This window comes from Rhodococcus sp. NPDC056960 (genome assembly GCF_042674125.1).
Lineage (GTDB): Bacteria > Actinomycetota > Actinomycetes > Mycobacteriales > Mycobacteriaceae > Rhodococcus_F.
Genome location: NZ_JBHURF010000019.1, coordinates 1 through 57,671 on the forward strand (window position 1 = coordinate 1; position 57,671 = coordinate 57,671).

Annotated in this window: 45 protein-coding genes and 1 pseudogene (1 of these 46 running past the window's edge); 19 read left to right on the forward strand and 27 right to left on the reverse strand. The window is 69.6% G+C overall.

What is annotated here, in order from left to right:
* From ACFTWF_RS27720 to ACFTWF_RS27750, 7 genes are all read left to right on the forward strand, one after another.
* Nucleotides 1-846 (forward strand): glycine cleavage T C-terminal barrel domain-containing protein (locus ACFTWF_RS27720; protein ID WP_378464351.1); only part of this gene is annotated, 846 nt, incomplete at its 5' end.
* On the forward strand, nucleotides 839-1,432 hold the full coding sequence (locus ACFTWF_RS27725) for a sarcosine oxidase subunit gamma (RefSeq protein WP_378464352.1): 594 nt from the start codon (nucleotides 839-841) through the stop codon (nucleotides 1,430-1,432). The genes ACFTWF_RS27720 and ACFTWF_RS27725, both read left to right, overlap by 8 nt.
* A 76-nt stretch (nucleotides 1,433-1,508) precedes the next feature.
* Nucleotides 1,509-2,408, forward strand: a complete 900-nt coding sequence (gene folP, locus ACFTWF_RS27730; protein WP_378464353.1) for a dihydropteroate synthase — start codon at nucleotides 1,509-1,511, stop codon at nucleotides 2,406-2,408.
* Nucleotides 2,405-3,082 (forward strand): aminotransferase class IV, encoded by a 678-nt coding sequence (locus tag ACFTWF_RS27735; RefSeq protein ID WP_378464354.1) that lies wholly within the window; start codon nucleotides 2,405-2,407, stop codon nucleotides 3,080-3,082. The genes folP and ACFTWF_RS27735 overlap by 4 nt, the downstream gene beginning before the upstream one ends.
* 151 nt (nucleotides 3,083-3,233) lie before the next feature.
* Nucleotides 3,234-3,647, forward strand: a complete 414-nt coding sequence (locus ACFTWF_RS27740) for a glycine cleavage system protein H (RefSeq protein WP_378464355.1) — start codon at nucleotides 3,234-3,236, stop codon at nucleotides 3,645-3,647.
* 4 nt (nucleotides 3,648-3,651) lie between these two features.
* Entirely contained in the window at nucleotides 3,652-5,034 is a 1,383-nt protein-coding gene (locus tag ACFTWF_RS27745; protein WP_378464356.1) for an L-serine ammonia-lyase, read from the forward strand.
* Nucleotides 5,021-5,722 carry a hypothetical protein gene (locus tag ACFTWF_RS27750; RefSeq protein ID WP_378464357.1) on the forward strand — a complete coding sequence of 234 codons (702 nt, stop codon included), beginning with the start codon at nucleotides 5,021-5,023 and terminating at the stop codon, nucleotides 5,720-5,722. The genes ACFTWF_RS27745 and ACFTWF_RS27750 overlap by 14 nt, the downstream gene beginning before the upstream one ends.
* Here ACFTWF_RS27750 and ACFTWF_RS27755 read toward each other — a convergent pair.
* The 5 genes from ACFTWF_RS27755 to ACFTWF_RS27775 all read right to left on the reverse strand — a co-directional run bounded on the left by ACFTWF_RS27755 (nucleotide 5,691) and on the right by ACFTWF_RS27775 (nucleotide 14,401).
* Entirely contained in the window at nucleotides 5,691-9,119 is a 3,429-nt protein-coding gene (locus ACFTWF_RS27755; protein ID WP_378464358.1) for a protein kinase, read from the reverse strand. The two genes, ACFTWF_RS27750 and ACFTWF_RS27755, sit on opposite strands and share 32 nt — an antisense overlap.
* Before the next feature lie 74 nt (nucleotides 9,120-9,193).
* On the reverse strand, nucleotides 9,194-9,994 hold the full coding sequence (locus ACFTWF_RS27760; protein ID WP_378464359.1) for an IclR family transcriptional regulator: 801 nt from the start codon (nucleotides 9,992-9,994) through the stop codon (nucleotides 9,194-9,196).
* 74 nt (nucleotides 9,995-10,068) lie between these two features.
* On the reverse strand, nucleotides 10,069-11,289 hold the full coding sequence (locus ACFTWF_RS27765) for a M24 family metallopeptidase (protein ID WP_378464360.1): 1,221 nt from the start codon (nucleotides 11,287-11,289) through the stop codon (nucleotides 10,069-10,071).
* 63 nt (nucleotides 11,290-11,352) lie between these two features.
* On the reverse strand, nucleotides 11,353-12,687 hold the full coding sequence (locus ACFTWF_RS27770; RefSeq protein ID WP_378464361.1) for an MFS transporter: 1,335 nt from the start codon (nucleotides 12,685-12,687) through the stop codon (nucleotides 11,353-11,355).
* Nucleotides 12,688-12,901: 214 nt separating this feature from the next.
* Entirely contained in the window at nucleotides 12,902-14,401 is a 1,500-nt protein-coding gene (locus tag ACFTWF_RS27775) for a PucR family transcriptional regulator (RefSeq protein ID WP_378464362.1), read from the reverse strand.
* Nucleotides 14,402-14,509: 108 nt separating this feature from the next.
* On the opposite strand from ACFTWF_RS27775, the gene ACFTWF_RS27780 reads away from it, so the two are divergent.
* Nucleotides 14,510-15,994 carry a purine-cytosine permease family protein gene (locus ACFTWF_RS27780; RefSeq protein WP_378464363.1) on the forward strand — a complete coding sequence of 495 codons (1,485 nt, stop codon included), beginning with the start codon at nucleotides 14,510-14,512 and terminating at the stop codon, nucleotides 15,992-15,994.
* A 23-nt stretch (nucleotides 15,995-16,017) separates the two neighbouring features.
* On the forward strand, nucleotides 16,018-16,944 hold the full coding sequence (locus tag ACFTWF_RS27785) for a polysaccharide deacetylase (RefSeq protein ID WP_378464364.1): 927 nt from the start codon (nucleotides 16,018-16,020) through the stop codon (nucleotides 16,942-16,944).
* Between the two features lie 7 nt (nucleotides 16,945-16,951).
* Here the strand turns inward: ACFTWF_RS27785 and ACFTWF_RS27790 are convergent, their stop codons facing one another.
* Nucleotides 16,952-18,745 (reverse strand): TerD family protein, encoded by a 1,794-nt coding sequence (locus tag ACFTWF_RS27790; protein ID WP_378464508.1) that lies wholly within the window; start codon nucleotides 18,743-18,745, stop codon nucleotides 16,952-16,954.
* A 300-nt stretch (nucleotides 18,746-19,045) separates the two neighbouring features.
* On the opposite strand from ACFTWF_RS27790, the gene ACFTWF_RS27795 reads away from it, so the two are divergent.
* From ACFTWF_RS27795 to ACFTWF_RS27810, 4 genes are all read left to right on the forward strand, one after another.
* Nucleotides 19,046-19,435: an excalibur calcium-binding domain-containing protein gene (locus ACFTWF_RS27795; protein WP_378464365.1), complete on the forward strand. Its 390-nt coding sequence runs from the start codon at nucleotides 19,046-19,048 to the stop codon at nucleotides 19,433-19,435.
* A 204-nt stretch (nucleotides 19,436-19,639) separates the two neighbouring features.
* On the forward strand, nucleotides 19,640-20,134 hold the full coding sequence (locus ACFTWF_RS27800; RefSeq protein ID WP_378464366.1) for a pentapeptide repeat-containing protein: 495 nt from the start codon (nucleotides 19,640-19,642) through the stop codon (nucleotides 20,132-20,134).
* Nucleotides 20,135-20,264: 130 nt separating this feature from the next.
* On the forward strand, nucleotides 20,265-20,756 hold the full coding sequence (locus ACFTWF_RS27805; RefSeq protein WP_378464367.1) for a DUF4188 domain-containing protein: 492 nt from the start codon (nucleotides 20,265-20,267) through the stop codon (nucleotides 20,754-20,756).
* A 135-nt stretch (nucleotides 20,757-20,891) separates the two neighbouring features.
* Complete coding sequence (locus ACFTWF_RS27810; RefSeq protein ID WP_378464368.1) at nucleotides 20,892-21,191, forward strand: hypothetical protein; 300 nt, start codon at nucleotides 20,892-20,894, stop codon at nucleotides 21,189-21,191.
* Here ACFTWF_RS27810 and recD read toward each other — a convergent pair.
* Genes recD through recC form a run of 3 tightly spaced genes read right to left on the reverse strand, consistent with a single transcriptional unit; the run spans nucleotide 21,109 to nucleotide 29,542 of the window.
* Complete coding sequence (gene recD, locus ACFTWF_RS27815; protein WP_378464369.1) at nucleotides 21,109-22,977, reverse strand: exodeoxyribonuclease V subunit alpha; 1,869 nt, start codon at nucleotides 22,975-22,977, stop codon at nucleotides 21,109-21,111. The genes ACFTWF_RS27810 and recD overlap by 83 nt on opposite strands.
* A complete protein-coding gene (locus ACFTWF_RS27820) occupies nucleotides 22,974-26,285 on the reverse strand; it encodes a UvrD-helicase domain-containing protein (protein WP_378464370.1) in 3,312 nt (1,103 codons plus the stop codon). The genes recD and ACFTWF_RS27820 overlap by 4 nt, the downstream gene beginning before the upstream one ends.
* Nucleotides 26,282-29,542, reverse strand: coding sequence for an exodeoxyribonuclease V subunit gamma (gene recC / locus ACFTWF_RS27825; protein ID WP_378464371.1), 3,261 nt, complete (start codon nucleotides 29,540-29,542; stop codon nucleotides 26,282-26,284). Before recC ends, ACFTWF_RS27820 begins: the two co-directional genes overlap by 4 nt.
* Before the next feature lie 163 nt (nucleotides 29,543-29,705).
* Between recC and ACFTWF_RS27830 the strand changes: the two genes are divergently transcribed.
* Nucleotides 29,706-30,608, forward strand: a complete 903-nt coding sequence (locus ACFTWF_RS27830; protein ID WP_378464372.1) for an MSMEG_6728 family protein — start codon at nucleotides 29,706-29,708, stop codon at nucleotides 30,606-30,608.
* Between the two features lie 89 nt (nucleotides 30,609-30,697).
* Here ACFTWF_RS27830 and ACFTWF_RS27835 read toward each other — a convergent pair whose 3' ends face one another.
* Nucleotides 30,698-31,795, reverse strand: coding sequence for a GIY-YIG nuclease family protein (locus tag ACFTWF_RS27835; RefSeq protein ID WP_378464373.1), 1,098 nt, complete (start codon nucleotides 31,793-31,795; stop codon nucleotides 30,698-30,700).
* A 135-nt stretch (nucleotides 31,796-31,930) separates the two neighbouring features.
* On the opposite strand from ACFTWF_RS27835, the gene ACFTWF_RS27840 reads away from it, so the two are divergent.
* Nucleotides 31,931-32,200 carry an ANTAR domain-containing protein gene (locus tag ACFTWF_RS27840; RefSeq protein ID WP_378464374.1) on the forward strand — a complete coding sequence of 90 codons (270 nt, stop codon included), beginning with the start codon at nucleotides 31,931-31,933 and terminating at the stop codon, nucleotides 32,198-32,200.
* A gap of 118 nt (nucleotides 32,201-32,318) precedes the next feature.
* A complete protein-coding gene (locus ACFTWF_RS27845; protein ID WP_378464375.1) occupies nucleotides 32,319-32,825 on the forward strand; it encodes a hypothetical protein in 507 nt (168 codons plus the stop codon).
* Between the two features lie 14 nt (nucleotides 32,826-32,839).
* Here ACFTWF_RS27845 and ACFTWF_RS27850 read toward each other — a convergent pair whose 3' ends face one another.
* A complete protein-coding gene (locus ACFTWF_RS27850) occupies nucleotides 32,840-33,112 on the reverse strand; it encodes a hypothetical protein (RefSeq protein ID WP_378464376.1) in 273 nt (90 codons plus the stop codon).
* Nucleotides 33,113-33,253: 141 nt separating this feature from the next.
* Between ACFTWF_RS27850 and ACFTWF_RS27855 the strand changes: the two genes are divergently transcribed.
* On the forward strand, nucleotides 33,254-33,325 hold the full coding sequence (locus ACFTWF_RS27855; protein WP_369691050.1) for an Rv1535 domain-containing protein: 72 nt from the start codon (nucleotides 33,254-33,256) through the stop codon (nucleotides 33,323-33,325).
* A 50-nt stretch (nucleotides 33,326-33,375) separates the two neighbouring features.
* Here the strand turns inward: ACFTWF_RS27855 and ACFTWF_RS27860 are convergent.
* From ACFTWF_RS27860 to ACFTWF_RS27885, 6 genes and pseudogenes are all read right to left on the reverse strand, one after another.
* Nucleotides 33,376-37,767, reverse strand: a pseudogene (locus ACFTWF_RS27860) (HAD-IC family P-type ATPase); the annotation flags it as partial.
* A 125-nt stretch (nucleotides 37,768-37,892) separates the two neighbouring features.
* The gene (locus tag ACFTWF_RS27865) at nucleotides 37,893-38,675 is read right to left on the reverse strand and encodes a hypothetical protein (protein ID WP_378464377.1); all 783 of its coding nucleotides are present in this window, start codon (nucleotides 38,673-38,675) and stop codon (nucleotides 37,893-37,895) included.
* A 124-nt stretch (nucleotides 38,676-38,799) separates the two neighbouring features.
* Nucleotides 38,800-40,533 (reverse strand): dihydroxyacetone kinase family protein, encoded by a 1,734-nt coding sequence (locus ACFTWF_RS27870; protein ID WP_378464378.1) that lies wholly within the window; start codon nucleotides 40,531-40,533, stop codon nucleotides 38,800-38,802.
* A gap of 9 nt (nucleotides 40,534-40,542) precedes the next feature.
* Nucleotides 40,543-42,489: an FAD-dependent monooxygenase gene (locus ACFTWF_RS27875; RefSeq protein ID WP_378464379.1), complete on the reverse strand. Its 1,947-nt coding sequence runs from the start codon at nucleotides 42,487-42,489 to the stop codon at nucleotides 40,543-40,545.
* Between the two features lies 1 nt (nucleotide 42,490).
* Nucleotides 42,491-43,804, reverse strand: coding sequence for an MFS transporter (locus ACFTWF_RS27880; protein ID WP_378464380.1), 1,314 nt, complete (start codon nucleotides 43,802-43,804; stop codon nucleotides 42,491-42,493).
* A gap of 134 nt (nucleotides 43,805-43,938) precedes the next feature.
* On the reverse strand, nucleotides 43,939-44,850 hold the full coding sequence (locus ACFTWF_RS27885) for a LysR substrate-binding domain-containing protein (protein ID WP_378464381.1): 912 nt from the start codon (nucleotides 44,848-44,850) through the stop codon (nucleotides 43,939-43,941).
* Between the two features lie 108 nt (nucleotides 44,851-44,958).
* Here ACFTWF_RS27885 and ACFTWF_RS27890 point away from each other — a divergent pair, with 108 nt between their 5' ends.
* Nucleotides 44,959-46,224 carry a hypothetical protein gene (locus tag ACFTWF_RS27890; protein WP_378464382.1) on the forward strand — a complete coding sequence of 422 codons (1,266 nt, stop codon included), beginning with the start codon at nucleotides 44,959-44,961 and terminating at the stop codon, nucleotides 46,222-46,224.
* 1 nt (nucleotide 46,225) lies between these two features.
* Here ACFTWF_RS27890 and ACFTWF_RS27895 read toward each other — a convergent pair whose 3' ends face one another.
* From ACFTWF_RS27895 to ACFTWF_RS27930, 8 genes are all read right to left on the reverse strand, one after another.
* Nucleotides 46,226-47,047, reverse strand: coding sequence for a sugar phosphate isomerase/epimerase family protein (locus ACFTWF_RS27895; RefSeq protein WP_378464383.1), 822 nt, complete (start codon nucleotides 47,045-47,047; stop codon nucleotides 46,226-46,228).
* Nucleotides 47,044-48,762: an FAD-dependent oxidoreductase gene (locus ACFTWF_RS27900; protein ID WP_378464384.1), complete on the reverse strand. Its 1,719-nt coding sequence runs from the start codon at nucleotides 48,760-48,762 to the stop codon at nucleotides 47,044-47,046. The genes ACFTWF_RS27895 and ACFTWF_RS27900 overlap by 4 nt, the downstream gene beginning before the upstream one ends.
* Complete coding sequence (locus ACFTWF_RS27905; RefSeq protein ID WP_378464385.1) at nucleotides 48,759-49,850, reverse strand: Gfo/Idh/MocA family protein; 1,092 nt, start codon at nucleotides 49,848-49,850, stop codon at nucleotides 48,759-48,761. Before ACFTWF_RS27905 ends, ACFTWF_RS27900 begins: the two co-directional genes overlap by 4 nt.
* The gene (locus tag ACFTWF_RS27910; RefSeq protein WP_378464386.1) at nucleotides 49,850-50,647 is read right to left on the reverse strand and encodes an aldo/keto reductase; all 798 of its coding nucleotides are present in this window, start codon (nucleotides 50,645-50,647) and stop codon (nucleotides 49,850-49,852) included. The genes ACFTWF_RS27905 and ACFTWF_RS27910 overlap by 1 nt, the downstream gene beginning before the upstream one ends.
* Nucleotides 50,644-52,596 (reverse strand): FAD-dependent oxidoreductase, encoded by a 1,953-nt coding sequence (locus tag ACFTWF_RS27915; RefSeq protein ID WP_378464387.1) that lies wholly within the window; start codon nucleotides 52,594-52,596, stop codon nucleotides 50,644-50,646. The genes ACFTWF_RS27910 and ACFTWF_RS27915 overlap by 4 nt, the downstream gene beginning before the upstream one ends.
* The gene (locus ACFTWF_RS27920; RefSeq protein ID WP_378464388.1) at nucleotides 52,593-53,495 is read right to left on the reverse strand and encodes a shikimate dehydrogenase; all 903 of its coding nucleotides are present in this window, start codon (nucleotides 53,493-53,495) and stop codon (nucleotides 52,593-52,595) included. Before ACFTWF_RS27920 ends, ACFTWF_RS27915 begins: the two co-directional genes overlap by 4 nt.
* A gap of 28 nt (nucleotides 53,496-53,523) precedes the next feature.
* Nucleotides 53,524-54,888 (reverse strand): MFS transporter, encoded by a 1,365-nt coding sequence (locus ACFTWF_RS27925; protein ID WP_378464389.1) that lies wholly within the window; start codon nucleotides 54,886-54,888, stop codon nucleotides 53,524-53,526.
* 153 nt (nucleotides 54,889-55,041) lie between these two features.
* Complete coding sequence (locus ACFTWF_RS27930) at nucleotides 55,042-55,935, reverse strand: LysR family transcriptional regulator (RefSeq protein WP_378464390.1); 894 nt, start codon at nucleotides 55,933-55,935, stop codon at nucleotides 55,042-55,044.
* Nucleotides 55,936-56,082: 147 nt separating this feature from the next.
* On the opposite strand from ACFTWF_RS27930, the gene ACFTWF_RS27935 reads away from it, so the two are divergent.
* Nucleotides 56,083-56,775: an SDR family NAD(P)-dependent oxidoreductase gene (locus ACFTWF_RS27935; RefSeq protein ID WP_378464391.1), complete on the forward strand. Its 693-nt coding sequence runs from the start codon at nucleotides 56,083-56,085 to the stop codon at nucleotides 56,773-56,775.
* Between the two features lies 1 nt (nucleotide 56,776).
* On the opposite strand, the gene ACFTWF_RS27940 is transcribed toward ACFTWF_RS27935, so the two are convergent.
* Both ACFTWF_RS27940 and ACFTWF_RS27945 read right to left on the reverse strand, forming a co-directional pair.
* On the reverse strand, nucleotides 56,777-57,493 hold the full coding sequence (locus ACFTWF_RS27940; protein WP_378464392.1) for a maleylpyruvate isomerase family mycothiol-dependent enzyme: 717 nt from the start codon (nucleotides 57,491-57,493) through the stop codon (nucleotides 56,777-56,779).
* 5 nt (nucleotides 57,494-57,498) lie between these two features.
* A protein-coding gene (locus ACFTWF_RS27945) for a fumarylacetoacetate hydrolase family protein (protein ID WP_378464393.1) crosses the window boundary here: on the reverse strand, nucleotides 57,499-57,671 show its 3' end. 655 nt of this gene lie beyond the right edge of the window; the window shows 173 of its 828 coding nt (coding positions 656-828); its start codon lies off the right edge, out of view — the gene reads right to left on this strand; its stop codon occupies nucleotides 57,499-57,501.

Sequence of the window (57,671 nt, forward strand, 5' to 3'; positions counted from 1 at the left end):
CGATACCAGGTCTTCACCACCACCGGCGGCGCCGCGAAAATCCTCGACTGGATGGAGGAATGGCTGCAGACCGAATGGCCCCACCTGAAGGTGCGACTCACCTCCGTCACCGAACAATGGGCCACCTTCCCCGTCGTCGGACCCAAAAGCCGTGACGTGATCGGCGAGGTCTTCCCCGACCTCGACGTCAGCAACGACGCCTTCCCGTTCATGGCCTGGCGCGACACCACCCTCGGCGACCTGCACGTGCGGGTGGCCCGGGTCAGCTTCTCCGGCGAACTCGCCTACGAGGTCAACGTCAACGGCTGGCACGCCCCCGCGATCTGGGCACGCCTGATCGACGCCGGCGAGAAGTTCGACATCACCCCCTACGGCACCGAAACGATGCACGTCCTGCGCGCCGAGAAGGGCTACCCGATCATCGGCCAGGACACCGACGGCACCGTCACACCCCAGGACCTCGGCATGAGCTGGGCGGTATCGAAGAAGAAACCCGACTTCGTCGGCAAACGCTCCTTCACCCGGCAGGAGAACCAGAACCCGCTGCGCAAACAATTCGTCGGGCTGCTGCCCCTCGACCAGCAGACGGTGCTGCCCGAGGGCGCGCAGATCATCGAACACCGCCCCGACGGGACCCTGCCGCCCCCGCCGGTCCCGATGCTCGGCCACGTCACCTCCAGCTACCTCAGCGCCGAACTCGGCCGGCCGTTCGGCCTCGCCCTCGTCAAGGGTGGCCGGGCCCGCGTCGGGGACACCCTGCACGTCCCGGTGGACGGCCGTCTGGTGGCCGTCCAGGTCACCGGTTCCGTTCTCGTCGATCCCGAAGGAGCACGCCGCGATGGCTGACACCCTCGTCCCCCTCAGCCCCCTGCACGGCTGGGACCAGAAGTTCTCCGCGCTCCCCGACTCGGTGCGCCTCGCCGAGGAACCATTCGCCACCATGATCGACCTCTGGGTCGATCCCGCCGGCCCCGGCGGCGCGGCCGCGGCCGCCGTCCTCGGCGTCGACCTGCCCACCGTGCCCTCCACCCGGATCGAGGGTGACACCGCAACCGTCATCTGGCTCGGCCCGCAGGAATTCCTGGTCACCACCCGATCCCAGTCCCCCGAAGAACTCGAGGACGCCCTGCGCACCGCGGTGACCCCGCACGGCGGCGCCGCGATCGACGTCTCCGCGCAGCGCACCACCGTGCGCCTGCGCGGGGCCCACGCCCGCGACGTCCTCGCCAAGGGCTGCTCGCTCGACCTGCACCCCCACGTGTTCGGTCCCGGTGCGGCCGTGCAGACGATGCTCGGTCTCGCCGGCGTCGTCCTGATCGCGCTCGACGACACCGGCACCGACTACCGCATCCTGGTGCGGGCATCGTTCGCCCGGTATCTCGCCGAATGGCTGATCGACGCCGCCGAGGAGTTCGGCATCGATCCGGTCTGACGCGACAATCCCCGGCCCGGTGGACGACATGGCGCCGTCCACCGGGCCGAACCCCATTCTGGAAGGAGTGCGTCGGATGGCCCCGTCCCCTGCTCTCATCGCCTCCCGCCCCGACCGCCTGCTCACCGCCCTCGCCCACGACATGCCCCTGGTCTGCGGCATCGTCAACGTGACCCCGGATTCGTTCTCCGACGGCGGCCGGTACCGCGACACCGCCGCGGCCGTCGAGCACGGACTGTCCCTCGCCGCCGACGGCGCCCGGCTTCTCGACGTCGGCGGCGAATCGACCCGGCCGGGATCGCGGCCCCCGTCCGTCGCCGAGGAGATCGACCGGGTGGTGCCGGTCGTCGCCGCCCTCGCCGAATCGACGTCCGTCCCGATCTCCGTCGACACCTCCCGACCCGACGTGATGCGCGAGGCCGTCGCCGCCGGCGCCACGATGATCAACGACGTCCGCGCCCTCCAACTTCCCGGCGCCCTGCGCGCCGCCGCCGACCTGCAGGTCCCGGTCTGCCTCATGCACATGCGCGGCGAACCGGAGACGATGCAGGACGCACCGCAGTATCGGGACGTCGTGGCCGAGGTCCGACAATTCCTCCTCACCCGCATCGACGCCTGCCACACAGCCGGCATCCCGAGCGAGCACATCCTGCTCGACCCCGGGTTCGGATTCGGCAAAACCCTGGCACACAACCTCGAGCTGCTGTCGCGGCTACCCGAGATCACCGACCTCGGACTGCCGGTGATGGCAGGCCTGTCCCGCAAAGGCATGCTCGGAGCAATCACCGGACGCGACATCGACCACCGCCAGGCCGCCTCCGTCGCCGCCGCCCTCGTCGCCGCGCAGAACGGAGCAGCCGTCCTCCGCGTGCACGACGTCGCCGCGACCGTGGACGCGGTGTCCGTACTCCGGGCGCTCGTATATCGTGGTTCCGCCCACCCGAGTAACACATCGAATCGAGCCTTCGCCCAGTGAACACCGCCGTGTCTGCCGCCGGTATTGCGACGATCGATGCGACCGGTGTCCAGCTGGTGGATACCGGTGCTCAGCTGATGGAGACGATGTTCCACGATCCGCGGACCGGCCTGCGGCACGGGGAGCGGCATCTGCGACGCCTGGCCCGTTCCGCGGCCGCGCTCGGATACGAGTTCGGCGAACGAGACGTCCGGAGCCTTCTCGCGAGGCAACTGTCGGAGGTCGGCGCGGCCCGGGTCCGCGTGCGCCTGCACCACGACGGCGATGTGGACGTCGACGTCTTCCCGCCCCCGGTTGCGCCGTCCCGTGTGACGCTCGTCCTCGACGACGAGCGCGTCGACTCCCGCGACGTCCTCCTCGGTCACAAGACCACCGTGCGCGAACGGTATGACCGCAGGCGACGCCGCCATCCCGAGGCCGACGACGTCGTGCTGGTCAACGAGCTCGGGCACGTCACCGAGACCACGATCGCGAATCTCGCGGCCCGGATCGACGGTGTCTGGTGGACGCCGCCGTTGTCGTCGGGGTGTCTGCCGGGTGTCGAGCGGTCCTGGCAACTCGACCGCGGATTCATGCGCGAGCGCATTCTCACACCGGGCGACCTCATGGAGGCCGAGGCGCTGGCCGTGACGAGCTCGCTCAAGGGCGTAGTCCCCGCGACGCTCCGGCCGTAGCCACCGGTTTCCGACGTTCTCCGGATCACCTCTTGACCCGCCTGCCCACCTGACCTACCGTTATGACCCAGACTAATATATCAATATCCGATCTGTTGGATCGCACGCGCGACGTCCGCGACGACTACGCCCGACTGTCAAAGGAAAAGGCATGAGATCTCGAAAGATTCCCTCGGATCGACGGTTCACGGCCACGCACAGCTGGCTGGCCCTCGCACCGGGACAGAACTTCTCCGACTTTCCGCTGCGGGCCGGTGTCACCGACGCGGCGGTCGACGAGGTCGAGGTCGTGAGCCTGGAACTTCCGGCAGTTCGCAGCACGATCGAGGCAGGCGCCCCCTGCGCCCTGGTGTGGCCGTCGAACCGGACCCCGATCACGGTGTACGCACCGATCAGCGGACTCGTCACTCTCACGAACTCCGACGCCCTCGCGAATCCGGCACTCGTCGCCGACGACCCGTTCCACCGTGGCTGGCTCTTCGCCGTCCTTCCCCTGCCGACGTCGTCGGCGTACGGACTCCTCACCCCCGCGCAATACGCCGGCGAACTCAGCGAGGCTGTGTAACCCCATGACCATCAGCGTTTTCGACCTGTTCTCCGTCGGCGTCGGCCCCTCGAGTTCCCACACCGTCGGACCGATGCGCGCGGGCGCGCGGTTCGTCTCCGACCTCCGTGCGCTCGGTGCACTCACCGACGTGGCCGATGTCCGCGTCGACCTGTACGGCTCGCTCGCGGCCACCGGGGCGGGCCACGGCACGATGTCCGCTGTCCTGCTCGGACTCGAAGGGTATTTCCCGGAGAAGATCGAGACCGAGGAGATGGAGCGGCGGCTCGACGAGATGCGCAGCACCAGGCGCATCCGGGTCGGCGGATCGCAGGACGTCGCACTGGCCGAGGACGAGATCGTCCTCCACCCGCTGACAATTCTGCCGCTGCACCCGAACGGAATGACGATCACCGCGTTCGCCGCCCGGGGCGTCGAGATTCACCGCGAGACCTACTTTTCCGTCGGCGGCGGGTTCGTCGTCACCGAAGCGGAGAGCGCGGAGCCACCGGCAACCAGCACCGGCGGCATGTCGTTCGGATCGGCGAAGGAACTCCTCGACGTCGCGGCCCGCCACGGCTACGCCATCAGCGACGTGATGCTCCAGTTCGAGCGCGAAAAGCGGTCGACCGTCGAGATCTACGAACGGCTCCTCCATATTCGCGACGTCATGGTGGAATGCGAGAAGCGGGGGATTTCCCGCGACGGGATTCTGCCGGGCGCTCTGCGCGTGCGGCGTCGCGCGCGGGACTGGTACCTGCGGCTGGATCAGGAAGACCCGCACCGCGATCCCGCGTTCGCCGAGGACTGGGTCAATCTCGTCGCGCTCGCCGTCAACGAGGAGAATGCATCCGGCGGCCGGATCGTCACCGCGCCCACCAACGGTGCCGCCGGGATCATTCCCGCAGTGCTGCACTACGCCGTCCACTACACACCCGCGGGCCGGGCGGATCCCGACGACACCGCGATCCGCTTCCTCCTCGCCGCGGGAGCCGTGGGATCGCTGTACAAGGAACGCGCGTCGATCTCCGGCGCCGAGGTCGGCTGCCAGGGTGAGGTGGGTTCGGCCGCCTCCATGGCCGCTGCCGGGCTCGCCGAAATCCTCGGCGGCACCACGGAACAGGTGGAGAACGCCGCCGAGATCGCGATGGAGCACAGTCTCGGCCTCACGTGCGATCCCATCGAGGGACTGGTGCAGATCCCCTGCATCGAACGCAACGCGATCTCGGCGGGCAAGGCCATCAACGCCGCCCGCATGGCCCTGCGGGGCGACGGCACCCACCGGGTCAGCCTCGACCAGGTCATCGAGACGATGCGCTCGACGGGCGCGGACATGCTTTCGAAGTACAAGGAGACGTCGACCGGTGGTCTGGCAGTCAACGTTCCGGTCAACTATGTCGAGTGCTGACGTGATCACCGACGAACTTCGGCTTCTGCCCGCTCGCGCCGCGCAGTTCATTCGGCGGAACCGTGTCCGCGAGGACTCCGCACCCGAGACGGGTTTCTCCGTTCTCGACGTCCTCGTGCACTGCGCGCCCGTCCGCGGCGACGCGTTCGTGGTCTTCCAATTGCTGAGCCGCCGCGCACTACCGGTGTCCGGCATCCTGGACGGGGATGCCCTGGACGACGCACTCGCCGTGCTCGATTCGTTCGCCGTGACCGAGGACGAATGCGAGGAGACGTTCGGACCGAACTGGCCGGACGTCATCGAGCACGCCGTCGACGCAGCGGCCGTTCTGCACGACCGCTTCCGAGAGCTGCGTGCCGTGAGCGGCACCGTCGACAGCCGCCGCAGGCTCGCCGCGTGGGCGTGTGCCCGTGATGCGGCCTGGGCGGGTGGCCGGATCAAGTCGTGGTATCGGGCTCAGGACGCCGCATGGGAACGGTGCCACATGGACGAGCGGACACTGCGGGAGGACGAGCGGCTGTGCGCGGATCTCGCGACCGCCGTCCGTGATGCCGCGGCCGCGCTCGCAGTGGCCGATCTGGTCGGAACCGACGACTTCACGCGCTCACACTTCGAGACGTTGCTCGAGCCGTGGCGCCTCTGCTCACCCGACGGCGCTAGTACGCGGCCGCGAGCACTGCATCGGTGAACGCCCTCGGTAGACCCGGATGATCGTTCCTACTCAGGGCCGTCAGCGCCGCGAGAACGTTCGGGCCGCCGTCGGGCAGGAACCGGATCAACCCGTGCCGGGCGCAGTCCACCGCCACGGGCAGTAGCGCCGCCTGCGCCTCCTCGCCGCGCCCCGCCGCCCACAGGCAGCCCACCAGCAGCCGCGTCGCCTGCAGACCGGCCCTGCGCCGTCCGGTCCCGTCGAGTGTCCGCACCCACTCGCCCGCCCAGTCACAGGCGCGTTCGGTCTGCGCGGGGTCGCCCTGCGCCACGAGCAATCCGATGGCCGCCTGCTCCTCGAGTTGGGCCGTGGCCACCGCGATTCCGTCGGCCGGGGTCTGCCGCGTCTCCCGCACGACGGGGACGAACCCGGACGCCGGGGACAGCCCGAGGCGCACCCGCTCGGCGTCGATCGCGGCGCGCAACCGCGGCAGGGCGAACGTCTCGGCCGTCCGCGCACCCTCCTCGAGCCGGTCGGCCGCGGCCTCACGATCCCCGCGCACCGCCATGATGCGCGCCCCGAGGCAGTAATGCCGGATCATGAAATCCGCTGCGCCGCCGAGGGCCGCCGCGTCGAAGCTCTCGTTGAGCAACTCCTCCGCTTCGTCGATCCGGCCCTGCTCGTAATGGACCTCGGCGAGAAGCGCGCGTGTGAGCCGTGCATGCTGCGACTGCGTGTTGGCGGCCTCCCGGACCAGTTGGAACGCCTTGCGGTACAACTCCATCGCACCGCCGACGTCGAGTTGCTCGAACTTCGCGAGCCCGGCGAAGCAGTATCCGTATGCCACGGAGTACGGCCCGGTGTTCTGCCGGTGATACGGGGCCGCCCAGCTCTGCCGTCGGTAGGCGTCCTCGAACCGGAATTCGCAACAATCGACGAACGTCTCGATGAGCGCGGCCATCGACACCACGAACGGGTGACATTCCGCGGGCTGCGCGAGGCATTCGCCGACGAGGTCCCGCACGCCCTCGATGCGGTCGGCGGTCACCTCGATGTCGCCTTGCAGGACATCGGCTTCCACGCGGAGTTGCGCGGCGTGCGGCTCGGGCATCTCCCCACCGTCGAGTTCTTCGAGCGCGCGGGTCCGGGCGGCCTGCGCGAGTTCCAGGCGCTGCAGTTCGCAATTCGCCCAGCCGATGGTGAGCTGCAGTCGGGGGCTCGCGGCCACCAGATCGGCCGGCAGCTTCGCGATCAGGCAGAGCAGCGTCGACATCTGCGACCTGTCGAGCAGGTACAGGTCGTCCTCCTCGACCAGCGCCACCGCACGCTGCGGTTCACCCGCGGCGAGGAGGTGATCGACGGCCTCGCCCAGCAGGTGCCGCTCCCGGAACCAGTCGTGCGCCCGGCGGTGCAGATCCGTGATGCGTCCGGGGTGGTCCCGTTCGAGGCGCTGGTGCAGGATCTGGGCGAACAGGTGGTGGTAGCGGAACCACTGCCGGTCGTCCCCCGTCCTGCCGAGAAACAGGTCGCGGCCGGCGACCTGCTCGAGCTTCGCCTGCCCGTCCCGCACCCCGGCCAGCGCTGACGCCAGGTCTCCGCACACCCTGTCGGGGACCGACGTGGCGAGCATGAAATCGAGCATGTCGGGTTCGAGGGCGTCGAGCACGTTCTCGGCCAGATACTCGCCGATGGCGTCGGTGCCGGTCCGGAGTTGTTCGATGAGATTCTCCGGACTCCCGGCTTCCCGCAACGACAGCGAGGCCAACTGCAGCGCCGCGATCCAGCCGTCGGTCGAGTCCCGGAGCTGTTCGATGTCGGTGTCGTCCAGGGGCATCTGCACGCGGTCCGACAGGAAGCTCTGCGATTCGTCGAAGTCGAAAGCCAGTTCCCCGGAGTCAATTTCGTTCAGTTCGTCGAGAACCCGCATCCGGCCCAGCGGCAGCCCCGACCGGCTGCGGCTCGCCACGACGATCTTCAGGTGGTGGCAGCCGTTGTCCAGGAGGAATTTCATCGCGTCGATCGGGCCGGCGTCGGTGATCCGATGCCAGTCGTCGATCACGACGACCAGGGCGTCCTCACTGTCGTGCAGCCGGTTGATCAGGGTGGTGAGGACGAACCGCTCCACCATGTTCCCGTGTTCTTCGAGCGCTTGACCGAGTTCGCCGACCACCTCGGGGCGCACCCGCCGGATCGCCTCCACCAGATGGGACAGGAACCACACCAGATGGTTGTCGTCGCGATCGACGGTGAGCCACGCGACCGCGGTTCCGGTGTCGACCAGATCGTCGCGCCACTGCGCCACCAGGCTGCTCTTGCCGAACCCCGCCGGCGCGTGGACGAGAGTCAGCCTGCGGTCCCGGCCTGCCCGGAGTGCGGCGATGAGCCGTCGTCGCGGCACGAGCTGCCGGGTGGTGGTGGGGGGACGAAATTTCGTCACCGGTGCGGGTGGCGTCGGCGGCGTCCGCACGTTGTAGGGAAGTCCGGGACCACGGGAGCCGGTCGAGTCGCCGCCGCTGTCGTGGGGCCGCTCGGGTGCGCGCCGAATCGGGATGTACATGTCGTCGACGGTCAGGCCGCTGCTCCGCTCCACCGCGCGGAGCTCGTTGCCGAAGTCGGCGGCGCTCGCGGGCCTGTCCTCGACCGCCCGGGACATGGCGTGTTCGACGGCGCTGCACACGTCGGCGGGGATGCCGGCATCCCTCAGGTCCGGGACCGCCTGCGTGGAGATCCGCAGAAACTGGCCGACGACCTGTTCCCCGCTCCTGCGCTCGTATGCGGCATGGCCGGTCAACGCGCAGAACAGTGTGGAGCCGAGGCTGTAGACGTCGGATTCGACCGTGGGAGGCCGGCCTTCGAGCACTTCGGGCGCGGTGAACGCCGGGGAGCCGGTGATCGAGCCGGCCGCCGTCTCGAATCCACCGGAGACGCGGGCGATGCCGAAGTCCGTCAATTGCGGTTCGTCGTATTCGGTGAGCAGGATGTTCGCGGGTTTGACGTCGCGGTGCAGCATCCCGCCGCGGTGCGCGGTTTCGAGCGCGCCGGACATCTTGATTCCGAGCCGCAGCACGTCCTGCCAGCCGAGCGGGCCCGAACGCCGGATCTGCGCGTCGAGCGAACCGAACGAGTGGTACGGCATGACGAGGAACGGGCGCCTGCTCCTGGTGACACCGACCTGGTAGACGGCGACGATGTTCGGATGCCCGGACGTGCGGCCCATCGCCCGCTGCTCGCGCACGAACCTGGTCACGTTGTCGGGGTCGAGGTTCGACGTCAGGACCTTGACGGCCACGGTGCGGTCGAGATCTTCCTGCAGGCAGCGGTAGACGACACCGAACCCGCCGCGGCCGATTTCCACGGCTTCGTCGAACCCGGCGGCGGCCAGTTCCGTCGCGATCTCCGGCTCGCGCCGGGTTGCCCACGGATCGTCGTTCGCCATCGGCCTGCACCACCTCCGACACGCTCCACTCAGAATAGTCCGCGGCGGGTGCCCGACGAGTGGATGTGATGCGGTCAGTCGGGGGCTGCGGCCGGTGCCCCCAGCCGCGCCGACACACGTCTCGCGGATTCCGCGACGGTGCGTCCCAGCGTCTCGAGCATGGACTCGGGCACCCGGAACCGCGGCGCGGACAGCATCACGGCGGCCACCAGCACTCCGCGGTGATCGCGGACCGGCGCCGAGATGCCCACCTCCTCGATCGACGTCCGGCCGTCGTTGACGGCGTAGCCGCGACCCGAGATGCCGGCCAACTCGTCGAGGTACTCACCCCGCGACTCCCGTTCGTCGGGTCCGACGAGCAGCCGCCGGTCGAAGAGACGCTCGGTCTCCGCCCGGGGCATCTCGGCGAGGAACACCTGAATGGACGAACTCGCGTAGGTGTCGTACCGGGTGCCCACCGCGGCCGTGTGCTTCACCTGTTTGGGGCTGGGAATCTGTTCGACGACGACGGACTCGTGGCCGTTCCACACCATCAGCGCACTGGTCTCGCCGGTGCGACGCGTGAGCTCCTCCAATTCGGGGAGCGCGACCCGCCGCACGTCGAGGTTGGCCAGCAACGGGCCGGCCAGGGCGATGAGCCCGAGGCCGAGACGGTACCGGCCGGTGCCCTCGTCACGTTCGACGTACCCGGCCTTCTCCAGGGTGGCGAGCATGCGGGAGACGCTGCTCTTGTGCAGGTCGACCTTGCGTGCGATCTCGGTGACACCGAGGACCGGTTCGGCGATCGAGAAGGATTCGAGTACGCGGAGACCGTTGAGCAGGACCGACGGCGACGGCTTCGTGTCACCGTTCTGATCGACGTCGTCCACACTCATGTCCGCTGCGCTCCTTCGACTCGGCTGGTACGTCTGCCGACCCTGCCACACCTGTAGCAGGGTCGGCCTACCGGTCAGACGCCGAGGATGTTGCGTTCCGGCCCGAACGGGAACTTGGTGATGTTCTCGGCACCGTTCTCCCCGATCACGAGGATGTCGTGCTCGCGGTAGCCGCCGGCACCCGGCATCCCTTCGGGGACCATGATCATCGGTTCCATCGACACCACCATGCCGGGCTCGAGGACCGTGTCGATGTCCTCGCGCAGTTCGAGTCCGGCCTCGCGCCCGTAGTAGTGCGAGAGCACGCCGAACGAGTGCCCATACCCGAACGTGCGGTTCGGCAGCAGGCCCTCGGCCTCGTAGATCTCGTTCAACTCGGCCGCAATGTCCTTGCAGACCGCGCCCGGCTTGATCAGTTCGAGTCCGCGGCGGTGGACCTTGACGTTGACCTCCCACAACCGGAGATGCTCGGCCGACGGCTCCCCGAAGAAGAGGGTGCGCTCGAGGGCGGTGTAGTAGCCGGAGATCATCGGGAAACAGTTGAGCGACAGAATGTCTCCGCGCTCCACCCGGCGGCTCGTGGCCCAGTTGTGGGCGCCGTCGGTGTTGATGCCCGATTGGAACCACACCCAGGTGTCGCGCAGTTCGGCATGCGGGAAGGTGGCAGCGATCTCCCGGATCATCGCGTTCGACCCGGCGATCGCCACCTCGTACTCGGGGATCCCCTCGGTGACCGCCGCGCGGATCGCCTCACCACCGAGGTCACCGATCCGGGCGCCGTGCTTGATCAGTTCGATCTCTTCCGCCGACTTCACCATGCGCTGGCGCATCGTGGCCTTGGCGATGTCGGCGAACGTCATTCCCGGCAGGACCGCGGCGATCCGGGCCCGGACGTCGGGAGTGAGGTGGTCGTCCTCCACTCCGAGCACACCGCGGGAGACGCCCTGCTTCGCCAGCACCTGCTGCACCGCGTACTCGAAGTTGTCGCGCTGCCAATCCGTGTAGACGACGTTCTCCCCGAAGGACCGCCGCCACGGCATCCCGGCATCGATGTTGGCGGACACGGTGGTCGAGCCGTCCTGGGTGACGACCAGCGCGTACGGCCGACCGAACGCCGTGTAGAGGAAGTCGGAGTAGTAGTTGATGTTGTGGTAGCTGGTGAACACCGCGGCATCGAACCCGTTGTCCGCCATGTGCTTACGCAGGGCAACGAGCCTGCGGTCCATTTCCACGGGGGAGAACGTGGGAACGACCTTCTCGCCGTTGGGGATGCTCTTGATGCGCTCCAGGTTCATGATGTTCCTTTCGAGTTGCCGGCGGCATCGCGTGATGCCGCACTTCTGTGGGGGTACGGGTGGTCAGGCGTCGGCGAGGGGGCGACGGGAGGTTTCGCGTGCCATGAGCATCGAGCCCATCGCGACGACCGCGGCCGCGACGAGGTACCAGGCGGGGGCGAGGGGGCTGCCGGTGATCTCGATCAACAGGGTGGCGACGAACGGCGCCGTCCCGCCGAACAGCGCGTTCGCGGTGTTGAAGCTGAACGCGAAGCCGCTGTAGCGCACCTGGGTCGGGAAGATCTCGGACAGGAACGTCGGGAGGGTTCCGTCGTTCATGGTGAGGAACGCGCACAGCACGATCTGGATGAGGACCATCCCGGCGATTCCGGCGACGCCGAGCGCACTGAACAGCGGGACGGTGAACACGGCGAAGCAGATCGACGCCGCGATGAGAACTCGTTTGCGGCCGAAGCGATCCGAGAGCGCACCCATCCCGAAGATGAAGAAGATGTAGCAGGCGAGCGCGATCGACGCGGCGACGAAGGAGGCGGTGTGGCCGACGTGCAGCACCTCCGACAGGTACGTCGGCATGTAGCTGAGGATCAGGTAGAAACCGACGGCGTTGAGGCAGGTGACGCCGAACGCGATGAGGATCGCTCGCCGATGGTGGGTGAACAGGATCGACAGCGGGGCGTGGGACTCCACCGTCTGCTCCATCTCCCGGAACCTCGGGGTGTCCTCGAGCTTCAACCGGATGTACCGGCCGATCAGACCCATCGGGGCCGCGAGCAGGAACGGCAACCGCCAGCCCCACCCCTCGAGTTGTTCCGTCGACAACACCGCGGTCAGCAATGCCGCGATCAACGAACCGAACAGGAGTCCGGCGGCCGTGGACGCGGGCACCACGCTCGTGAACAGTCCCCGTCTGCGGTCCGGAGCGTACTCGGCGAGGAAGGCAGAGGCGCCCGCGTACTCACCGGCCGCGGAGAATCCCTGCACCATCCGGACCAGCAGTAACAGGACTGGCGCGAAGTATCCGATCTGGTGGAAGCCGGGAATGAGGCCGATGCAGAACGTCGACACCGACATGATGAGGATCGACAGAGACAACGCCGTGCGACGCCCGACCTTGTCGCCGAAATGACCCCAGACAAGGCCGCCGATCGGCCGGATGACGAACGAGATGGCGAAGACGGCGAACGTCGCCAGCAGGGCCGTCGTCGGCGCGGTGTCCGGGAAGAAGACCGTCGCGATAACCGTTGCGAGATAGCCGTATACGGCGTAGTCGAACCATTCGACGAAGTTGCCGACGAAGCTCGCCGCGATGACCCGCCGGAGGACACCGGGCGCGGGATCCACCACCGCGCCCCCGTCCGTCTGCGTCGGGGCCGAGGGCGAATTGAGATCTTGGGCCATGCCCACTCCTTCTCGGTGCGTCGGCACTCGTCGACTGCGACTACGAGTATCTGTTGCTGTCAGTGCAACCATGATTCGTTCAGTGACGATATTGTGTGCGCCGTCACATGTCAACAGGTTGTCGAATCAAGATGCGTTCACATGATTGCAACGCTGTTGCACCCAGAGGTGTGCGATTGCTCGGTCTACGGCGCGCAGCCTCTCCGGCGCGCGGTCAGAGCGCGCCGGTGTCGATCACACCGCCGAGGTAGAGGCGGGTCGCCAGGTGCACGGCGGCGAGCCGCGGCGAACCCGTCGGATCCTCGCCGAGCAGCGCGAAGATCTGATCGAGCCGTTGGTACAGCGTCTGGCGCTGCACGTGCAGCCGGCCCGCCGCCTCGGTCTTGTTGCATCCGCATTGCAGGTAGACGTCCAGCGTCTCGATCGAGCGGCGCGCACGCTCCGGTCCGGCCGCGAGCAGCGGACCGAGCAGTTCCCGGACGAACGACGACAGCAATTCCGGATCGCCGATACGCCGGCCGAGTCGTTCGATCGCGAGTTCCGCGGCGTCCACCACCGCGTCGGCGATGCCCAGATCGACGGCGAGGTCGAGCGCGAAGCGCGCCTCCGACATCGTGTGCGGCAGTCCGACCACACCCGTGACCGCCGGTCCCACCGCCACCCGCGCCGGTTCGGTTCGCGGTGTCGCACGCAACGATGCGACCACTGCGTCGCGGGAACCGGCCCGGTCCCCGGACCGCAGCACGACGATCGCCTGTAACTCGTCGCCGACGGTCGCCGACACCGTGGTGACCGACAGCCGATGCAACGCGGCATCGACGGCGGCGAGAGCGCCCGGCCCGTCGACCGAACGTCCCACGACCCCGACGTACGAATCCACTTCGGCCAGTCCCGCCGCCCGTGCCGCCGCGACCAGCCGCTCCGGGGCCGGATTCGGCTGGCAGGCGATCCGCAGCAGCGCCTGCGACGCGCGGGCCGCAGCAGAGGGCGGAAAGGAGCGCAGCAGGGAGATCGCCAGTGCTGCGGGCGCGCGCTCGACGATCGCGTCCGCGGTGACGCGATCGACCGGATTCCGGGGAGACACCACCAGCGTCGCCACGCTGACACCCTGAACGGACACCGGCACGGTCACCGCGTCCGGACCGGCGATCTCGTTCCCGTGGGCGGCGATGACGTCGCCGGCGGCGCCCACGAGCGCCAGGTCACCGGGCGAGAGTCGCGCGAGCACCCCGAGCAACTCCCCCGGCCCACCCCCGCGCGCCAACTCCTCGGACAACGCGTGCGCGACAGCATCACCTCGCCGCAGTCGCTGGACCGATTCGTTGACCAGAAGGCCGTTGATCGCCTCGGCCACCTGCACGAACGGTACGACACCCCGCAGTTCGACTACCGGCAAGCCTGCCTCCGACGCCTCCGCGATCAGCTCCGCCGGGATCTGCGGCAGTTGCGGCCCCGTCTCGATGGCCACCCCGGCGACGCGGCGGGCCGACAGTTCCCGCACGTATCGCCGAAGTCCGTTCGGATCGGCGGACGCGAGCGCGAACCCGCCGGTCAGCAGCAATTCTCCGCCGCGGAGCAGGTGCGCGATGTCGATGACCTCGCTCGAGTGCACCCAGCGCACCGGCCGGGACAGCAGGTCCGCGCCGGCCCGCACGACGGGCAGACCGGCGGCGAGGCTCGGGTGCGCGAGCACGTCGGCTAACGACAGTGACATGACATTCCGTTCATTCGCGGCCCCGTCTTGTTGTCAAAGTGTAAATGGTGTGATGTGGGTCACTCGCCGCATGATGGGTATTCCCACATGGCCTCACAAAGGAGTCCGATGGCCACCGACAAAATCGCGGACAGTCCCAACCTCCACGACATCGAAGACGTACTCCAACCCATCCCCGAAGAAGCACGCACGACCCGCGTGTCCGGCCAGTTCTGGATCTGGGCGGGCGCGAACATCGCACCCATCAACTGGGTTCTCGGCGCCCTCGGCATCGGGCTCGGCCTGGGTCTGCGTGACACACTCATCGTCCTGATCGCCGGAAACATCGTAGGCATGGCACTTTTCGGCGTTTTCGTCCTCATCGGCCAGCGTACGGGTGTCACCGGCATGGTGTTGTCGCGGGCGGCGTTCGGCCGCCGCGGCGCCTATCTGCCGGCTGCCATCCAGGCGTGCCTGGCGGTCGGATGGTGTGCGGTGAACACCTGGATCGTGCTCGACTTGGTCATGGCCCTGCTCGGAAAACTCGACGTGGTCGACCCGCACGAGCGCAACCTGGCGGCGAAGGTGCTCGTCGGCGCAGTGATCATGACGATCCAGGTCACCATCGCGTGGTTCGGCTACCGCGTCATCGCCTCGTTCGAACGCTGGACGGTTCCGCCGACGCTGGCGGTGCTCGTCCTCATGTCCGTCGTCGCATGGTTCCACCTCGACATCGACTGGTCCTACGCCGGACCCACCGGTGAAGTCCTGCACGGCGGCGCCCGGATCGCGGCGATGTCCACGGTGATGACCGTCATCGGAATCGGCTGGGGCATCACATGGTTCACCTATGCCTGCGACTACTCGCGGTTCGTGAGCCGGACGGTGCCCCGGCGCAAGCTGTACCTGACCAGCGCCCTCGGTCAGTTCGTTCCGGTGGTCTGGCTCGGAGTGCTCGGTGCCAGTCTCGCCACCACCAACGGCTCGGTGGACCCGGGTGAACTGATCGTGTCGAACTTCGGCGCGCTGGCGCTGCCCGTTCTGTTCCTGGTGATCCACGGACCCATCGCCACCAACATCCTCAACATCTACACGTTCTCGGTCGCCGCGCAGGCCCTCGACATCAAGGTGCCTCGTCGCAAGCTGAACCTGCTGGTCGGCGTGTTCGCCCTGTTCGCCGTCGTCTTCTTCATCTTCCAGTCGAGCCTGGCCACCGTGCTGGAGACCTGGCTGGCGGCGATCGTGGCCTGGATCGCGAGCTGGGCCGGCATCATGCTCGTCCACTACTTCCGGGTCGAGAAGCGGCAGATCGACGCCCGGCGGCTGTTCGAACCGGTCGGATCGCGCAGGCTGCCCGACGTCAACTGGACCACGATGGGATGCTTCGCCGCGGGCATCGCCGCAACGTGGCTGTTCATGTACGGTGCCACGAGCCTCACCCAGGGTTTCGCGGCGCGAGCACTCGGCGGACTCGACCTGTCCTGGCTCGCCGGCGGCGCAGTGGCCGCCGCCCTCTACGCAGCCCTCGGCCCGCGGGCGCACCGCCCCTACCGGACCGCGGATCGACACCCGACACGGTCGGCCGAATCTCCCGACGTCCTCACCGGCAACTGACCCCCGACACCCAGGAGCACACCATGACCAACGACTTCGTCTGGCCGCAGGGCCACACCGCGGCCGCCGCCTTCACCTTCGACGTCGACGCCGAATCCTGCGTCCTCGCCCACGATCCCACGTCGGCGAACCGGATGTCGCTGATGAGCCACCAGTCGTACGGCCCCCGCGTCGGGGTGCCCCGCATCCTGCGAGTGCTCGAACGTCAGGGCATCCACGCGACGTTCTTCGTGCCCGGATTCACCGCCGAGTGCTACCCCGACACGGTGCGCGCCATCATCGACGGCGGTCACGAGGTGGGGCACCACGGGTACCTGCACGAGCCCATGAAGGGGCTCGACGCCGCGACCGAGGCACGGTACCTCGACCGGGGACTCGACGCGCTCGAAGCGGTCGCGGGGATCCGCCCCGTCGGCTATCGCGCCCCGTGGTGGGAAATGAACTGGCACACACCCGAACTCCTCGCCGAACGCGGGTTCGTCTACGATTCGAGCCTGCTCGACGGAGACAAGCCCTACCTGATGGCGACCAGCCCGGAATCGAAGCGCACACTGATCGAGATCCCCGTCGACTGGGCACTCGACGACTGGGAGCAGTACGCTTTCTACCCGGGTGTCACCGGCAGCGGCGTCATCGAAAGCCCCGCCAAGGTGCTGGAGATGTGGACTCTCGAAGCCGAGGCCCACTACGCCGAAGGCGGCTGCTTCGTCCTCACCAACCACCCCTTCATCTCCGGCAGACCCTCCAAGGCGATGGCGTTGGAACGTCTCATCGAGAACGTGAAGTCGATGGACGGAATGTGGGTGACCACCCTCGGGGACATCGCGGCACACGCCCAGCGCGTCTGCAGCGAACCCTTCGTCCACACCCGATTCGAGATCCCCACCTTCCCCGACGTCCAGATCCGACGGACTCCGCAGGCTCCGGTCACCGTCCGTTCGGAACGGTGAGGTGACCTCAATCGTCGACCGTCACCCCGCACTTGGTGGCGAGCGTGGCGAGATCGTATTCGTACCCCTGACCCACCGCGCGGAGACGCCACCGCCCGGCCCGACGGTAGATCTCGGCGAAGTGCATCGTCCGTTCGCTCGTGCCGGCGTCCAGTACGAATGATGCGATCGTGTGGTCCGGAGCGTCCACGGTCACCGAGATCGGACCGAGTTCGCCGAAGGTGCGGTCGCCACCGATCGCAGCCGATACGGACAAACACTGGTAGTCGGAGTGCAGAGCAGCCAATTCGATCCGCACTCCTTGCTCACTACTGCCGTCGCAGGACAATTCCACAGTGCCGTCCGCACTCGTCGGCGAGTTGTAGAAGAGGAAGTCCTCGTCGCAACCGACCCTGCCGTCTTCGCCGAGAAGAAACGCGACCACATCCACGTCGAACGCATCGTCCGTGGTGTGCGCGCGCCATGACGCGTTGACCGTCAGCGATGTCGTCTGTGGCGGTAGGTCGATCACCTCTCCGCGTGCGAGTAACGGTGCCACCCATTGAAACGGCGGTCGGATCGGCTCGCGGGTCGCCACTGCCTCGACTGGCGGCACCTGCTCGGGCGGTGCCGCCGGGTCGAGTGCGGAATTCACATCGGCGGTCGTGAGCAGTGGCAGCTGACGAGCCGACACTCGGTCCATACGGGGATCGAGTTCACCACCGTCGAGAACGAGGACCTCGGTGACCCCTGCAGACAGGTTTACCGAGGGCTTGGCACCCAATTGCACTATGCGGGATCGCATCAGAACGGAGTCCGAGTGCGAGCCACCGACGATGAGCACTCTTCTTCCGTGCCAGGGCTTCTTGGAGGCGGCGGTTGTCGCAGGTCGAGGCTGAGGAACTTCCGACGGTGCCACAGCCGCCGTCGGCTCACCCGGAGACACGTGAAGCAACATTTCACCGAGCTGTAGCTCGGACAGGATGGGAATCCCCTCTGCCACTGCGCGGCGCACCTTTGCATTCAACGAGTGCCGGTCGTTGCAGACGACGACACTCGTCTGGCGGCTGAACGAATTCATGACGTCCAGGCCGGCGTCGGTCAGACGTGCGGCGAGCGAAAGGCGAGGAATCTCTGTGCTGCCACTGATCACTATTTTCATGCCCTGGACCAGTCCCACCCCAAGATCGAGCCGACCCGGATTCCGCCACAGACACTCCACGCGCGGAATGCGGTCGGGATACACAGGCCGCCGGTCGATGCACCCTACGACGGGAAGAGGAAGCCTGAGGGACTCGGCCAGCGAGGCGCTGTGCGCGAAGACCTCCGTCAACACGAGGGCGTCGTCGTAGGCGTCGTGAGCCCGGTTCTGACGAACCTTCCAGTGCGCGGCGAGAGTCGACAACTTGTGGTTCGGGACGTCGATCTCGAGGCGACGCGAGAGGGCGAGGGTGCAGAGCCTGTGCTGTGTCGGCATCGTCAGCCCGGCCCGACGTGCCTCGGCGTCGAGAAAGCCGTAATCGAACGACGCGTTGTGCGCGACCAATGTCCTGCCGTCGAGGAGGTCGAGCAAGTCTTTGGCGACATCTTCGAATCGAGGCGCCCCCGCGAGGCGTTGAGGCGTCAAATTGTGGATATGGACGGGCCCCGGGTCGCAGCCTGGGTTCAGCAGCGTCACCAACTCACGCTCTACCGAACCGTCTTCACGCAACGCCAACGCCGCGAGGCTGAGCACACGATGCGTGGACGAACGAAGACCGGACGTCTCGACGTCGACGACAACCCAGCGGTGTCCGGTCGGCAGCCGCACCGGCCGGGTCATGGTCGAGGAGGCAGATGACAGCACAGAGCGACTATAGGGCCCGGTCTCCGCCGTTCGGTTCGACGACACGGGAATCTTCGGAACACATCCAGACCAGCGGGGATTTCTGGATAGTTTTTCGTTCAAGTACAGGTTGAGATCCTGTCATTCGAGTGAATGACAGACAGGACTATTGCGCCTCAACGACTTTCGAATATCGGCACCACTGGCTACCATTCTCCTCACACTGAATAGATCGCCCGTCGTGGCGTTTCTCGACCATTCCGTGTAAGTCACACACCACCCCTGAACGAGGTAAATATGAAGGCTCGACGGCTATTCTTCGGCGTCCTCGGCTGTGCCGCCATCTCGATGGCAGCCGCGCCCTCCGCACAGGCGGCGACGATCTTCGATTTCCTGCCACCGGAGATTGCGTCCCTGATCCCGAGCGGTTCGGCCGACGCCGTAAATCCCCTCCTGCCGCCCGAGCCCGCCGCTCCGGCAGCCCCGGCACCCGCACCGCAGGTCGCGCCGGCTCCGCAGGTGGCGCCGGCTCCGCAGTCAGCGCCCGCGCCGCAGGCTCCCGCGCCGCGGGCCGGGTACAAGAACTGCACCGAGGCACGCAACGCCGGTGTCACACCGATCTACCGCGGCCAGGACGGTTACGCGCCGCACCTCGACCGCGACAACGACGGCATCGCCTGCGAGTAGTCGATCTCCGGCGCGCCGTGCCCGCAGACGCACCCCTTCTGTGCCCACGCACCCCCTATTCCGGCCCGAGAACGGGTGCGGCTGCCGAGAAGGGGTGCGTCTGCGTCAGCCCAGCCGGTGTCGCGATTCCCCGTGCGGCACAGTGCGCTCGGCACTATGTTCGGCGGTGACGGTGCAGGTTTCTACGCGAGGGGGCAGTCCGGCATGAGCAGGACACATTTCACGGTTCGGATACTGGGCGCAGTGACGCTGGCGGGAGGTGCCGCACTCGCCACGGGCGCGGGCACCGCCGCGGCGGACCCGCTCACCGAGATCAACGGCTGCACCATCGTGGCGAATCCGACGCCCGACGATCGCACCACGTGCCCGGGCGCCGATCTCAGTTTCGCAAATCTGGCCGGCGTGAACCTGAGCTTCGCCGATCTGTCGGGCGCGAACCTGAAACGGGCGAACCTCACCGGAACCAATTTCGCTGCCGCGAATCTGTCGTACGCCGATCTGAGCGACGCAGACATCACCGGCACGAACTTCACGGATTCGCAGCGCAACGCGGTGATCCTGTACAGCACGGACATCAACATCTTCGGCACGATCGTCGGCGACATGAACATCACCACCGAGCCCGAGTGGTCGACCGAGGCCCACGAGCGGGCACTCGCCTCGGTCGTCCCGGTGACACCGCCGCCGCCCGCCCCGTAACTCACCCCTGACTGACCACCCGGGCTGCGCACTGCGCGGTCCGGGTTTTGGCATGCCTGCACCCCTTGACATTGGATACTATCACTATCCATTATTAGATAGTCCCGATATCCAGTCTTGGAGGCATCCGATGACGACGATCGAACCCGCCCGTTCCACTCACCACCACGACGGCGAACTGGTGGTCTTCCTGATCGGGATGACCATCAACCGGCCGTGGCGACCCGACCTGTGGCTGCCGGCATTTCTGGCGATGCCGACGATGCTGCGGGAACTGGCCGAAGACGCCGAGTCGGGCCTGATGGGCTACCGCCTGACGTTCGGATGGCGCGGCCCGACGGTGATTCAGTACTGGAACTCCGTCGACAAGCTGTACGCATACGCAAGCGACGGCAACGCGAAGCATCGACCGGCATGGGCCGCGTTCAACCGGCGGGCCCGCAAGGCACCCGGCGCGGTCGGCGTCTGGCACGAGACCTATCCGGTGAGCCGCGCCGAGTCGGTCTACGTCGGTACGCCGGCGATGGGCCTGGCACAGGCCACCGCCCGCGTCCCCGTCTCACAGAAGTTGAGCCGCGCCCGAAACCGGCTGTCCCACAGCGATAACACCCACGAACACTGATCGACATTTCAGGAGAGGATCAGGGAACCCCTGATCGCCCTCGTTGCCGTCACCCTGATACTCCGCGCCGCAGGTGCCGCCGGGGTACGCCGGTTCCGGCCGTGGCCCGTTGCCCTACGGGGTGGACTCGCGGCCATGTTCACACTGACCGGCATGGCCCACTTCGTCGGGATGCGAGCCGAGCTCATCGATATGGTCCCGCCTGCCCTGCCGAATCCCGGACTGCTGGTGACCGTCACCGGCGCACTCGAACTCGCGGGCGCCGCAGGGCTCCTGATCCCCCGCACCCTCCTGCAGATCGTCTTCCTGTCGGCCACCCTCGCCGTCGTGATCTCGTCGGCACGCAACCGTGCTACCGAATCACCCTCCGCAGCCCGCTCGCCCGCAGGACCCGGCGTTGCACGCCCGCCCGCACCGCGTCCTCCGCTCCGATGATTCGCACGTGCTTCCGCGCACGGGTGATCGCGGTGTACAGCAATTCCCGGGTCAGCAGGGAGGATGCCGCACCGGGCAGTATCACGGTCACCGTGTCGTACTGGCTGCCCTGACTGCGGTGAATCGTCATCGCGTACACGGTCTGCACGGCGGCGAGGTGCGTCGGATGTAACAGGAACGGTTCGGTGCCCCGCAGGAAGGCGGCCGCGAGTTCGTCGTCGCGCCGCACGATCACCCCGGTGTCGCCGTTGTAGATCTTCGTGTCGTGATCGTTGGCGGTCACCATCAGCGGCTGGCCCGGATACCAGCGATCGGGGTCCAGTCGCTGCCCTGTCGCCGCGCCGATCCACTCCATCGCCTGCCGCGCCCACCACTGCACGCCGTACGGACCCTCCCGGTGCGCACACAGCAACCGGTGTGTCTCCGAATGCTGCAGTGCAGCAGCCGCATCGCCCAATTCAGCGGCGCCGGTGACCGCGGCCGCCGTACCCACCACATCCGACCGCAGCGCGTCGAGGTCGTCCGGATCGTGGAACGACACGTCGGGGGCACCCTCGCCGCGCAGGATCTCGATCACGCGGTCCTCGTGCCCGTCTCGCACCGCGACCGCCAGTTTCGCGATGCCGCCGCCGAACCGGCGTCCACGGCTGAGCCGGACCACCCCGCCGCGCAGCCGGTCGCGCTCGCCCACACTCAGGGACGCTTCGAGGGGGTCGTCCGCGGCGTCCAAGTCGTCTCCGACCACCCGCGCGAGCACCGGATTCTCGGTTCCCGAGACGGGCCGCCCCACCAGATCCGAGAGGACGGCACCCGCATCGACGGACGTCAGCTGATCCGGATCACCGACGAGCACCAGGTGCGTGTCGGGGCGGACGGCCTCGAGAAGCCGGCACATCATCGTCAGCGACACCATCGACGTCTCGTCGACGACGATCACGTCGTACGGCAGGTGATTGTTCGCGTTGTAGCGGAATCGGCTGCCGCGCCCCCGCTGCCACCCCAGCAGCCGGTGCAGCGTCATCGCAGCCAAGTCGGGCGGCAACCCGAGTGCGTCGGCCTGCTCCTGCACCGCCTCCTGCAATCGCGCCGCGGCCTTGCCAGTGGGGGCGGCGAGCGCGATGCGCCGCCTCGGTCCCGGTTGCCTCGCCAGCAGCGCCAGCACCCGGGCGACGGTGTGCGTCTTGCCCGTTCCCGGTCCGCCGACCACCACGGACGTCCACTGCGTGGCGGCCACCGCGGCGGCGATCCGTTGCCGATCCGGTGACGGCGACGGCGCCCCGACGTCGTACTGATCGCGGAACAGCGCGTCCAACCCGTCTCGCAGCGCCTGCTCGTCGACGAGCGGATGCCCGACGGAACGCTGGTCGAGCACCCGCCGGATGGTCGATTCCTGCCGGAAATACCGGTCGAGATACAGCAGCCCACCCTCCGCGGTGTCGACGAGCCGCAGCGGTCGCAGCGGGCCCGCCGCGCCACCCGTGACCAGGGGGCTCCGGCGCAGTGCCTCGACGACGGTCGAGTCGTCCGGCCAGGGCAGCGCGTCGAGATCGACCTCGGACTCCTCGTCGACCGTCACCTCCCGGATCCGCGTCAGGTCCAGGCACACCGAACCGGCCCGCACCGCGCGGACCGCCAGCGCCGTCGCCAGCACGACGTCTTCCGAGGGTTCACCGCCGAGCGCCGACAACCGCAACGCGACGTGCACGTCCGCCGCGGCGAGCACACCGGCCTCGTTGAACAGCCGCAGCCGCCCCTTGCCGCGCTGCGCCACCTGCACCTCAGTCATGGCGTCCCCTCGGGCTCGGTGGCCGACCCGGACAGCAGATCGGACAGTTCGGTGATCAGCGCGGCCGGGGGTGCCCAGTCGAAGACACCGCAGCCGGGCGGGGTACCGGGGCCGACCATTCCACGAACGAACAGGTACTGGACCCCGCCGAGGTGCACCGCCGGATCGTAATCTGGTTGCCGCCAGCGCAGGTAGCGATGCAACGCAACGGAATACAGCAGCGCCTGCAGCGGGTAGTGTGCCCGCAGCATTTCGGCGGCCATGCTGTCGCGGGTGTAGTGGGCGGTGGTCAGCTCCCCCTGCGCGAGGCGGTTGGTCTTGTAGTCGACCACGACGTACCGCGGCCCGGGCAGCCGCAGCACGGCGTCGATGCTGCCGGTGAGGTATCCGCGCAGCGGCGTCGGTTCGAGGGTCTGCACGGCGTCGGAATACGACCGCAGCGGGTCGTCGTCGGGCAGGTGCGTCCGGAGCAGTCTGCCGACACCGTCGAGCATCACGGTCGGTGCCGGCGTGTCGCCGCCGGCGAGGGGCAGCTCGAAGTCGAGTTCCGCCAACAGGTCCGCGGGGGCGAGGTCGGCGAGTGTGTGACCGGCCCCCGCACCGAGAGGAGTCCGCAGCACCGGGACCAGTGCGGTGGCCAGCTGAGCCGGATCGATGTCCGAGAGCGTCGACGCGATCACGTCGCGGCAGCACCGCAGTACTTCGTCGTCCAGATCGGGCGCTGCCGTGTCGACGATCTCGAAGACGGCGTGGACGAGCGTGCCGAACGTCGCTCCGCCCGGCAAGTCGTTCATCGTCGACGGCACACCGGTGGTGACGTCGGCGGGGGCCTGCAGCGGTGGCTCGTCCGGCTCGTCCGTCTTCTCGTCGACCTCCGCCTCACTCCCGACGGCGGGCGCGTCGTGCGCGGACGCGGTCAACGCCGAATACGACGTGCGACGCCAGCGCGTGTCGAGCAGCCGGCGGAACCGCGCGGCCTCCAGGTCTCCCCTGGGTTCTCGCTGCGGGGTCCACCCGACCCGTGCGATCGGTTCCGACCCCACCGCCTCGACCGTCACCGTCTCCGGCGCCGCCGAACCCCACTCCGACAACCGTTCCGCGACAACCGGATCCTCGGGAACAACGGCCTTCTGCGGGACCTCACGCTGCCCGGGCCGACGCCCCAGAATCATCCGGTGCAGCGGCCCGTCCGCCGTCGTGAACCCCGGCGCCCACCACACCACGAGCCCGCACATCGCCCGGGTGACCGCGACGTACAGCAGCCGGAGTTCCTCCCCCGCCTCTTCGGCGTCGTGCCGGTTCCTGCGGTCCGCGTAGCCGGGGCTACCCGGACCACCGACGTCGAGGATGCGCCGACCGTCGTCGTCGTGCAGGAGCAGTTTGCTCGGCTTCGAGATCTTGGCGGCGTCCCAGGCGTAGGGCAGGTAGACGAGCGGGAATTCGAGGCCCTTGCTGGCGTGGACGGTCGCGATCTGCACGGCGGCGGCGTCGCTGTCGAGTCGCCGGCTGCGGTCCACCCCGCCCGAGGTCGGGTCCTTCATCCGTTCGGTCAGCCAGCGGGTGACGGCCGTCAGACCGAGCGACTGCTCGACGGCGGCGCTGTTGAGCAACTGCGCCACGTGCCGCAGATCGGTCAGGGCCCGCTCTCCCGCCGCGACCCGGAGCAGTCTCGCCTCCAGGGCGGCGACCGCGGACAGTCGTTCGAACAGTGCCGCGAAACCGGACTGCGCGAACACCGCGCCGAGTTCGCGCAGCAGGCCCCCGACCTCCGCGACGATGTCGTCGCCGCGGGCGTCGAGTTCTTCGGCCGAATGTCCGAGCAGCGGGGTGAGCGCCGCCAGCCGCACCCGGTCGGCGCGGTGCGGTTGCTCGATGGCCTGCAGGATCCAGAGCCAGTGCAGCGCAGCGGGAGTGGTGAAGACACTGGCCCCGCCGGCCAGCACGGACGGCACCCCCGCCCTGTCGAGGGCGTCGTGGACCAGGGCGATCTGGGCGTTGGTGCGCACCAGCACGGCGATGTCGCCGGGTTCGACGAGCCGTGGGCTGCCCCCGACGTCGAGCGTCGCACCGCCGTCGAGGAGGGCGACGATGTCGGCGGCGAGGTCGGCGGCGATCCGCTTCCGGAGCGGCGCCACCCCTGGATACCCCGATTTGTTGAGTGGACCTGCGCCGGTCCGGGGAAGGTACCGCAGTCGCAGCGGCGCGGCGCCCGTGAGCCGCGACTTCGATCTCGCACCGTCGACACGGTGCACCACGATCTCGGGATGCCCGAGCGCGGCGCCGCCGTGGAGGTATTCGAGGCCGTCGAGCAGTTCCTGATCGCTGCGCCAGTTGGTGGTCAATTCCTGGTGCCGGTCGGCCGACCGCACCGCGTCGAGATAGCTGAGCACCTCAGCCCCGCGGAAGGCGTAGATGGCCTGCTTCGGATCGCCGACGAGCACCAGTGTTCCGTTGCCGTGGAAGGTCCGGCGCAGAATGTCCCACTGCAGCGGGTCGGTGTCCTGGAACTCGTCGACGAGGACGACGCCGTACCGTTCGCGGACGCGCCGGCAGGCCGCCGCACCGTGTGCGGGGTCGCTGAGGACGCGGTGCAGGAGCATCGGCAGATCGTCGAAATCGCGCAGCCCGACCGCGCGTTTGCGCCGCTCGACCTCGGCGCGCACCGCCTCGGCGAACGCCACCCGTTCCCCGGCCGGGGTTCCTCGCGCGTCTTCGGGGGCGAGCACGGCCTGCGGGTCGAAGATGGCGGCCCGAGCGGCGGCGGTGGCCTCGGCCGGAGTGAACGGCGCGACCTCGACGCGACTGTAGGCCCGCAGGTACAGGTCGTCGATCACCTCGGTCGTGAGGTCGTCGGCCGCCTCGACCAGCACCGTGTCGGGGTCGCGCTCGCCGGCGATGCCGAGCCCGTCGAGCATGCGCTGGCAGAAACTGTGTGTGGTGACGATGGTGGCGGCGTCGAAATCCGACAGTGCCTGCAGCAGGCGCCGGCGACGCACCGTCACCTCATCGGCGTCACCGTCGGCGAGGTGCCGGATCAGGTGATCCGCGCTCAGGCGCGCCGCCGCCGGATCAGCCAATGCGGCTGCGGCCGAACCGAATCGCTCACGGGTTCGTTCGCGCAACTCCTGCGTCGCGGCCCGGCTGAACGTGACCAGCAGCAGCTGCGACAGGGCCACCGCACCCTCGGCGACGAAGCGGGCGGCCAGACCGACGATTGCGTACGTCTTGCCGGTGCCGGCGCTCGCCTCGAGCACGGTCGTCCCCTCCGGCAGCGGGCCGAGGAGGTCGAATCCGCCCGCGCCGGTCACGGCTGTGCCATCGTCTCGGCGGTGAGCAGCGGCGCCCACAGTTGCCGCGCGTAGTTCTCGATGGTCACCGAATCACCGAGCACGTCGAGACCGGGAGACGCCCCGTACACGTAGGTGATGTGCCGGTCCCGTGAATCACCGAAATCACTGGTCCACTCCTTCCGGGCCGCCTCGATCGCCTCCTCCACACTGCTGCCGCCGTACCGTCGTTCGGCGTATGCCGCCGACGCCCCCGTGGCGATGGGCAGCGGTGCGTGCAGACCCCGATCGCGCAACTCGACGAGGCGCACCAATTCCTCCACCGGGTTCTCCGGCGCGGTGAGGGTCGAGCGCCACGCCGGACGGCTGTACGCACCCCGGCCGGTTGTGACGGCGGTCCACTCGGTTCCACCGTCGGAGGCCGCCACTGCCAGCAACTGCGCCCACGCGGTGAGCCGATGCTTCGGCCCCAACCTCGAATACGTGGTGCTCGCGATCACCGATCCGTGCACACCGCCGACCGTCCCGGTGAGCCGGCGACCCGAACCGAGGTCGACATCGACGTCGACGGATTCCGCACGGCCCACGTGCACCGACCCGCTGACGGCGACGAGCGACTCCACCGCGTGCTCGATTCCCCCCAGCACCGACTCCCCCAAAGCGAACGGCGGCAACGTCCCCCGGCGCCACTCCGCGGCGCGGAAGTCGCCCAGCTCGACCCCGGCCAGCCTCGCGACGAGCATCCGCTGGCCCAGATCCCAGCGGGCCAGCGGATCGGGCACGATGTCCAGCGCGTCGGCGAGGTCCTCGTCCACGTCGGGAACCCGCAACCCGAGCCGTTGCCGCAGAAACGCCTGCGTCGGGTGCACCAGGAACGCGATGAGTTCGGCGAGATCGACGTCCTCCACCGGCGGCGGCACCAGCGGCGCCGGCAGGAACCCGGGCTCCGGCTCCGGCGGATGCTGCGCGGCGCGGGCGCCCGCCAGCGCGCCCCGATCGAAGCTGAACGGACGCTCCGGCCGAAAGTTCCGGGCATCGAACGGCTGCAACGGATGCCGGGTCACGATACCCGGGAGAGCGTCACGCCCGACCGTCGCGGCCACCGCGTCGAGGAGCTCGGACAGCGGGATCGCCGGCGGCCGGATCATGCCGCTGACGGGGTCGGCGCCCGTGTAGAACAGCAGCAGCTTCTCACTCGCGGACATCACGGCGTCGAGCAGCAACTGCCGATCCTCGCTCCGCGGGTCACGTTCGCCGAGAAGCGGATTGCGGGACAGCACGTCGTCGCCGTCCACGCTCACACCCCGCGGGAACACTTCGTCGTCGAGACCGAGGAGAACGACGACGCGATGCGGCACCGACCGCATCGGGACCATCGTGCACACCGTCAGCTCCCCCGTGCGGAAGTTGGCGCGGGTGGGACGGCCCGCGAGCCGGGTGGCCAGCATGGCGCGCACGTCCGACAGTCGCAGGACCGTGTCGCCGCCGTGCTCCATCGCGGCCCCGAGTTCGCGTCGCGCCTGCGCCAGCTGCCACGTGTCGGCGGCGGAGACGTCGACGAGAAGGTCCAACGCCCGGGTGAGGGCGCTCGACCACGCCGCGACCGACTGCGGACCGCCGAGCCCCCGCAACGCGACGTCGAGCCGGTCGACGAACTCCGCCAGCCGCCCGGTGAGGTCGATGTCGTTGCTGTCGACGTCGTCGAGCGGCAGTGCCAGGGCGAGCCATTCGCTCTCCGACTCGTCGGCGGCTGCGCCGAGCAGGATGCGGTCGAGTGCGGTGGTGAACGTGTTCTGCGGAAAGTCGCCGAGACCGAACGCGGCGCGCTGCCGCGGTCCGATTCCCCACCGCGCGCCCGTCGCCGAGGCCCACTCCCGGATTCGTTCGAGGTCGTCGTCGCCGAACCGGAACCGCCTGCGCACCGGGGCGGCCGCCGACAGGTCCAGCACCTGACTCGCCGTGACCCGCGCGTCGGCCAGCTCCAGCAGCGTCGACACCACGCCGAGGACCGGATTGGTCTGGTGCAGCGCACGATCCGCGAGCCGGACCCGCAGCCGGTGGCCGGGATGGCCGAGCACGTCCTGCCCGAACGCGGCGCGGATCAGCGGCGCGTACGACTCGACGTCGGGGCACATGACGAGCACGTCGCGCGGCTCGAGACTCGGATCGTCCTCGAAGAGATGCAGCAGGCATTCGCGCAGGACCTCCACCTGGCGTGCCGGGCCGTGGCAGGCGTGCACCTGGACGGACGAGTCGGCCGTGCACTCGGCGAGCACGGGTGCACGATCGTCCCTGATGTCCGTCTGCAGGCGTCCCAGGAGGGAATCGGGCAGCGGCGGCGCCTCGTGGTGGACATCGTCGAGGTCGAGACGGGTCAGCCTCGACTCGAGTTCGCGGACGTCGCGGGCCAGGCTGGAAAGCAGCGGGTGCGCGACGGACAGCGCGGCGTGGTCGTCGGCGCGCGCCAGGACGCCGTCCGTCGCGGCCGAGGCCGACCACATGGCCGAGCTCGGATGCGAAAGCCACAGGTGCACATCGCGATTCACGGCAAGCGCGGCGATCACCGCGAGCTGGTCGGTCGCGAGCCGGGTCGGACCGAACAGCGACAGCCGGTCGGGGAGGTCGACGAGCCCCGGTTCCTCGCGCAGCCGGGCGCAGGCCGGGTCGAGCCGCTCCGCAGGCGACGGGCCGCCGATGCGCTCGCGCACCCGTCGCCACAGTTCTGCCTGCCAGAGGAGGTCGTCGTCGAGCGCACCCCCCGCCCCGTCGGTGTCGCGACCACCTGCCCAGTCGACCAGCATCGCCGGTCGCTGAGCGCCGTAACTCCGGAACAGGTCGGTCAGGTGCGACGCGGTGGCGTAGCGCCTGCCGGTCCGATGATCGTCCGGGTTCTCGTCCGGCAGGCCGTGCCCGAGATGCTTGGCGAGAACCGCGCACCAGGGCTCTCCGAGGCACCGGTCGACGACGTCGAGCAGCGCCCACAGCATCCGCGACGGCGCCCACGGGTCGTCGTCGGCGGACACCTCGGTGGCCGCCGCGAGGCACTCGTCCACGAGCCGGGTCGGTGACGGGAAGTCGATGTTCGCGGCCACGCCGTCGCCGAGACCGGGCCGCGTCCCGAGCGCCGTCGACAGTCGCTGCGTGAGCCAGCGCTCCACACCCTTCGCCGGGACCGCGACGATCTCACGGGCGAACGGGTCGGACAGCGGGGTCGCGAGCACGTCGCCGAGCGCCGACGCGAGGGTGGTGGAACGCTCGGCGCGATGCAGAACGAGCACATTGTCTCCCCTCGCTCCCCAACTCCGGTCGGCTCAGACTTACCACACCCCACCGACTCGGGAGGTCCACACTCCGCAGGTGAGTGGCAATGTGTGCGGGGGAACGCATTCGCACTCACGTGCGGGTTAACCTGGTTCCGACCGTTCCGGCGCGGGAGGCAGGATGCAGACATTCGTGCCCGACCCGGGGTTCGCCCGCAGCGGCGCACTGCTCGACGACCGGCGGCTGGGCAAGCAACGGGTGGAAACCTTTCAGATTCTCCGGGCCCTCGTGTGGCCGTCGTACGGGTGGAAGAACCATCCCGCGACCGCGATGTGGCGAGGCTTCACCCCTGCGCTCGTCGCGTACGGCGTCGCGATGTGCCGCGAATGGTCCGCACGCGGTCACACCGACGCCCTCGCACCTCAGCTGCTCGAGTACACGGGTGGGCGACTCGACTCGTTCGAGCACCTCCGCGACCACGGACTGCTGCCACCGTGGGTCGGCGACGACGCCGTCCACGCCAGTCACCGCCGAGTTCTCGCCGAGAAGGCACCGGACGCCTATCCGCGGTCGTGGAGCGGAGACGGCGGATACGTCTGGCCGACGCCCGTGTACCCGCGGTGGCCCGTCCGCGGCGCCGGCCCGCGCGAGGTGCTGACTCCCGCGGAAGCCGAGACACTGACCGGCAGCTCGGACACGGAGGACCTCCTGCGCAGTCTGCATCTCGGCCTGTCCGCCTCGACCGACTCCCCCGATCCGGCGACGGTCGTCGCCGCGAGCCTGGTGCGTCCCGGACTGACGGCGGTGCTGCTCGACGCCGATCCCGTTCCCGACGACGGCGAGACACCCGTGGCGACGGCGGACGACGCCGGCGCCGCGACCCCGTCGATCGCCCGGCAACCGACGCCGGAAGATCGGGAGGCGATGGAGAGTGAGGTGACCGATCCACGCCGTATCCGGTTCTTTCGACGCGGCCAAGCGGTTCCGAGCGCCGAGCGGTACGGACTGGTCGTCTCGTCGTCGAGCAGGCCGCCGCAGGGGCTCGACTCGATTCCCCTGCTGCACCTGCGCACCCCCAGGTGAGTGGCAATGCGTACCGGGGCACACTTTGCCACTCACGTACCGGGGCACGCTGCGCCACTCACGTACCGGGGGACGCTGCGCCACTCACGTCAGCGGCCGGGGCGGGCCTGCGTCAGGTGCGGAACCCAGCCGTGGGTGGGCCACTTCTTCAGACCGACCTTGGCGGGGACGATCCTCTTGTTCACGAATTGCGACTCCAGTTCGGTGTCGGACTCGCCGGTGAACCGCCACAGCGAGGCGTCGCCCGGCCGCGCAACCGACGACCAGGACCTGGCCCGGTAGGCGGCGCGAACGATGTTGTCCGCGAACACGATCACCGGGATGTCGTCGGTGTTGCGCACGGCCGCCCCGGCGGCCCACGCGCCGCGGGAGAGTTCGTACACCTGTTCCGACGTCACGCCGCGCCGGGACGCGGCGGGCACCTCGAGGACGACGCACGGGGTCGGCAGGTTCGGCACCGGCTCTGCTGCGTACTGCAACACGAGGTCGTCGACGGGCACCGCGCGATGCTCTCCGACGCCGCCCGCGAGGTTGGCGAGCACGGCACCCTCGTTCAGCCCCAGCGCTCCCACCACCCCGTCGCGCACGGCGTCGGCGACACCACCGCTGTCGGCGACCCGGTGCGCCACGATGTAATGCTCGACCTCGTGACCGGAGTCGAAGATCTCCCGGATGCGGGCGATCGTCGCGGCCTTCACCTCGGCGCCGTCGGTTTCCGGATCCTCCAGCGTCTTCCGGTGCTCGTTCTCGGCCAACGCCTCCCACACGTAGCCGTACACCCGCGTGCCCCGTCCGGTGCCGACGTAGAACACCGACCTGTTGCGGGGGTCGAGCAGCGCATAGACGTAGGTGCCGAGTTCCTCGCCCACCCGCTTCGGGAACGGTTGCGGTGCGTGCCGGGTCTGATACACCTCTTTCAGGATCAGACGCAGCGCCGCCAGTTTCAACGCGACGGGGACGCCGCCCTCGATGCCGTCGAACAGCGCGGTCGCCGCGCCCTGCACCGAGGAGAAAGTGTGCCCGATGTGCCGTTCCAGCGACTTCGTGACATCCGCGAACTGCGCGAACCGCACCCGGGGATCGGGGGACGCGTTGTCGAGATCGTTGGACGCGAGGAAGGTCTGGACCTCGGCATTGTCGAGCCAGCGAGAAGTGATGTCGATCGGGATCGTCCAGACGGTAGCCATGCCCCTACCGTAGGGGAAAAGTTCCGTGAAGAACTCGGACGACTAATGCACCGGGCGATTCGAACCCTTTCGACGTACGACTCGGTGCGGGAAGATGGAGTGGTACCCGCTCCGACGCAGGTTGGGAGAACTTTCATGACAGCGCCCAGCTACTCCACCCGCACGGCCGTCGACATCGCCGTCGGGATCCTCATCGGCGTCCGCGGCTGCTCCGAGAACGAGGCGTTCACCGAACTCGCGGAGACGTCCCGGCGACACAAAGTCGCCCTCGCCCGCACCGCACGCGCGTTGATCGCGTTCAGTCAGACTCACCATCACGACCTTCCCGCCTCCGACGTCACCGCGGCGGCTCTGCAATGGAGCAACGCCACCCCGTACCGCGGTGCGTTCGGCACGGCAGCATAGGGCGGATGTGCGTGAAGTCTGAGAATTCTCTGGCTTCGACGGCGCGATGCCCCGCAACCCTTCAGACTCGATGTGAGACCGAACGACCTGCGCACCGAGAGACGAAGAGGTAACTGAGTTGACGATCCGCAAGATCACGGTTGCCGCGGTAGCGATCGCCGCAGCCCTCACGATGTCCGCCTGTGGTTCCGACGAGCCGTCCAGCTCGAACGCGACCACCACGTCCACCACCGCATCGGCGGCCGAAACCACGGCCGACCTCGTTCTGCCGACCGCGGCCGACCTCAACGCCCTGCTGGCGAAGGGACTCGATCCGGCGACTCCGCTCGACCAGAAGATCGCCATGGTGGAGGGTTCCGAGCAGGATCCGAACCTGTTCAACCAGGTCGCGGCCGCCGCGCAACAGGCGGGCGCTCAGGTGCAGGTGCTGGACCCTGTCATCGACAACGGCGACGGGAGCGCCAGCGCCCAACTGCAGTTGACGATCAACGGCCAGGTTCAGCAGAACACCCTGCCCGCCATTTTCGTACCCGGCGAGAACGGGACATGGAAGCTGTCGAAGGCAACGGCGTGCTCGATCGTGGCGATCGCGCAGCTGACATCGCCGGCGTGCCCGCCCGCCTGATCCGGGCTTACGCGTCAGACGCCTTCCAGGGCTTCGCCGATCTCCTGGACGGCCCGGTTGTGCTGATCGGTGAGCAGGATGTGTCCTGCCGCGATGGTCACCGCCACGGGCCATTCGATGATCTCGACGGCGGCGAGCAGTCCGATCGCGGCGAAGAATGCCAACTGCTCGGGACGGGGCAGCGGCACGCGGCCGAGGACCGGTAGCTGGACCGCGAAGCTGCGGGCCTCGCGGACCCGCTGCACGGCGTCGCTCTGCGATTCCGCCTCAGACGTTCGTTGGGTCATCGTTCGTCTCCCTTGTCCGTGCCGTTTTCCTGTCCGCCACCTTGATCGCGGACCGTTGCAGGCGTGCTGAGTTCCGTCGCCCAGACCGCCGTCGGTGTCTTCTCCGCTGCCTCGGACCCGTTCACCGGGGCGGTGACCCGGGTGCTCACTCCCCCGCTGCGGGAGGTGTACGCCGTGCTGCTCCGGGCGGGTGTGATCGAGATCGTCGACTGATCGCCCGCGAATTTTTCCAGCAACCCCGGTGCGAGGGCAGCGGCCGCGGTCGCGGCGCCCGCGCACCCCAGCGCCTGGGCCCAGCCGAGCGGCCCGAGCGGGGTGCAGCCCAGGAGCTGACTGACGCCGGGCGTGCTGACCATGACGGTGAGCGCGACGAGTGAACCGCCCGCCGTGAGCACGACGAGCGGGCTCCGCGAATCGATGAGCGTCTGCCCGAGTTGGGTGCCGACCAGCGCCACCAGCCCGACCGTCGACGCCCGGCGCTGCCTGCCCGTCACGCTCGCCAGCGCCCACGCCGTCGTCGCACCCGCCGCCGTGGCCGTGCCGCGGATCGCGACGGTCCGCCACAGCGCGGCACTGTCCGGGCCACGGCCCTCGCCCCTGGCCCGCTCATTGGGCGGACTCACGGCGAGCGCGGCCGCCGGCAGCGCATCCGTGAGCACGTTCACCAGCAGGAGCTGGCGCGCGGTCAGCGGCGACCGTCCGGCGATCGCGCTGCCGACCAGAGCGAACGCCACCTCCCCCGCATTGCCGCCGAGCAGCACCGACACTCCCGCCTGCACCCGCCGCCACAACTGACGGCCTTCGTCCAGGGCGTCGAGCAACGCGTCGACACGGCCGTCGAGCAGCACGACGTCCGCGGCGCTCCGGGCGGGGTCGCTGCCGCGGGAGCTGACCCCGATGCCCACGCTGGCGGCCCGGATCGCCGCCGCGTCGTTCGCGCCGTCGCCGACCATGGCGCAGACGTGCCCCACCCGTTCGAGGGTCTGCACGATCTGCACCTTGTTCTCCGGGGACATGCGGGCGAAGACGACGCACTTCTCGACGGCATTCTCCTGACCCCGGTGCGACAACGCGTCCCAGGCCGTCCCGCTGATCACCTGCTCGGCCGACACCGGCAGCCCCAGCTCTCTCGTGATCGCGGTCGCGGTCACGGGATGGTCGCCGGTGATCAACCGGACCCCGACCTGCCGCCGTTCCAACTCCGGCAGCAGCCCGGCCGCCTCCGGACGCGGGGTGTCGGCGAGCCCGAGCAGTCCGACGAATTCCAGTCCGGCGCCGCAGAGCTCGTCCAGGACCGCGGTGTCGGCGGCCGCGCGGCGCGCTTGGAAGGGCGTGACGGTTCGGCGGGCGACGGCGATGACGCGCAGCCCGTCCGCGGCCATGCCGACGACGGTGCCGTGCACCTCGTCGGCGTCGATTCCGGTGCAGGCCTCCAGCACGACCTCCGGCGCACCCTTCAGCGACAAGTGCGTGCCCGACAGCGCAGCGGAGTACGGCCGCCCGGATCGGAACGGGAGGTGGATGTGCTCGCTGTCCTCCGGGGCGAGGTCCGCCGCCGCCTCGGCGATCGCGGCGTCGGTGGCGTGTGCGGCCGGACGTCCGTCGGGTGTCACGGCGCTGCGGGCCGCGCAGGCGAGCACCTCCTCGCGGTCGTGACCCGGGTGCGGGTCGGCGCGGACCACCCGGAGCCGGTTCTCGCTGAGCGTGCCGGTCTTGTCGAAGCACACCACGTCGACCCGGCCCAGCGCTTCGACCGAACGCGGTGCCCGCACCAACGCGTCCGACCTCGTCAGCCTGCGTGCGGCGGCCTGTTGCGCGAGCGTCGCCACGAGCGGCAGTCCCTCGGGAACGGCCGCCACCGCGACCGCGACACCGCTGGTGACCGCCTGCCGCAGTCCGGTGCCGCGCAGGAACCCGACGGCCGTCACCAGCGCACCGCCCCCGACGCTGACGGGCAGGACCCGATCGGTGAGGGTCCGGAGCTGCGCCTGCAGACCCACGTGCGACGCGCCCGCGGGAGTGAGGGCGCCGGCGCGCCCCGCTTCGGTCGTCTCGCCCACCGCGGTGACGATCGCCGTCGCCGTGCCGGTGAGGACGGTGCTTCCCGCGAACACCATGCAGGCGCGCTCGCTGAGCGGCGCACCCGGAGTGGCCGACGTCTGTTTGACCACCGGCAGGGATTCCCCGGTGAGCGACGACTCGTCGACCTCGACGCCGGCGGACTCGACCACCCGGCCGTCGGCGGGCACCACCTCGCCGGGACCGATCTCGATCACGTCCCCGGGCCGCAACCGCGAGGCCTCCACCCGTTCCGACACCCGGTGTTCCGGAACTCCGGCGATGCGGTGTGCGGGCGGATCCCCCGCCGCCAGCAACCGGTCGAGCAGGCGTTCCGCGTGCAGACGTTGCACCGCGGACAGCGCGGCATTGCCGACGAGGACGGAGCCCACGAGCACCGCGTCCACCGGCGACCCGAGCAGCGCGCTCGCCGCCGACCCGGTGGCGAGGACCGGTGTCAGCGGGTCGGACAGCTCGGTGCGCATGGCCTGCCCGAAGTCCCAGGCCAGTCCGGCCGGCCACGCGGTGAGCCGCCCGATCACCGCGACCGGGCCCAGCACGAGGTTCACCGAACGACGCCGCGAGCCGCCGATCCCCTCGTCCTCACGCACGGGCAGCAGCCGGCGCACGTCCGGAACCGGCATCTCGTGCCACGCGTGGACCGGCGCCGCGGCCGGGGCCGGGGCCCGCAGCACGCCGCGCGCGAGGGAATGCCCCGTCCACACTCCGGCCGCCGCCCCGACCGCCACGGGTCCGGGTCCGCGGCCGCGCACTCCCGGAAGCATGAGGAGCGCACCGAGTATCGACGACGCCGTCGCGATCTCCACGCCGTGCCTGCTCGCGGTCCTCGCGTCCGGCAGCGATCGCAGCACCCGCCAGGCCACGACGAGATCGTCGACCAGGAGATCGGCGGGCCAGGGCGGCGGGCCATCGGGGGCGAGGAGGCCGATGCCGACGTCCGCGGCGGCCAGGGCCAGCGGCGCCCGGACCGCGAGCACCGCGACGGTCGCGCCTTTCGCCCGCAGCGCCGCGACCGCGTCGCGGAGGTCCGCGTCCTGTGACCCGCTCGACGGGAACAGGTCGTCGAAGGCGGAGCGGAGACCACCGAGGGTGTCCACGTCCACCGACACCACCTGCGCTCCCGACGTCCGGGCCTGCGCGAGCACGGCCGCCGCGTGCGAATGGTGGGCGGGGGTCACGAGCACGGCGGCGTCGTCGTCCTCGGCTGCCGCGGCGAGATCATCCGGGAGCTCGCCCAGCGCGTGCCAGCCCGCTCCGAGAGCACCGGCGGCCACGGCGGATCGGGCGGCCTCCCACACCCGGGTCCGGCCGGAATCGCGGACCGCGCGGATCGCGCTCACCCGGAGCTCGGACGTGTGCAGGACGTCGGGGTCGACGACCACCGCGTCGATCCGGTCCAGGCAGCGCAGTGCGCGGGGACGCAGGGTGAGGACGCCGTGGCGATCGGCGAGTCCGCGGCCGAGCGTGGCGGCGAACACCTCGCGGGCGGTGCGCGCCGCCTTCGGCGCGGCAACCAGGGCCGCGTCCGCGGCGCCCGCCACGCTGCGGGTGGCCGCCCCCACCGCCGTGGCCCCGACCAACTGGGCGACGGCCGCGCGGTCGGCGTCCCGCTCCAGCGGTCCCGACGTGCGGTCGCGGGGAACTGCGACGCGGTGGGTGTCGTCGGCAGGGTTCCGCGCCAATACGGGTTCGCGCCGCCGCCACGCCTGCCGTCCCGACCAGGCCTCCGCCGTGATCGCGGACCGCAGAACCATGTCGACGGCGAGCGACGCGGGCGCCTGCCGCACCACGTCGCCGGCTGCCTGCGCGGTGGCGAGCAGCAGTTCGGCGGCGTCCGGTCCGAGCCGGTCCTCGACCATCCCGCGCAGGCGCGGCTGATAGGTGACGAAGGTGACTGCCGCCGCCGGCACCGGCCAGGGCAGGCCGGGGATCGGAATCAGGCGGCCGGCGAGCGCCGCGACGAACCCGGTCGTCACGGCGGCCAGTGCGAGGGAGCGTTCGGCGAGCGTCACGTCGTCGCCGGGAAGTTCCCTCGGCCGGTCGCCGGCGGCGCCCGGGACCGGCGGCCGGGCCCGATCCTCGGCGCCGGCGATCACGGTGCACAGCTCGGCCACCGACGGTCCGTTCGCGCCGACGGTCACGACCAGCCGGGACAACGACCGGTTGAGTTCCGCCCGGTCCACACCGTCGAGACCGCGGACGGCAGCGAGAACCCCCGTGGCCACGTCGTCGCCGCGCACCCCGTCGATTCCGCGGACCTCGATCCAGGCGCGACCGTGGCGGGCACTCGTCCGTCTGACCGGTGTTCCCCCCATCAGCTCGCCGGCCAGCTGCGTCGCCGTCCGGGCGGCGGTGGCCACGAGATCCGCGGCCACGGCACCCCCGTAGGTCGCCACTCCGAGACCGAATCCGGCGCCACGCACCGGCAGCGACGCGGCGGTGCGGAGATATCCGACCGGTCCCACGGCGGCTACTGCCTGGAATCCGTGCCGAAGTTCGGCGGCGCGAGCGCCACCCCGACCGCACCCGTCACGGCGTGCACAACGCCGTCGGCGATTCGCATCATGAACTCCCATCGGCCGTGGCCACCGGCGCCGCCGACATCGGCGCGGTCATGACCGCGGTACCCACCCCAGGGTATTCCCAACCGCCTCGCACCGGAACGTATTCAGGGAACTCTCCGTAAACCTCAGATTCCGTTCTACCCCAAGGGAATTCGTTCACCCTGCTCGGTGCGCCAGAAGTCCCACCCGTCGTAGGTCTCGACGTCGCCGCTGATGTGGCTGGCAACGGCACGCGCCGCCGTCGTCGGGTCGGGGAACCGCCGGCCCTGCATCGGGCCGCGCACGATCTCCAGCGAACGGGTGTCGGGATCGAATCGTCCGACCAGGCGGTACCCCTCGAAGTCGGCGACCACCTCGAGTCGGGTATCGACCAGTTCGTCCGACACGGCGGCAGCTTTCGCCGGCTTCTTCCGGGCGGAGGCCTCGGCGGCCGCGTCCGCGCGCAGCGTCGCCGCCGTGGTCGCACGCTGCGCGTCGCTGTAGCGGCTGGGGTCCTTGTCCCCCGCCAGGCCCAGCAGGTCCCAGCGACCGCGGCCGTGCGCGATCCGGTTCAGCGGGATGGCGTGATGCCCGGTCCGTGTGCGGCCGGGGGTGTCCATCATCCACAGATCCACCTCGGCGCGGATGTCGTCCGCGACCTCGGCGGAGGGCACGACGAAGAACTCTTCCGGGGTGCTCGCGAGGTCCACGAACACCCAGAACTGCGAACCGGTGTCGTCGTCGTCGAGCGATTCGTCCTGTTTACGGGCCTGCCAGTCGCCGCTCAGTTTGGAGCGCACCCGCACGATGCAACTGGTGCCGTCGTCGCCCCAGACCTGGACGGGGTTGCGTCGTGAGTGGGTGAGCCGGACTGCCTTGCCGCCCCGTTCCACGACATCGGCGATGAAGGCCTGGATTCCCCGGCTGGCGGTGTCTTCCACTGTGTACGTGTCCGTCCCTGATTCTGCGTCCCGTACGCAGGTGGAGAGAGGTGTGGCGACGGGTTTGCGCAGCACGACTCGGCGTTCTTCTCCTCACCATACGTGCCGGGTTCGGGAAGTGTGACTACCCGACCGCGCGGGCCGCGGTCGCGGCCTCGGCGAACAGCCACGACAGCACCAGCGCACCGGGGTCCACGACGCCGCGCGCCGCCTCGCCGATGTAGCTGGCCCGGCCGCGCCTCGCGGTGATGCCGGCGGTGCCCTCGGCCCCGCGGGCGGCGGCGTCCGCGGCCTCGGCCAGACCGTCGGCCGGACCGCTCCCGGCGGCGACGGCCGATTCGAGGGCGGTGACGGCGGGAGCGATTGCGTCGATCATGGTCTTGTCCCCGGGTTGCGCGCCGCCGAGTTCCTGGATGGCAACGAGGCCGGCGCGTGCCGCCGCGGTGATCGCGGCCAGATCCAGGCCGTGCGGCGCGTCCGCGGCCGTGCGGTAGAACTGCCGGAACCAGACCCCGAACAGGGCGCCCGACGTGCCTCCGGCGTGCCCGAGATAGGCATCGGACAGCGACTCGAACACCGTCGCCGGGGCGTAGCTGTCGCGGATCTTCGCGACGTCGACGTGGTCGAGTGCCGCCACCATGTTGGTGCCGAAGTCGCCGTCACCGGCGCGGCGGTCGAGGTCGGTGAGGTTGGGCTCCTCGGCGAGCACCTTCTCCACGAACGCGCCGATCCATCTGCCCACCGCCGCCCGGCCCAGCGCGCCGTCGGTGCCGGGAACCTCCGCCTCGTCCTCGCGTGATGCGACCTTCGATCGGAACTGCATCCCGGATGCGTCGGGGACGCCGCGGAATTCACCGGCCGGGGCGTTGGGCCACCCCGGTGCCGCGGTCGGGGCGTCCCACAGCTCGAGGAGCTGGTCGTCGCAGCGCACCAGCGTGACGGACGCGCCGTCCATGTCGAGGGCGGTGACGAAACTGCCGACCAGCGAGCGGCGGATCACCACGTCCCGCTCGGCGAGGTAGCCGGCGAGCTCACCGAACAGCAGTTGCAGTTCGAGCGGATGGGCCGCGCCGAGCCCGTTGACGATCGCGATAACCTGCTCCCCCCGCTGCACGCCGAGCGAGGCGAGGACGGGGTCGGTGAGCAGGCGGACGATTTCGGCGGCGGGCATCGCGTCGACCCGCTCGGTTCCGCGTTCGCCGTGGATGCCGATCCCGAGTTCGATCTGCCCCTCCGGCAGGTCGAACGACGGCGAGTCCGACCCCGGCACGGTGCACGCTCCCAGTGCCACCGCCATGCTGCGCGCGTTCCGGGCGGTGCGTCGCCCGAATTCCGCGACGGTGGCGAGGTCGTCGCCGCGTTCCGCCGAAGCGCCGCAGACCTTCTCGACGGCGATCGTGGCCGCGGTGCCGCGGCGTCCGGGCCCGTCCTCCCGCTCGGAGGCGACGTCGTCGTCGACGAGCACGTGCTCCACCGTGATGCCGTCCTCCGCAGCCAGGTCGCCGGCGATGCGGAAGTTGAGGATGTCGCCGGTGTAGTTCTTCACGATGTGCACGACGCCGCCACCCGCGTCGACGGCCCGGGTGGCGGCCCGAACCTGCAGCGCGTTGGGCGAGCTGAAGATCAGGCCGGGGCAGGCCCCGGTGAGCATGCCCCGGCCGACGAACCCGGCGTGCAGCGGTTCGTGCCCGGACCCACCGCCCGACAGCAACGCGACCTGCCCGGACGGCAACGGTTCCCGCCGCGTCAGGTAGCCCGGTTCCGGATGCCATGCGAGGTCGTCGGTGGTGGCGACGGCCCCGCGGAGCGCATCGACGACGAAGGACTTGGGCGAGTTCAGGAACTGTGGGTGCGCCATGCCCCCAGGCTAAGCGCCCACATGTGAGTGCCGTGGAGTGCCGGAGCACACATTGCCACTCACGTGGGCGGCGGCGGCGAGCGCTTCCTCGAACTCCCGCTGCCCCGACTGCGATCCGAGCAGCAACGCCAGCCTGGTCAGGAACCCTTCGCGGTCCGCTTCGCCCGCCTGGTCGAGTGCCTCCGACAACCCCATCCACACGTTCTCGCGCAGCAGGTCCTCCGGGCTCGCGGCCGAGCCGGTGTGCGCGGGGACGACACCCACCGCGGGGGCGGTCGCCGCCCTCAGGTGCTCGTGCACCTCCCCGAGCAGCGACAGGTCGCGGACCCGGCACAGGACGAGCCCGTCCGGGCGGATGACGAAGCACTCGCCGGGGGACGCGCCGAGAGCGGCCGCGACCGCACCGTCGGGGTCGTCCAGGACGGTCAGGTCCGCCGCCGCGTCCACCACCGCACCGGGTGCGGGGACGACGACCGCCCGCACCGACTCCGGCGACAGCGCCATTGCGAGCCCAGATGCGTGCGCGGCGATCATCCGAGCACCGGCCGCATCGACTCCGACACCGAGCACCGCGAAACCCGTTCCGCGGACCCGGTTCAGCGACGACTCCACCGACCCTTCGGCGGTGGCGACGCGAACGCGCCGGTCCTCCAGCGGATCTCCGGGCAGCACGCCGGTCGTGCCCTCGGCCACCGGCCACGTCAGCGGGGACAGGTGCGCGTGCGTGGCGCTGGACTGCCGGGGGTTGATGAGGTGACCGAATTCCGGACGGGTCGTCGCCAGTGCCAGGACGGCGTCGCGGGTGGTGCGGTAGCCGTGGCTGCCCGGCGACATGATGAGCGTCGACTTGCCCGCGTTGTCGACGTTCTGCTGCCAGGCGCTGCGCCGCTCGACCGAGTACGCCTGCAGCAGAGCCTCGTCCGCGGTGCCGTGGACGACGGCGGCCAGCGTCCAGGCGAGGGTCTCGGCGTCCTCCATTCCCGAGTTCAGTCCGCGGACACCGAAGATCGGCACCAGGTGGGCGGCGTCGCCGGCGAACAGGATGCGCCCGTGCGCGAAATCGTCCAGCGCGAGCGCGTGGGCGCGGTAGAAGCCGTGCCATTCGAGGGTCCACGGCACGTCGTTCTCCAGCCAGTCGAGGTGCCGGGTGATCCGGTCGCGGATCCGGTCTTCCTGCGTCTCGAGTTCGGCGTCGTCGGCGCTGTCCAACTGGTAGTCGATGCGCCAGATGTCGCGCGGCTGCTGATGCATGATGATCGTCGAGCCGGGGTTGCTCGGCGGATCGAACCACACCATCCGTTCGGCGGGAAGCGTCGATTCCCAGTGGATGTCGGCGATGACGTAATTGCCCTGATAGCTGTTTCCCTGCAACCGGATTCCCGCCAGTTCGCGCATGCGACTGCGCCCACCGTCCGCCGCGACCACCCACCGCGCGCGCAACCGGCGCGTGCCGAAAGCGGTGTCGATGTCGAGTGTCACGTCGTCGTCCGATCGCAGGACCCCGGCGACGCTCGACGACCAGTGGAACGTGATCAGCGGGTGCTCGAGCAGCGTGTCGGTCATGATCTGCTCGATCTCGGACTGCGACACGTTGACCATGGGACCGCGGACGTCGTGCTCGCCGTGCGCCATCTCGAAGTGCAGCACCTGTTCGTCGCGGTAGAAGCTGCGGCCGCCCACCCAGGGAAGCACGATCTTCTCGAGTTGCGGCCCGAAGCCGAGACGGGCCGCGACCTCGAGGCTGTGCCGGGAGATGCAAATGGCGCGACTGCCGAACGACACCTGGTCGGCGGCCTCGAGGACGGTCACCGGGATGCCGCGCTGTGCGAGCCCGAGCGCGACGCCCATCCCGACCGGTCCGGCACCCACGACGACGACGGGCAGGGCCTCGTCGGTTGCGGTGGTCGAGTCGAAATCCGTCGCCGGGTATTTCCGGGGCTGAAAGTAGGTGGACATGTCAGGCGGCCTCCGCTTTCCGTGCGGTCGTGTTCGTTTCCGGGAGTCGCAGGATCGCGACGAGACTGATCAGGGCGATCACCACGAAATAGGCGGTGATCGCCGCGGAACTCCCGACGGCGCCGAACAGCCACGTGGCCATGAACGGTGCGAGCCCGCCGCCGAGGATGGCGCCGATCTGATAGCCGAGAGACGCTCCGCTGTACCGGATGTGGGCGGGGAAGAGTTCCGCGAACAGAGCCGACTGCGGTCCGGCGGTGGTGCCGAGCACCGCGGCCATCACGACCATCGCGGCCAGCATGACGGGGATCGACGCCGAGTCGATCAGCGGGAAGAACGCCGCCGCGACGATCACCAGCGCGACCGAACTCCAGGTGTACACGCGGCGCCTGCCGAGCACGTCCGACTTCCAGGCCGAGATCGCCATGCCGGCCATCCACACCGGGCACGCGACGATCAGAAGGGTGAGCATCGTGGCACGGCTGAAGCCGAGTTCTTTCGTGCCGTATGTCAGCACGTAGACCATGAAGACGTAGGCGATGCCGTTGGTCGCGATGAACGTGCCCGCGGCGAGCAGCACGGTCCGCCAGTTCTTCGTGAGCACCTCGACGATCGGCATCTTCACGATCGTGTCGGTCTCCTTGGCCTCGGCGAAGGCCGGGGATTCGAAGACGCCGAGGCGAATCCACATCGCGACGCCGACGAGCACGGCGCTCATGAGGAACGGCACGCGCCAGCCCCACGTTTGGAACGCGTGGTCGGACAGCAACTGCGTGACGCCGAGGAAGACGACGTTCGCCATGATCACGCCGGCGGGGACACCCATCTGCGGTGCGGCGCCGTACAGTCCGCGTTTGCCTTCGGGGGCGTGCTCGGTGGCCATGAGAACCGCGCCACCCCATTCGCCGCCGACGCCGATTCCCTGGACGAACCGCAATGCCACCAGCAGGATGGGTGCGGCCACCCCGATGGCCTCGAAGTTCGGGAGCAGGCCGATGCCGACGGTCGCGGCGCCCATCATCGTGAGCGACAGCACCAGCATCGACTTGCGTCCGATGCGGTCGCCGAAGTGGCCCATGACGACGCCGCCGATGGGGCGGGCCACGAATCCGACCGCGAACGTCGCGAACGCGGCCAGGGTGCCGGCGAACGCGGACGCCCCCGGGAAGAACTGCGGTCCGATCACCAGGGCTGCGGCGGTGCCGTATATGAAGAAGTCGTACCACTCGATCGCGGTGCCGACGAAGCTCGACAGGACTGCCCTGCGCGCTTCCTTGTGAGACACCGTCGGTGTCGCCTCGGTGATTGCCGTCATCGTCTGCCTTCCCGGTTCTGCTGCGCACACTTCTCGCGCTACGAAGAAAACAATGACCCGGCTCACAAGCTTTGAAAAGCGGGACTATCCCCTCATGAAATGCAGAAAATCCGTGGAAGGGCCGAGTGCGCTGTTCAGGCGGACACGAACCGGATGAAGGCCCGCGCGACCCTGCTCAGCGTCGCCTCCCGGTGCCACGCGACGACCACGGCCACCGACGCCGGTTTCGGTTCGGCGATCGGTTTCACCACGACGGGCAGGCCCTCGTAGGTGACGTCCACCCGGGGACGCTGGAGCAGCAGCGTCCACCCCAGACCGCGCCCGACGAAGGCCCGGGCGGTCTCGAAGTTCGCCGTCCGGTACGCCACCCGCGGCGCGAAGCCGGCCTCCCGGCAGACGTCCATCGCGTGGTTGGTGCTCGGCGGCGCATCGAGCAGCACCATCGGATGCTCGGCCAGATCGGCGAGACGCACCGGCCCGTCGACTCCCGCGAGCGGATGCTCCGCCCCGAGCACCACCATCGGCTCGCGGGTCATCAGCGGCACCGTCTGCCAATCCGGGGACAGGTCGAGGTCGTAGACGATGGCGACGTCCAGCTCCCCGCCCTCGAGCTCCGTCCGCAACCGGTTCTGGGTGTCCTCCCGGAACTCCACCGACGCTCGCGGGTACTCGGTGGTGAATGCGTACAGCATCGACGGCAGGATCGTCGGCCCGAGCGCCGGGTAGCAGCCGACGGCGATCGGTCCCGCGACGACGCCGCCCTCCCCCGACGCGTCGGCCTGCAACTCCCCCGCCTGCTGCAGCAGGGCTCGTGCCCGCGACAGCACCGCCTCCCCCGTGGGTGTCAGCTGCACACCGCGGGCACGTCGGCGCACGCACAGCTGCGCCTTCAGTGCCTTCTCCAGATCCGTCACCGCCGCGGACAACGCCGACTGCGACAGATGCATCCGCTCGGCCGCGCCGCTGATCGTGCCCGTCTCGGCGACGGCCACGAACGCCGCCAGTTGGCGGATCGTGTATGCGGGGACGTGGTCGGACCGGGGCATGGAAGAACGGTAGCGCGGGGCGCTCGAGCTCGAGCTCGCGAGAACCGAACTATCGGCACCTGCCCCGATGTTAATCTTGACGAAGTTCGCTGCGAAAGGCGCACGTCGATGAGTACATTCACTCGAAGAATGAGTTCGGCCATCGTGACGCTCACGCTCACTGCCGCCGCACTGGTCGTCTCACCGCCGCTGGTGCACGGCTTCGCCGAGGACATCTGTTACACCGAAGACGGAGCGCCACCGCACAACTGCGCTCCCCTGCCCACCGACTGCCCGCTGAACGATCCCAACGGGCCGATCTGCGGCGTCGAGGCGTTCGCCGCCTACGGGTTCACGTTGCGCCAACCGCTCGGCGGCCGGAGTCTCGTGCACTCGGATTCGACGTACATCATCGCCCGCACCGTCGGATTCTCGGAGCGGGACGCGTATTGGATCGCGGCGTACGACGAAGCGACCGACCTCGGCACGTTCGCTCCACGAGACGTCAACGGCCGCCTGGTTCCCGGCGCCGACGCGTTGACGACCAAGGACATCAGTGGCCTCGTGCGCACGCACTTCGCCACCGGCGGATTCCTCTTCCACTTCCTGCCCACGTTGCGTGGGCCGTCGGACCCCCTGCCCGACGGGCTGCAACCCGACGTCGACGATCCGCAGCACGAGATCATGCTCACGCACCTCCGGCGCTGGGCCATGGCCGGACCGGGCAGCGATGCCCCGCTGTGCACCGGAGGTTTCACGAGCCCCTCGGCCGACGGCGACTATGCCACGGGTACAACATGTTACGGCGGCGCCCAGCCTGTGCAGATCAACGGCACGTACAGCGTGGAAACGCCCGTCGCCATCCCCTTCACCAACGACACCGGTGAGCAGGTCATCTCCGACAACGTGCGCTCGTCACAATTCGATTCCTGGATCGGCAGCGATTCGTGGAATGCGCGGATGGGCATCTACATTCATGCTCTCGGTGATCGCATCTCGCACCACGTCTGCACCGATGCCGGGACGATCACGCCGCCGAGCCCGGGAAGCCCGGCGTTCGGGATCGACCTGAACGTGCCCACCTGCGACCAGGGCCCGCACGCAATGCGCCACGAGTACGAGACCGGCGTGGATTTCGCCGGGCTCGCACCGGAAGACCGGACGACCGAGGCGGCCCTGTCGATGGTGTACGACGAACTCGTCGCATTCGCGCGGGTGCGTGGAACACTCGATGCACGCGCCACGGCGCCCGCCACCAAGACCGCGCTCGTGTCCGACGGACTGCTGCCTGCGCTCGAGATTCGGGAACCGGTCGAGCGGTTGACAGCGGTCACCGCCGTCGGCTGCCGAAACGGTGTGCCGGCGTTCCCCGGCAACCCGGTGTGTCCCGCGTGACCTAGAACCCCTGACGGCTCGGTGAGAGAACGGCACGGGTCGCCGCGACCAGCCGATCCAGCCACGCATCGGTGCCGACGGCCCGGCGGAGTGGCTCGTTGGGCAGTTCGATGCTCACCGGCAGGTCGGCGGGCAGCCGCGACCAGATGCCGGTGAGGTCGATGCCGCCGGTTCCCGGCACCAGCCGTTCCTCCCGGGCGTGGCGGATCAGTTCGGCGTCGTGGGTGGGCGCCGGGGTGGAGCCGTCGCACATCTGCGCGTAGTGCAGCCACTCGCGGGGAATCGCCGCGAGATCGTCGAGGGTGGTCGTCGAACGGGCGGTGTGCAGGGCGTCGACGAGGACGCTGCGAGCCGGGCCGTCGGCCTGCGACACGATCTCGACGGCCGCGGTCGCGTCCGGTACGGCGGTCCACGGCATGAATTCGAGGCTCGCGACGATCCCGTAGGTGGCGCACAGTTCCGCGAGCCGGGCGTAGGAGTCGGTGAGCCTCGCGCGGTCGCGGTCGTCGCCGCCGACGAGAACCGCCTTGGCCCCCAGCCGCGCCCCGGCCTCCAGCAGCGGCACATAGGCTTTCGCGTCGAAATCGGCGCCCAGCCGGATGATCTCGAGGTCGAACACCGTCACCGGCGAATCCGCGAGCCGACGCACGAGGGCGTCGAGCGCGGTGTCGTCCTCGTGCAGCGGGTAGGCGGTGGTGCCCGGTGCCGCGGGCAGCAACCGGATGCCGATGGTGTCGAACCCGTGCTTCTCGGCGAGGTCGACCTGCTCGAGCGGAGCCGTATCCAGGACGGTGAGGGCGGCGAGGCCGAGTGGGGCGGTCATCGGGAAACTCCTGTCGTCGAGGCGAGGCGGCGGCCGGTGAGGTAGCCGAACGTCATGGCCGGGCCCAGGTTGATGCCGCCGGACGGGTAGTGCCCGCCCATGACGCTGGCCTGGTCGACGCCGACGGCGAACAGGCCGTCGACGGGCTGGTTGTCGTCGTTCAGCACCCGCGACGTCGCGTCGGTGACCAGACCGGCGAACGTGCCGAAGCTGCCGGGCACCACCTTCACCGCATAGAACGGGCCCTCGTCGAGCGGGGCGAGCGCCGGGTTGGGCCACGGGTTGTCGGGGTCGCCGGACGCGACGGTGAACGGGGTGGTGCCCCGGTCGAACTCGGGGTCGACGCCGTCGCGGGCTCCCTCGTTGAACGCCGCGACCGTCTTCTCCAGACCGTCCGGGTCGACGCCGATCTTCTCCGCGAGTTCCCGGACCGTGCGGCCCCGGGTGAGGTACCCCGACTTCAGGTACGGCCACGACGGGATCGGCAGCGGCTTGGCCATGCCGAGGGGGAAGTACCGCAGGTAGCGCTGGTCGGCGATAAGCCAGGAGCACACCTCCTCACCGTCGGGCACCTGCTCGACCATCGCGAGGGTGTAGTCGTGGTAGCCGAGCCCCTCGTTGACGAAGCGCCGCCCGTCCGCGAGAACGCCGATGGCACCGGGCTTTCCGCGGTCGAGGATGTGCGGGAACACACCCTCCTTGCCGTTGCGGTACCGGATGATCGACACCGGGCAGTACGCGACCGGGGACGCGAGCGAACGGTCCAGCCGGCCGCCGGCGGATTCGCCGAGGGTGATGCCGTCGCCGGTGGTCGTCGGCGGGGTGAGTGTCCGGTGCTCGCGACCTGTGGGAGTGCGGGGGAAGAGTTCGCGTCGCCGGTCCAGGTCGTGGGTGAATCCACCCGTCGCGAGGACCACCCCGCGGCGCGCGTGCACCGTGTACGCGCCGTCGGGACCGTCCAGCCGGACACCCGTGACGCGGCCGTCCGAGTCGGTGGTCAGTGCGGTCGCGGCCGTGCCCACCCTGATCTCGGCACCCGCGTCCAGCGCCGACCGCAGCAGCCGGCCGACGAGCGCGGTGCCATTGACGAGTTGCTGGCCGCGCTGCTTGGTGGCGAGGTCGAACAGGTGCGTCGACACCCGTTTCGCGCAGTGCAGGAACGCCTTCGCCGAGCGCGTCGAGTGCAGGAACGCCTGCAGGTCGGGACCGGCCATGATGCCCATGCCGAGGAACGACGTCTCGTAGAGCTGGCGACGCAGCAGCGCCGCGACGTCGGGTCCGAGCGTCCGCAGGCTCACCGGCTTCGGTCCCACCGAGCGGTGACCGGTACCGGCACCGGGGGTGTCGCCGTGGATGTCGGCGATCTTCGCGCCCGGAACGAACTGCAGGGCGGTCTTCTTCTCGAAGAACTCGACCATCTCGGGTGCGCCGTCGAGCAGGGCGTCGACCTTGGCGGCGTCGAAGTGGTCGCCGAGCCGGTGTTCGAGGTAGGTGCGAGGTGCCGAGCGGTCCTCGACCACACCGTCCGCGTGGGCGAACAGATTCCGCGGCGTCCACATCCACCCGCCGGACCAGGCCGTGGCGCCGCCGCACGTGTCCGCCTTCTCGACGACGAGAACGGACGCTCCCCCGTCGGCGGCGGCGACGGCGGCGGACAGGCCGCCCGCGCCGGAGCCGATGACGACGACGTCGTAGGTGGTGGTGTCGGGGGTCATCGGTACTCCTTGGTGGTGGCGAGGGCGGGGGGAGGTGCCAGGTTCACGACCCGGCCGGTGCGCGACGACTCGTAGACGGCGGCGACGATCGCGAGCGAGGCGCGGGCGTCGTGTCCGGTGACGGCCGGCGCCCGGCCGGTCAGGACGGCGTCCGCGAAGTCCTGCACCTGGAGGGTGTGGAAGTCGGCGAGGCCGGCGTTGACTTCGGTGACGTCGAGGTTGGCGTGAACGCCGGGCGAGAACGGCGCTCGGAACTCCAGTTCGCCGGGGACGGTCCAGATCTCGTTGACCCCCTCCTGCCCTTCCGGGAACTCGAGGACGCTGGCGATCGCACCGGTCTGCCCGATCACGGTGACCCGGTTGCCGAGGTTGTGGTTGGCGCCGGTGGTCGCGGTGACGGTGGCGGTGCCGCCCGACGCGAACGAGACGACGGCGGACGCGCTGTCCTCGGTCTCGATGTGCTCTCCGTGCGTGTGGGTGCGGATGAAGCCGCTGACCTGGACGGCGTCCCCCATGAACCATTGCAGCATGTCGATCTGGTGCACGGCCTGCGTCATGAGGACGCCGCCGCCGTCGGTGTCCCAGCGGCCACGCCACGCGTCGGCGGAGTAGTACGCCGACGGGCGGTGCAGGAGCACCGACGCCTCACCGAGCACCGGGACGCCGAGGCGGCCGTCTTCGATCGCGGCCTTGATCCGCCGGGCGGCGGGCCAGAACCGGCGCTGGAACATCACACCGAACGTGATGCCGGCGCGGTCGGCGGCCTCGATCATCCGGTCGGCCGCGGCGACGTCGACGGCGATCGGCTTCTCGCACAGCACGTGGATGCCGGCATCGGCCGCCGCGACGACCACCTGTTCGTGGACGGGATGCGGAGTGCAGACAGTGCATGCGTCGAGGCCGAGGTCGAGGAGGTCCGCCACCGAGCGCACCGCCCGGCCGATGCCGTGCGCCGCCGCGAATGCCTGGGCGCGGTCGAGGTCGGGGTCGCAGCATCCGACCACCTCGACGCCGGGCACCTGCTGCAGTGCCTGCGCGTGGTTGCCGGCAATCTTGCCGCAGCCGACGATGCCGATGCGTAGTGCCATCAGAAGTGTTCCTCCGTTTCGACGTCCCGGGCCGCGGACTCGCCGCGGTCGAGACGGTTCAGGGCGTCGACGTCCGCGGGCGCGAGCCGGATGTCGACGGCGGCCAGGTTCTCCTGCCGGCGAACCGGATCCGCCGACCGCGCGATCGGCACCACGCCCTGCGCGCGGTGCCACGCCAGCACCACCTGCGCGGGCGTGCAGTCGAGACGCTGCGCGATCTCCCCGACGGCCGGTGCGCTGAGGACGTCGCCGCGGCCCAGCGGGCTCCACGACTGCGTGAGCACCCCGAGTTCGTCGTTCGCGCGGCGGACGGGCAGCCGGGTGAGCGAAGGGTCCATCTGAATCTGGTTGACGGCGGGAGCCTCTCCCGTTTCCGCGACGACGCGGCGGAGATGTTTCTCCAGGAAGTTGGAGACGCCGACGTAGCGGACGAGGCCGGCGTCGCGGCAGGCGAGCATTCCCTCGAACGCCGCGACGTACCGGTCGAGGCGCGGGAGCGGCCAGTGGATGAGGAACAGGTCGAGCCGTTCCAGCCCCAGCCGGTCGAGGCTTCGCTCGATCGCGCCACGGATGTCGCCCGACACCTGGTCGGATCCGCGGAGTTTGGTGGTGACGAACAGGTCGTCCCGCGGCACTCCGCTCTCCGCGATACCGGCGCCGACGGCGACCTCGTTGTCGTAGATGGCGGCCGTGTCGATCAGCCGGTAGCCGGATTCGATGCCCGACCGCACCGAATCCGTGGCGTCGGCCCCGGTCAGCGGCCAGGTGCCGAGACCGAGGAGCGGAATCGCAATCATGCGCTGACCTCCTCGCGGGCATCGGCGGCCGCGGTTATCTTCGCGGCGACGTCGACGGCGGTGACGAGGGCGGCGTGGATGGAGCCGCCGTCACCACTGGCGTCACCGACCGGGTGGACTCCGAGTCGCGGTGCCAGCGAACGAAGTTCGTCGAGCAGGTCGGCACGCGGTTCGACGCCGTGCGAGATCAGCAGTTCGCCGGGTGCGTCGACGGTGCGCTCCTCGCCGCCGGTCGAGATCGTCACCCGGTCCCTCTCGACCCGCGTGACGATCGACGACAGGTGGGTGGTGAGGTTCTCGCTTGCCGCGAGGCGCGGGAGCAGCACGATCTTCCCGCGCCGGCCGACGTCGTGGGCGACGGTCTCCTGCGGGCCGATCATGACGACTTTGGCGCCCTGCTGGAGCAGGTCGTCGGCGACGGCGGCGGCCTCGCGGTCGGCGCCGAAGATCGTGATCGATTCGGGCGCAGGGTCTCCGGAGGAGAGGAACTCCCGCACGTCACGCACCGTGCGGGTGCCGGCGCCGGGGAGGTCGACGGCCGGTCCGCGGCCCCCCGTCGCGAGCACGATCGCGTCGAAGTCGAGGCCGGCCAGTGCCGCGGCGTCGACCCGAATCCCGGTATGGCAGGTGACGTCGAGGTCGACGAGTTCGGCGCGGTACCAGTCGACGATCCGTGCGTACTCGGGGTATTCGTGCAGCCGCGACGCCAACGCGAAATCTCCTCCGAGGCTTTCTCGTTCGTCGTAGAGGTCGACGCGGTGCCCGGCGAGCGCGAGGTCGCGGGCGGCCGCCATGCCCGCAGGACCGGCCCCGACGACCGCGACCCGCACCGGGACGTCCGCGGGCTTCGATGGCTGCTCGAGTTCCCGGCCGACCCAGGGGTTGACCGAGCACGGAACGGGTCCGGCGGCGAGGCTGTCGATGCAGTAGTTGCACGCGATGCACGGTCGGTAGCGGCCGCCGTCCAGCGCGCGGTTCGGGAAGTCCGGGTCGGCGTGCAGGGTGCGGGCCATGCTCACGAAGTCGGCCTGACCCGACTCGATGATGCGGGCGGCGACGTCGGGCGAGCTGATCCGGCCGGCGACGCCGATCGGGATGTCGAAGTCCCGCGTGTAGGGCTCTGCGTGCGGCGCGAGCAGGCCGCGCTGCCATTCACCGGGCTGGATGATCCACTGCCCGGATTCGTAATTGCCCGCCGAGACGTCGAGGAAGTCGAGGCGGTCGGTGTCGATCGCGTCGATGCGCGCGCGGGTGGTGGCGGTGTCGAGACCGCCGTCAACGGCCTCGAATGCCGAGAAACGCAGTCCGAGAGCGATACCCGGCGCCATCGTGCGGACCGCGTCGATCACCCGGTTGACGAACAGGGCCGGGTCGGCCCACTCGTCGTCGCGGTGGTTGTAGGCGGGCGAGAGGAACTGGTGGATGAGATAGCCGTGCCCGCCGTGCAACGAGATCACGTCCACCCCGGCCTGCCGGCAGCGCGCCGCCGCCTCGCCGAAGCATTCGATGATGTGCTCGATGTCGTCGCCGTCGAGTTGTTCCGGCATCTCCCCACCGACCACGGCGCACGGGATCGGCGACGGGGCGACGGGGACGAATCCGCTGACGGCGCCCTGCGCGGTGCGGCCGCCGTGGTTGAGCTCGACGCCCACCAGCGCACCGTGCGCGTGGATCGCGTCGGACATCTTCGCGATGCCGGGGATGCGTTCGTCGACGTCGACGCCCATCTGCCGGATGCGGCCCTTGCCGTCGGCGCGGACGTAGCTTGCCTCGGTGAACACGAGTGCGGCACCGCCGGCGGCGCGGCACTCCAGGTACGCGATGTAGTCGTCGGTCATCGTGCCGTCGACCTCGCAGTAGTTGCGTTCCATCGGCGCCGACACGAAGCGGTTGCGCAGTCGCAGTCCGCCCAGGTCGAGCGGGGCCGCGAAGGCCGGTGGGGTGGTCATCGGGACTCCTCGAGAAGGGTCGGGACGCCCTGCGCGGCGAGGAGTTCGCCGAGGTGGCGTCGCATGCGTTCGGGGTCGGGACGAATCCCGGTGACGAGCGCGAACGTGTCGGCGGCCTGCGCGACGAGCATCTGCCCGCCGTCGAGCACGTCGCAGCCGAGAGCGGTTGCGGCCGAAATGAGTTCGGTGCGCAGCGGCCGGTACACGATGTCCGCGACCCACAACCCGGGGTGCAGTGCGTCGGGGTCGAACGGTGTTCCCGGGTGTCCGACCATGCCGATCGGCGACGCGTTGACGACACCGTCCGACGACCGCAGGGCGCCGGCGATCGCGTCGACCAGGATGGGAGTGGTCCGGGTGGACGGGAAGGCGGCGGCCACCCGGGCGCACACGTCGGCGGCGCGGGCCGGGTCGGCGTCGGCGATCCGCAGGTCCCGGACCCCGGCCGCGGCGAGTGCGTACGCGACCGCCGAACCCGCCCCACCGGCACCGGCCAGGACCACCCGGTCGAGCGTCGTGTCGGGCAGCCCACGCCGCAGCGCGGCGAGGAATCCGCTGTGGTCCGTGTTGTGGCCGACCAGTCGGCCGTCGCGGACGACGACGGTGTTGACGGCACCGACAAGACGCGCGTCCGCCGACAGTTCGTCGAGGGCGGCAACGACCACCTGCTTACACGGGTGCGTGACGTTGAGTCCGGTGTAGCCGACGGCGACGGCGTCGCGCAGGACCGTACGGGCGCTCTCGGCCGGGACCCCCGAGACGTCGAGGTCGATCAGGTCGTAACGGTAGCCGGTGAGGCCGAGGGCGTCCGCCTCGTGCGTGTGCAGCGCCGGCGACAGGGACGTGGCGATCCCTGCCCCGACGAGGCCGATGCGGTGGCGGCTGGGTTCGGGGCCCATGAGAATTCTCCTGCGTGGTTCGGGCCGGTCAGGCGTCGTTGCGGACGAGCGCCTCGGGCGGGGCGGCGACCGCCTCCGTGCGGGGCTCGCCGAGTTGGTCGGTGGGCGTGCGGTACGTCTCGGGACCGGTGAGCGCGGCCACCGAGGACAGCAGCGCGAAGCCCAGGCACATCCACGCGACCGGGGTCCAGTTCGCGGTGTCGCCCGCGGACAGCCACTGCGCGATGGCCGGAGTGAAACCGGCGACCAGCAGGCCCAGCATGAGGCTCACGGCCATGCCCGTGTAGCGGACCTTGGCGGGGAACTGCTCCGGGAAGTACGCCGGGTACACCCCGTTGGGCATCGCGTAGAACAGGCCGATCAGGACGATGCCCGACGCGAATACCATCGGTGCGCTTCCGGTTCCGATGGCGTGGAAGAACACGAACACCATGACCGCGGAGCCGACGGCACCCGTCACGAAGACCGGTTTGCGGCCGATCCGGTCGGCGAGCATGCCGAACAGCGGCTGGGTCAGCACCGCGACGAAGTTGGCGGTGGCGATGGCCCACAGCATCGTCGAACGTTCGAATCCGGCGACCTGCACGGCGTACGCCAGCGCGAAGACGTTGACGATGGTGTTGATCATCGCAAAGGTCGCGCTGAGGCTGATGCGGATCACGGTGCGCCAGTGCGAGCGGAACATCTCGATGACGGGGATTCCCGCCGTGTCGTCGTGTTCCTTCAGTTCTTCGAACACCTCCGGCTCGTCGAGCTTGCGACGCAGCCAGACGGCGACACCGGTCACGACGATGCTGAGCAGGAACGGCACCCGCCAACCCCAGGAATAGAGGTCGTCGTCCGGCAGGGCCGCCACCGGGATGAACACCAGACTGGAGACGACGATGCCGAACATGATGCCGCTCATGGTGAACGAGGTGAAGAACGAGCGGCGGCGGTCCGGAGCGTGCTCGAGCGTGAGAGCGGACGATCCGGGTGACTCTCCGCCGGCCGACAGTCCCTGCAGCAGTCGCAGGAACACGAGAATGATGGGTGCGGCGATGCCGACCTGGTGGTACGTGGGCAGACACCCGACGACGACGGTCGAGATTCCCATGAGCAGCAGGCAGGCGAGGAGCGAGTTCTTGCGTCCGTAGCGATCGCCGAGATGTCCCCACAGCACTGCGCCGAGCGGACGGGCGATGTAGGCGACACCGAGCGTGCCGATCGACAGCAATGTCGCGGTGGCTCCGCCGCCGGGAAAGAAGATCCGGGGAAAGACGAGTGCGGCCGCCGATCCGTAGATGAAGAAGTCGTAGTACTCGAGCGTGCTGCCGAGGAAACCCGAGACGGCCGCCCGGCGGGCGTTCTCGTTCGGTTGTCCCCCGGTGTCGCGAGTAGACGTGCGTGCCATGGTGTTCCTTTCGTCCCAGGGATCCGGAACGCCGCGAGGCTGACTTCGGGGGGTGACTCACCTCACACGAAGATCCGGACCGTGACGAGCGTGTCACGGCCGACTATGTCGCGTCCAACACCAAAAAAGTCTCAGATAAAGACCGAAAATGTCTTACTCGGGGGTGGGGAGGATTTCCTCCGACACCTGCAGGGCCACGGCGAGCGCATCGGACACCCGGCGCGGCGACCAGGCGAGACCGTGGTTCATGTAGATCGGGTCGCCGGTGAGCGGGACGAACACCGTGCCCGGGGGTGTGATCGCGGCGATCCCCGAGGTCATGAGGGCGACGCCGACGCCCGTGGCCACCAGCATCAGGATCATGTACGGGTCGGTGATCTCCTGGACCACCCGCGGCCGGAAACCCGCGTCGACGCACGCTCGCATCGCGACCTCCTGCAGCGCGGAACCCGCGGACAGCGGGGTGGTGACGAAGCCGTCGTCGGCGAGGTCGCGCAGGTCGATCCGCTTCTCACCGGCCAGCCGGTGGTCGGACGGCAGGACGGCGCCGAACGCCTCCCGGCGGATCAGCCGCGTCGACACCGAGGCCGTCTCGACCGGCAGTCCGACGAAGGCGAGATCGATTGCCCCGCTGTCCAATTGGGTCACCGCGTCGCGGGTCATGATGCGGCCGACGAGCGTGAGTTCGATGTCGGGGTACCGCTGCCGCAGCGCCCTGGTGAGCGGGGGAAGCGACAGGTGGTTCAGCACGCCGGTGAAACCGATCCTGATGCGGCCGTACACGCCGCCCGCGGAGGCACGGGTGGCCTGCCGGGCGGTGTCGACGCTCTCGAGGATGCGGTAGGCGTGCGGCAGGAAGGCGTGACCGCCCGCGGTGAGGGCGACGCTGCGGGTGCTGCGCTCGAACAGCGGCACCCCGAGGTCTTTCTCGAGTTTGCGCACGGTCTGACTCAGCGGCGACTGCGCCATCTGGAGCCGGGCCGCGGCCCGGCCGAAATGCAGTTCCTCGGCAACGGCGACGAACGCCTGGATCCAGCGGATCTCCACGAATGCTCCTCCGATGAGAACGACGGGCGGGCTTGACGATTGTCGCTCACGTCATATATCCAGATTCATACACAGTGTGGAAATAATCATGCCGATTTCGCACATAGAGTAAGACTACTGCGCACTCAGCGCGCGAGGAGAATTCAGATGCTCACCTACCCCGAACGCGCGACAGCCCTCGTCACCGGCGGCGCGAGCGGAATCGGCGCGGCCTGCGCGAAGCGACTGTCCGACGACGGCGTCCGAGTCGTCACCGCCGACATCGCGGCCGGTGCCGACGAGCGCCTGGACGTCACCGACTCCGACGCCGTCGACGCTCTCCGCACCCGGCTGGGGCGGGTGGACATCCTCGTCAACAGCGCCGGCGTCGTGGGACCGTCGGCCCCTCTCGTCGACGTCGACCTGGACGACTGGCGGCGCACGTTCCGCATCAACGTCGATGGAACGTTCCTCCTGTGCCGGGCGTTCGTGCCCGGGATGGTCGAGGCCGGCTGGGGCCGGGTCGTGAACCTCGCGAGCATCGCGGCGAAGGACGGCAACCCCGGACAGAGTGCGTACTCGGCGTCCAAGGCTGCCGTCATCGCCCTCACGAAATCGCTCGGCAAGGAGGTAGCGACCACCGGCGTCCTCGCCAATGTCGTGGCCCCGGCCGCCGTGGAGAGCCCGATGAACGCCGGCACCGATCCGGCGATCCTCGCCCGCTCACAGAGTCTCACCCCGATGGCCCGGATGGGGCGGCCGGAGGAGATCGCCGAACTCGTCGCCTGGCTGTCGTCGACGGCGCTCAGCTTCTCCACCGGGGCCGTCTACGACGCCAGCGGCGGCCGGGCGTCGTACTGACTCACAGCCAGCGCGGGGGTTGAGCGTCCGCGCCGGAGGTGAGACCGACCGCACCGCGGCCCGCGGCCCATCGCACGACGGACGCGAGGGAACCACCGACCTTGGTGGACGTCGGCGAATCCGGTTGCACCGCAATGGGAGCACATCCGTCGACCTCGAGGACCAGTCCGGCGCCGAGGTCCTTCTTCTGCCACATCCCGACGATGTCGGTGAGCAGCGAATCGGCCACCACGTCGGGGAAGTCACCGAACCGGCCCCCGTTACCGAGATCGACCGCGTGGATCCACACCTCCCGGGTGCGCATCCACGCCGTCTCCGACACCGGCACCAGGCGGCCCTGCGCGGTCCGCACCTGCGCGTGCCACGCCGACGCGGGCAGGTGCCGCCACTTCTCGTCGAGCCGGGCGACGGTGTGATCGAACAGGTTCCGCAACGCCGCTGCCGACAGGGTGGCACCCTCGTCGATCTCGGTGCCGCGCTGCTCCGGCGAGGCGTACATCGGCGTCTCGATGCCCGTGGCCGCCCAGTCCAGCAGCCTGCACAACGCCGCAGCGTTGTACCCGACATGCGCGAGCAGATGCTTGCGCGACCACCCCGACAGCAGCGTGTCCGAGTTCAGGTCGTCGTCGGTCAACTCCGCCAGACGCTGCGCGAAATACGCGGTCCCCCGCCGCGCGATCAGCAACCGCTCCGCCAACGGCAGATCCTGGAACGACATGGCCCCTACTTGACGATCGTCTTGTTGCGCACGCTGCCGAGGCCCTCGATGGTGACCTCGACGGTCTGCCCGTCCTGGATGTACAGACCGGGCTTGCGGGCGTGCCCCACCCCGCCCGGGGTGCCGGTGATCACCACGTCACCGGGCTGCAGGGTCACGATGTGGCTGATGTACTCCA

Bases quoted from the DNA above. Each gene is read 5' to 3' on its own strand.
- ACFTWF_RS27725 (WP_378464352.1), top strand. From the start codon at position 839: ATGGCTGACACCCTCGTCCCCCTCAGCCCCCTGCACGGCTGGGACCAG.
- folP (WP_378464353.1), top strand. From the start codon at position 1,509: ATGGCCCCGTCCCCTGCTCTCATCGCCTCCCGCCCCGACCGCCTGCTC.
- ACFTWF_RS27740 (WP_378464355.1), top strand. From the start codon at position 3,234: ATGAGATCTCGAAAGATTCCCTCGGATCGACGGTTCACGGCCACGCAC.
- ACFTWF_RS27745 (WP_378464356.1), top strand. From the start codon at position 3,652: ATGACCATCAGCGTTTTCGACCTGTTCTCCGTCGGCGTCGGCCCCTCG.
- ACFTWF_RS27750 (WP_378464357.1), top strand. From the start codon at position 5,021: ATGTCGAGTGCTGACGTGATCACCGACGAACTTCGGCTTCTGCCCGCT.
- ACFTWF_RS27755 (WP_378464358.1), bottom strand. From the start codon at position 9,119: ATGGCGAACGACGATCCGTGGGCAACCCGGCGCGAGCCGGAGATCGCG.
- ACFTWF_RS27760 (WP_378464359.1), bottom strand. From the start codon at position 9,994: ATGAGTGTGGACGACGTCGATCAGAACGGTGACACGAAGCCGTCGCCG.
- ACFTWF_RS27765 (WP_378464360.1), bottom strand. From the start codon at position 11,289: ATGAACCTGGAGCGCATCAAGAGCATCCCCAACGGCGAGAAGGTCGTT.
- ACFTWF_RS27770 (WP_378464361.1), bottom strand. From the start codon at position 12,687: ATGGCCCAAGATCTCAATTCGCCCTCGGCCCCGACGCAGACGGACGGG.
- ACFTWF_RS27775 (WP_378464362.1), bottom strand. From the start codon at position 14,401: ATGTCACTGTCGTTAGCCGACGTGCTCGCGCACCCGAGCCTCGCCGCC.
- ACFTWF_RS27780 (WP_378464363.1), top strand. From the start codon at position 14,510: ATGGCCACCGACAAAATCGCGGACAGTCCCAACCTCCACGACATCGAA.
- ACFTWF_RS27785 (WP_378464364.1), top strand. From the start codon at position 16,018: ATGACCAACGACTTCGTCTGGCCGCAGGGCCACACCGCGGCCGCCGCC.
- ACFTWF_RS27790 (WP_378464508.1), bottom strand. From the start codon at position 18,745: ATGACCCGGCCGGTGCGGCTGCCGACCGGACACCGCTGGGTTGTCGTC.
- ACFTWF_RS27795 (WP_378464365.1), top strand. From the start codon at position 19,046: ATGAAGGCTCGACGGCTATTCTTCGGCGTCCTCGGCTGTGCCGCCATC.
- ACFTWF_RS27800 (WP_378464366.1), top strand. From the start codon at position 19,640: ATGAGCAGGACACATTTCACGGTTCGGATACTGGGCGCAGTGACGCTG.
- ACFTWF_RS27805 (WP_378464367.1), top strand. From the start codon at position 20,265: ATGACGACGATCGAACCCGCCCGTTCCACTCACCACCACGACGGCGAA.
- ACFTWF_RS27810 (WP_378464368.1), top strand. From the start codon at position 20,892: ATGTTCACACTGACCGGCATGGCCCACTTCGTCGGGATGCGAGCCGAG.
- recD (WP_378464369.1), bottom strand. From the start codon at position 22,977: ATGACTGAGGTGCAGGTGGCGCAGCGCGGCAAGGGGCGGCTGCGGCTG.
- ACFTWF_RS27830 (WP_378464372.1), top strand. From the start codon at position 29,706: ATGCAGACATTCGTGCCCGACCCGGGGTTCGCCCGCAGCGGCGCACTG.
- ACFTWF_RS27835 (WP_378464373.1), bottom strand. From the start codon at position 31,795: ATGGCTACCGTCTGGACGATCCCGATCGACATCACTTCTCGCTGGCTC.
- ACFTWF_RS27840 (WP_378464374.1), top strand. From the start codon at position 31,931: ATGACAGCGCCCAGCTACTCCACCCGCACGGCCGTCGACATCGCCGTC.
- ACFTWF_RS27850 (WP_378464376.1), bottom strand. From the start codon at position 33,112: ATGACCCAACGAACGTCTGAGGCGGAATCGCAGAGCGACGCCGTGCAG.
- ACFTWF_RS27870 (WP_378464378.1), bottom strand. From the start codon at position 40,533: ATGGCGCACCCACAGTTCCTGAACTCGCCCAAGTCCTTCGTCGTCGAT.
- ACFTWF_RS27875 (WP_378464379.1), bottom strand. From the start codon at position 42,489: ATGTCCACCTACTTTCAGCCCCGGAAATACCCGGCGACGGATTTCGAC.
- ACFTWF_RS27880 (WP_378464380.1), bottom strand. From the start codon at position 43,804: ATGACGGCAATCACCGAGGCGACACCGACGGTGTCTCACAAGGAAGCG.
- ACFTWF_RS27885 (WP_378464381.1), bottom strand. From the start codon at position 44,850: ATGCCCCGGTCCGACCACGTCCCCGCATACACGATCCGCCAACTGGCG.
- ACFTWF_RS27890 (WP_378464382.1), top strand. From the start codon at position 44,959: ATGAGTACATTCACTCGAAGAATGAGTTCGGCCATCGTGACGCTCACG.
- ACFTWF_RS27895 (WP_378464383.1), bottom strand. From the start codon at position 47,047: ATGACCGCCCCACTCGGCCTCGCCGCCCTCACCGTCCTGGATACGGCT.
- ACFTWF_RS27900 (WP_378464384.1), bottom strand. From the start codon at position 48,762: ATGACCCCCGACACCACCACCTACGACGTCGTCGTCATCGGCTCCGGC.
- ACFTWF_RS27905 (WP_378464385.1), bottom strand. From the start codon at position 49,850: ATGGCACTACGCATCGGCATCGTCGGCTGCGGCAAGATTGCCGGCAAC.
- ACFTWF_RS27910 (WP_378464386.1), bottom strand. From the start codon at position 50,647: ATGATTGCGATTCCGCTCCTCGGTCTCGGCACCTGGCCGCTGACCGGG.
- ACFTWF_RS27915 (WP_378464387.1), bottom strand. From the start codon at position 52,596: ATGACCACCCCACCGGCCTTCGCGGCCCCGCTCGACCTGGGCGGACTG.
- ACFTWF_RS27920 (WP_378464388.1), bottom strand. From the start codon at position 53,495: ATGGGCCCCGAACCCAGCCGCCACCGCATCGGCCTCGTCGGGGCAGGG.
- ACFTWF_RS27925 (WP_378464389.1), bottom strand. From the start codon at position 54,888: ATGGCACGCACGTCTACTCGCGACACCGGGGGACAACCGAACGAGAAC.
- ACFTWF_RS27935 (WP_378464391.1), top strand. From the start codon at position 56,083: ATGCTCACCTACCCCGAACGCGCGACAGCCCTCGTCACCGGCGGCGCG.
- ACFTWF_RS27940 (WP_378464392.1), bottom strand. From the start codon at position 57,493: ATGTCGTTCCAGGATCTGCCGTTGGCGGAGCGGTTGCTGATCGCGCGG.